Origin of the sequence: Allobosea rubneri, from assembly GCF_032464875.1 — a bacterium.
In the GTDB taxonomy this organism is placed as follows: Bacteria; Pseudomonadota; Alphaproteobacteria; order Rhizobiales; family Beijerinckiaceae; genus Allobosea; species Allobosea rubneri.
The window spans coordinates 1-45,232 of the sequence record NZ_JAWDID010000043.1; the positions used below are offsets into that span (position 1 = coordinate 1).

Annotated in this window: 40 protein-coding genes and 2 pseudogenes; 26 read left to right on the forward strand and 16 right to left on the reverse strand. The window is 64.5% G+C overall.

The window, feature by feature from the left end; genetic code table 11:
* Window positions 1-84 precede the first annotated feature (84 nt).
* A complete protein-coding gene (locus RKE40_RS21790) occupies window positions 85-966 on the forward strand; it encodes an HAD family hydrolase (protein WP_316020308.1) in 882 nt (293 codons plus the stop codon).
* A gap of 135 nt (window positions 967-1,101) precedes the next feature.
* A pseudogene (locus tag RKE40_RS21795) lies at window positions 1,102-1,727 on the forward strand (tyrosine-type recombinase/integrase).
* A gap of 237 nt (window positions 1,728-1,964) precedes the next feature.
* On the opposite strand, the gene RKE40_RS21800 reads toward RKE40_RS21795, so the two are convergent.
* Window positions 1,965-2,969, reverse strand: a complete 1,005-nt coding sequence (locus tag RKE40_RS21800; protein ID WP_316020309.1) for a helix-turn-helix transcriptional regulator — start codon at window positions 2,967-2,969, stop codon at window positions 1,965-1,967.
* A 189-nt stretch (window positions 2,970-3,158) separates the two neighbouring features.
* On the opposite strand from RKE40_RS21800, the gene RKE40_RS21805 reads away from it, so the two are divergent.
* The 6 genes from RKE40_RS21805 (at window position 3,159) to RKE40_RS21830 (ending at window position 8,292) form a co-directional block, all read left to right on the forward strand.
* Complete coding sequence (locus RKE40_RS21805; protein ID WP_316020310.1) at window positions 3,159-3,950, forward strand: hypothetical protein; 792 nt, start codon at window positions 3,159-3,161, stop codon at window positions 3,948-3,950.
* A 180-nt stretch (window positions 3,951-4,130) separates the two neighbouring features.
* Complete coding sequence (locus RKE40_RS21810) at window positions 4,131-5,585, forward strand: DUF1254 domain-containing protein (protein ID WP_316020311.1); 1,455 nt, start codon at window positions 4,131-4,133, stop codon at window positions 5,583-5,585.
* Window positions 5,586-5,772: 187 nt separating this feature from the next.
* Window positions 5,773-6,129: an HdeA/HdeB family chaperone gene (locus RKE40_RS21815; RefSeq protein ID WP_390893488.1), complete on the forward strand. Its 357-nt coding sequence runs from the start codon at window positions 5,773-5,775 to the stop codon at window positions 6,127-6,129.
* Between the two features lie 52 nt (window positions 6,130-6,181).
* Window positions 6,182-6,907, forward strand: coding sequence for an outer membrane protein (locus RKE40_RS21820; RefSeq protein WP_316020312.1), 726 nt, complete (start codon window positions 6,182-6,184; stop codon window positions 6,905-6,907).
* 71 nt (window positions 6,908-6,978) lie between these two features.
* Window positions 6,979-7,200 carry a hypothetical protein gene (locus tag RKE40_RS21825; protein WP_316020313.1) on the forward strand — a complete coding sequence of 74 codons (222 nt, stop codon included), beginning with the start codon at window positions 6,979-6,981 and terminating at the stop codon, window positions 7,198-7,200.
* 195 nt (window positions 7,201-7,395) lie between these two features.
* Window positions 7,396-8,292, forward strand: coding sequence for a tyrosine-protein phosphatase (locus RKE40_RS21830; RefSeq protein WP_316020314.1), 897 nt, complete (start codon window positions 7,396-7,398; stop codon window positions 8,290-8,292).
* A gap of 679 nt (window positions 8,293-8,971) precedes the next feature.
* Here RKE40_RS21830 and RKE40_RS21835 read toward each other — a convergent pair.
* Complete coding sequence (locus RKE40_RS21835) at window positions 8,972-9,868, reverse strand: LysR family transcriptional regulator (RefSeq protein ID WP_316020315.1); 897 nt, start codon at window positions 9,866-9,868, stop codon at window positions 8,972-8,974.
* 164 nt (window positions 9,869-10,032) lie between these two features.
* Between RKE40_RS21835 and RKE40_RS21840 the strand changes: the two genes are divergently transcribed.
* The 4 genes from RKE40_RS21840 to RKE40_RS21855 all read left to right on the forward strand — a co-directional run bounded on the left by RKE40_RS21840 (window position 10,033) and on the right by RKE40_RS21855 (window position 14,711).
* Window positions 10,033-10,479, forward strand: coding sequence for a (2Fe-2S)-binding protein (locus tag RKE40_RS21840; RefSeq protein WP_316020316.1), 447 nt, complete (start codon window positions 10,033-10,035; stop codon window positions 10,477-10,479).
* A 12-nt stretch (window positions 10,480-10,491) separates the two neighbouring features.
* Window positions 10,492-12,732, forward strand: coding sequence for a xanthine dehydrogenase family protein molybdopterin-binding subunit (locus RKE40_RS21845; RefSeq protein ID WP_316020317.1), 2,241 nt, complete (start codon window positions 10,492-10,494; stop codon window positions 12,730-12,732).
* A gap of 312 nt (window positions 12,733-13,044) precedes the next feature.
* Window positions 13,045-14,235, forward strand: coding sequence for an MFS transporter (locus tag RKE40_RS21850; protein ID WP_316020318.1), 1,191 nt, complete (start codon window positions 13,045-13,047; stop codon window positions 14,233-14,235).
* Window positions 14,232-14,711: a cyclophilin-like fold protein gene (locus tag RKE40_RS21855; protein WP_316020319.1), complete on the forward strand. Its 480-nt coding sequence runs from the start codon at window positions 14,232-14,234 to the stop codon at window positions 14,709-14,711. Before RKE40_RS21850 ends, RKE40_RS21855 begins: the two co-directional genes overlap by 4 nt.
* A 466-nt stretch (window positions 14,712-15,177) precedes the next feature.
* On the opposite strand, the pseudogene RKE40_RS21860 reads toward RKE40_RS21855, so the two are convergent.
* Window positions 15,178-15,582, reverse strand: a pseudogene (locus RKE40_RS21860) (transposase); the annotation flags it as partial.
* A 55-nt stretch (window positions 15,583-15,637) separates the two neighbouring features.
* Window positions 15,638-16,669, reverse strand: coding sequence for a class A beta-lactamase (gene bla, locus RKE40_RS21865; protein ID WP_390893490.1), 1,032 nt, complete (start codon window positions 16,667-16,669; stop codon window positions 15,638-15,640).
* Window positions 16,670-16,727: 58 nt separating this feature from the next.
* Here bla and RKE40_RS21870 point away from each other — a divergent pair, with 58 nt between their 5' ends.
* Entirely contained in the window at window positions 16,728-17,675 is a 948-nt protein-coding gene (locus RKE40_RS21870; protein ID WP_316020321.1) for a LysR family transcriptional regulator, read from the forward strand.
* Window positions 17,676-18,070: 395 nt separating this feature from the next.
* Here the strand turns inward: RKE40_RS21870 and RKE40_RS21875 are convergent, their stop codons facing one another.
* The 6 genes from RKE40_RS21875 to RKE40_RS21900 form a co-directional block, all read right to left on the reverse strand.
* On the reverse strand, window positions 18,071-18,862 hold the full coding sequence (locus RKE40_RS21875; RefSeq protein ID WP_316020322.1) for an ABC transporter permease: 792 nt from the start codon (window positions 18,860-18,862) through the stop codon (window positions 18,071-18,073).
* Window positions 18,859-19,713, reverse strand: coding sequence for an ABC transporter permease (locus RKE40_RS21880; RefSeq protein ID WP_316020323.1), 855 nt, complete (start codon window positions 19,711-19,713; stop codon window positions 18,859-18,861). Before RKE40_RS21880 ends, RKE40_RS21875 begins: the two co-directional genes overlap by 4 nt.
* Before the next feature lie 8 nt (window positions 19,714-19,721).
* Window positions 19,722-20,819, reverse strand: coding sequence for an ABC transporter ATP-binding protein (locus tag RKE40_RS21885; protein WP_316020324.1), 1,098 nt, complete (start codon window positions 20,817-20,819; stop codon window positions 19,722-19,724).
* A gap of 122 nt (window positions 20,820-20,941) precedes the next feature.
* Entirely contained in the window at window positions 20,942-21,967 is a 1,026-nt protein-coding gene (locus RKE40_RS21890) for an extracellular solute-binding protein (RefSeq protein WP_316020325.1), read from the reverse strand.
* 124 nt (window positions 21,968-22,091) lie between these two features.
* Window positions 22,092-23,783, reverse strand: coding sequence for a thiamine pyrophosphate-binding protein (locus RKE40_RS21895; protein WP_316020326.1), 1,692 nt, complete (start codon window positions 23,781-23,783; stop codon window positions 22,092-22,094).
* A 51-nt stretch (window positions 23,784-23,834) separates the two neighbouring features.
* On the reverse strand, window positions 23,835-25,331 hold the full coding sequence (locus RKE40_RS21900) for an aldehyde dehydrogenase (RefSeq protein ID WP_316020327.1): 1,497 nt from the start codon (window positions 25,329-25,331) through the stop codon (window positions 23,835-23,837).
* Between the two features lie 235 nt (window positions 25,332-25,566).
* On the opposite strand from RKE40_RS21900, the gene hutC reads away from it, so the two are divergent.
* Entirely contained in the window at window positions 25,567-26,349 is a 783-nt protein-coding gene (hutC, locus tag RKE40_RS21905; protein WP_057191508.1) for a histidine utilization repressor, read from the forward strand.
* Between the two features lie 27 nt (window positions 26,350-26,376).
* On the opposite strand, the gene RKE40_RS21910 is transcribed toward hutC, so the two are convergent.
* Window positions 26,377-27,159 carry an IclR family transcriptional regulator gene (locus RKE40_RS21910; protein WP_316020328.1) on the reverse strand — a complete coding sequence of 261 codons (783 nt, stop codon included), beginning with the start codon at window positions 27,157-27,159 and terminating at the stop codon, window positions 26,377-26,379.
* A gap of 249 nt (window positions 27,160-27,408) precedes the next feature.
* On the opposite strand from RKE40_RS21910, the gene RKE40_RS21915 reads away from it, so the two are divergent.
* Genes RKE40_RS21915 through RKE40_RS21960 form a run of 10 tightly spaced genes read left to right on the forward strand, consistent with a single transcriptional unit; the run spans window position 27,409 to window position 36,091 of the window.
* Complete coding sequence (locus RKE40_RS21915; RefSeq protein ID WP_316020329.1) at window positions 27,409-28,410, forward strand: ABC transporter substrate-binding protein; 1,002 nt, start codon at window positions 27,409-27,411, stop codon at window positions 28,408-28,410.
* A 50-nt stretch (window positions 28,411-28,460) separates the two neighbouring features.
* Window positions 28,461-29,219, forward strand: coding sequence for an ABC transporter ATP-binding protein (locus tag RKE40_RS21920; RefSeq protein ID WP_316020330.1), 759 nt, complete (start codon window positions 28,461-28,463; stop codon window positions 29,217-29,219).
* 2 nt (window positions 29,220-29,221) lie between these two features.
* Entirely contained in the window at window positions 29,222-29,989 is a 768-nt protein-coding gene (locus RKE40_RS21925; RefSeq protein WP_316020331.1) for an ABC transporter permease, read from the forward strand.
* A 38-nt stretch (window positions 29,990-30,027) separates the two neighbouring features.
* Entirely contained in the window at window positions 30,028-31,350 is a 1,323-nt protein-coding gene (locus RKE40_RS21930; RefSeq protein WP_316020332.1) for a UbiD family decarboxylase, read from the forward strand.
* 12 nt (window positions 31,351-31,362) lie between these two features.
* Window positions 31,363-31,974 carry a UbiX family flavin prenyltransferase gene (locus RKE40_RS21935; RefSeq protein ID WP_316020333.1) on the forward strand — a complete coding sequence of 204 codons (612 nt, stop codon included), beginning with the start codon at window positions 31,363-31,365 and terminating at the stop codon, window positions 31,972-31,974.
* A gap of 16 nt (window positions 31,975-31,990) precedes the next feature.
* Window positions 31,991-32,740, forward strand: a complete 750-nt coding sequence (locus tag RKE40_RS21940; protein WP_316020334.1) for an aspartate/glutamate racemase family protein — start codon at window positions 31,991-31,993, stop codon at window positions 32,738-32,740.
* Window positions 32,737-33,849 carry an NAD(P)/FAD-dependent oxidoreductase gene (locus RKE40_RS21945; RefSeq protein ID WP_316020335.1) on the forward strand — a complete coding sequence of 371 codons (1,113 nt, stop codon included), beginning with the start codon at window positions 32,737-32,739 and terminating at the stop codon, window positions 33,847-33,849. Before RKE40_RS21940 ends, RKE40_RS21945 begins: the two co-directional genes overlap by 4 nt.
* Window positions 33,833-34,129: a (2Fe-2S)-binding protein gene (locus tag RKE40_RS21950; RefSeq protein WP_316020336.1), complete on the forward strand. Its 297-nt coding sequence runs from the start codon at window positions 33,833-33,835 to the stop codon at window positions 34,127-34,129. The genes RKE40_RS21945 and RKE40_RS21950 overlap by 17 nt, the downstream gene beginning before the upstream one ends.
* Entirely contained in the window at window positions 34,126-35,541 is a 1,416-nt protein-coding gene (locus tag RKE40_RS21955) for an FAD/NAD(P)-dependent oxidoreductase (RefSeq protein ID WP_316020337.1), read from the forward strand. The genes RKE40_RS21950 and RKE40_RS21955 overlap by 4 nt, the downstream gene beginning before the upstream one ends.
* A 1-nt stretch (window position 35,542) precedes the next feature.
* Window positions 35,543-36,091, forward strand: a complete 549-nt coding sequence (locus RKE40_RS21960) for a TIGR02444 family protein (protein ID WP_316020338.1) — start codon at window positions 35,543-35,545, stop codon at window positions 36,089-36,091.
* Between the two features lie 280 nt (window positions 36,092-36,371).
* On the opposite strand, the gene RKE40_RS21965 is transcribed toward RKE40_RS21960, so the two are convergent.
* The 5 genes from RKE40_RS21965 to RKE40_RS21985 form a co-directional block, all read right to left on the reverse strand.
* Window positions 36,372-36,605, reverse strand: coding sequence for a hypothetical protein (locus RKE40_RS21965; RefSeq protein ID WP_316020339.1), 234 nt, complete (start codon window positions 36,603-36,605; stop codon window positions 36,372-36,374).
* Between the two features lie 61 nt (window positions 36,606-36,666).
* Window positions 36,667-37,482, reverse strand: coding sequence for an oxidoreductase (locus tag RKE40_RS21970; RefSeq protein WP_316020340.1), 816 nt, complete (start codon window positions 37,480-37,482; stop codon window positions 36,667-36,669).
* A gap of 37 nt (window positions 37,483-37,519) precedes the next feature.
* Window positions 37,520-38,809 (reverse strand): beta-ketoacyl-ACP synthase II, encoded by a 1,290-nt coding sequence (fabF, locus tag RKE40_RS21975; protein WP_316020341.1) that lies wholly within the window; start codon window positions 38,807-38,809, stop codon window positions 37,520-37,522.
* 1 nt (window position 38,810) lies between these two features.
* Window positions 38,811-40,112, reverse strand: a complete 1,302-nt coding sequence (locus tag RKE40_RS21980) for a multidrug effflux MFS transporter (RefSeq protein ID WP_316020342.1) — start codon at window positions 40,110-40,112, stop codon at window positions 38,811-38,813.
* Window positions 40,109-40,714, reverse strand: coding sequence for a TetR/AcrR family transcriptional regulator (locus tag RKE40_RS21985; protein ID WP_316020343.1), 606 nt, complete (start codon window positions 40,712-40,714; stop codon window positions 40,109-40,111). The genes RKE40_RS21980 and RKE40_RS21985 overlap by 4 nt, the downstream gene beginning before the upstream one ends.
* A 78-nt stretch (window positions 40,715-40,792) precedes the next feature.
* On the opposite strand from RKE40_RS21985, the gene RKE40_RS21990 reads away from it, so the two are divergent.
* Both RKE40_RS21990 and RKE40_RS21995 read left to right on the forward strand, forming a co-directional pair.
* Window positions 40,793-41,911: an efflux RND transporter periplasmic adaptor subunit gene (locus RKE40_RS21990; RefSeq protein WP_316020344.1), complete on the forward strand. Its 1,119-nt coding sequence runs from the start codon at window positions 40,793-40,795 to the stop codon at window positions 41,909-41,911.
* On the forward strand, window positions 41,908-45,018 hold the full coding sequence (locus RKE40_RS21995) for an efflux RND transporter permease subunit (protein ID WP_316020345.1): 3,111 nt from the start codon (window positions 41,908-41,910) through the stop codon (window positions 45,016-45,018). Before RKE40_RS21990 ends, RKE40_RS21995 begins: the two co-directional genes overlap by 4 nt.
* Window positions 45,019-45,232 lie beyond the last annotated feature (214 nt).

Here is a 45,232-nt window from a genome sequence, read left to right on the forward strand (position 1 = left end):
GTTGCTGGAGCCCATCGGCAACATCCCACCGGCCGAAGCCGAAGAACGCTACTACGCTATGCTGGATGAGCCAGCCATCGCGGCGTGACTCAAACGAAACGGCCTCCGGCGAAGCCGGGGCGGTTCAGGCCGGACTTCTTCGCACCCGCCGAGCGCATCGCGGTCTTCGATAACGACGGCACTTTGTGGGTTGAGCAGCCGATGTACGTCCAACTCGCGTTCATTCTCGACCGCGTCAAGGCGCTCGCCCCGCAGAACCCCGGATGGAAGACCAAGCAGCCTTTCAAGGCGGTCCTTGACGGCGATCTGAGGGCGCTGGCGGCGTCCGGCGAGCAAGGTCTCATGCAACTGATCGCGGTGACACATGCCGGCATGACGTCGGACGAATTCGCGAAAATCGCCTCGGATTGGCTGGCCACCGCACGCCACCCGCGCTTCAAGCGCCCCTATACCGAGTTGGTCTACCAGCCCATGCTGGAGGTGCTCACCTATCTCCGGGGGAATGGGTTTAAGACTTACATCGCCTCCGGTGGCGGCGTCGAATTCATGCGCCCATGGACTGAGAGAGTGTACGGCATTCCTCCTGAGCAGGTTCTCGGCTCCTCGATCAAGACGAAATTCGAGATGCGGGACGGCCGGCCGACCATTTTTCGTCTGCCACAGATCAACTTCATCGACGACAAGGCCGGAAAGTCCGTCGGCATCAACCAGCAGATCGGCCGACGGCCCATCGCCGCTTTCGGGAATTCGGACGGCGATCTCGCAATGCTGCAATGGACGACCATGTCGGGCGGGGTGCGCTTCGGCCTGATCGTTCATCACACCGACGCCGAGCGCGAGTTCGCCTATGACCGTAAGGCCCATTTCGGTAAGCTCGACAAGGCCCTCGACGCTGCGACCGCCAACAAGTGGACTGTCGCCGATATGAAGCGAGATTGGAAAAGGGTCTTTCCGTTTCAGGATTAAGAAACCGACCTTGACCTTAGCATGTCAAAAGTCCGCTCTTAGGCAAAGTCTCAGTGTCCGGTTGTGGCGCGAGGCGCGCGCGACAGCATATGATAGAATAATCCCGGATGCGGCCTCCCAAGAGGGGGATCTTCCATGGATATCCAAGCGCAAAACCAACTGCCTCATCAAGCGTGGAACCTCGGGCGCATTATCGGACCGAAACCACCTCTGAAACCAAAGCATATCTGGGCGATACGCACGCGGCTTCAGCATGAGGGACGAACTCGTGATCTCGCGATGTTCAATCTTGCGATCGATAGCAAGCTACGAGGATGCGATCTGGTTCGTCTCCGCGTTGGTGATGTCGTCCTTGGAGGTACCGTTCGCCTTCGAACCGCGATCGTTCAACAAAAGACCGGACGGCCAGTGCCGTTTGAACTCACCGATTCCGCCCGCGAGGCGCTCACCGCGTGGCTCAGAAAAAAAATCCTTGTGAAGAGGGTTGGCTCTTCCCGAGCCGTAGCCGGCCTGGCGATCATATCACAACGCGCCAGTACGGCCGTCTCCTCGACAATTGGGTGGCTCTGATTGGATTGGATCCAGCGCTCTACGGAACTCACAGTCTCCGCCGCACGAAGGTCGCGCTGATCTATAAACGCACTGGCAATCTGCGCGCCTGTCAGCTCCTCCTCGGCCATACAAAGCTGGAAAGCACCGTGCGGTATCTCGGCATCGAGGTTGACGATGCGCTTCTCCTTTCGGAGCAAACCGACATCTGACCACGAGCACGGCGGGCACCCGCCGTGCCACTTTCGCCATTCAGCCAACGGCGTCATTGGGTGGATTGCAGAAGTTTGCCCGCAGTCCCGCCTGGGCCGGATCGCGCCGACAACGGTCACTGGCACGCTGCTTGGAACCGGACATTCGCGATCATCCGAGTACCGTCGGTTCACGACCCGTCCCCCCGGCTACCGCCTATTGTAGCGGGGAACGGCAGTGGCGGGCGTCCATTCATGCTAGATGTTGGAGCGAAACTCCCGTGGTGTGCGGCCCGTGACCTTTTGGAAGGCGCGCGCGAAATTGGCGGGGGAGGAATATCCCATCTCTGCCGAAACACGGGTGATCGAGCTATTCGTGTGCCGGAGCAGCTCGATTGCTCGCTGAATCCTTGCCGCGTTCGTCAGGCTGCGAAAATCGGTTCCGAGCCGATCCAATTCACGTTGCAGCGTCCGGACGCTGGTACCCATTGGCCGCGCAGCGCGATCGATCGAAACACTCCCGGCGAGTACCTGGGCCCGAATTTGCGCCATGACCACGTCGAGCAGGCCCCGTGGAGCGCCTCCGGGCCGGTTTCGCGCTACATCTTCGATGGTGACAGTGGGCCATGACGCGCAGTGCGGAACTGCGGACAAATGATGCCGTTCAGCGACAACGGTCACTGCGGGCGCATTGAAAATGACCGGACACTGGAAGACGTCCTCAAACTGGCCAGTCTGGCGCGGCCTGTGGATATTGAGTTCGACTCGCAGCGGCCGCCAGGCGTCGGGCAAATAGGCCCGCAGGACGCTCAGCAGCACACCGGCAGCCGCGCTGGCAATCATGTCGTAGCCAGCGTGGCCAGCCAAAGCGAAGACATAGCTATACCGCGCCTCGTCGCCGACGATCGCGACCGACATCGTGTCATTTGTGCTGTGATAACGAAGGGCTGCAATGGCCCGCTCGATGGATTGGCCGAGGGTATCGGCCCCCAATACGTAGCTCCCAAAACTGCCATAATTGGAAACGTTCATCATAGGGGTCATCAGAAGCCCGAGATTGGCCTCGCCCGCCGCTCTCGCCGCGGCATTCACGAAGCCGAGGACTGCGGCGTGCGGGACGAAGCAATTGCGCCCTTCGGTCAGTTCGAGCTCGAAGCCTGCGGCGCGGTTCGCCTGGAGAAGCGCCCTTTCTCCGAGTTCCTGGCGCACGAATGCCGGCAGGCCGTGCAGGATGTGGCTCGAGATAACTGGGATCTCAGCCACGTGCTGGACGCTCCTGAATGCCGCAAGGTTGGCGCAAAATGAGTGGTCCCGAAATCAGATTAATGCTTTGTCGCACAATATAGGCACTGCGGGCAGACCTCTGGATCGATTTTTTCCGCCGGCGGGATTTAGTATAGGCGAAGGAAATTGCGGTCTGTGCCCACCAGAAAATCAATTTGTCGAGTAAGCGTGGCGCTCTTCGCGACCTTGTCGTGTTCGGGAATAGCGCTGGCAGAGGATTCGACGAGCAGCGCCGGCGATCTGGCCAAGGCGGCGCAGAACCCCGTTGCCGACATGATCAGCGTGCCGCTCCAGAACAACTTCAATTTCAATGTCGGGCCGCATAAGCAGCTGCAGAACGTCCTCAACATCCAGCCCGTGGTCCCGATCACGCTGAGCAAGGACTGGAACCTGATCACACGCTGGATCACGCCGGTGATCTCGCAGCCGGCCCTGACGATGAATGGCGACCGCGAGTTCGGCCTGGGCGATATCAACCCGAGCTTCTTCTTCTCGCCGAAGCAGCCGACGCACGGCATCATCTGGGGCATCGGGCCGACCTTCGTGCTCCCCACTGGCACCGACAAGACCCTCACGTCCGGCAAATACTCGGCAGGGCCGGCCTTCGTCGCTCTGGCAATCGAGGGGCCCTGGGTTGTCGGCGTTCTCGTCAACAACGTATGGTCCTTCGCGGGCAAGAGCAACCGCAGCGCGGTCAACGCGATGACGCTGCAGCCGTTTGTGAACTACAACTTCCACGGCGGCTGGTACCTGACATCGTCCCCCGTCATCACCGCAAACTGGGAGGCCGGCAGCGGCGACCGTTGGACGGTGCCGATCGGAGGCGGTGTCGGGCGCGTGTTCAAGATCGGCCATCAGCCCGTCAATGCGCAGCTTGCAGCCTACTACAACCTCGCAAAGCCCAGCGGAGCCGCTGATTGGCAGCTGAGGGCCCAGCTCCAGTTCCTGTTCCCGAAGTGAAGGGTGAACAGGCCACTCGTCGAGTGCCTCTCAGGTGTCGCGATGGCGCCAAGGACGAAAATACGAGTGGGTCTGAATTGACCGCTTTTGCATTGTCAATCTTCGCCAAGGTCGCATAGCTTTCATTGCTACCTGCGCGCGCTTTGTCCACAAGCTACAACCCGGAAGGAAGCTGTTGAAATGCTTACGAAACGCGCTCTGCTTGGCTCTGCAGCGCTAGCCGCTCTCGCCGCCACGACGGCAAAGTCCGATGTTGTCTCCCCCCCGGTTATCGAGATGACCAACGCCGAATGGCCCAGCCTGTTGGAGGCCAAGAACATCGCCGAAGAAGGCTTCATCTACGGCTTGCCGCTGGTGATGTATTATGCGGTCATGCAGGAATTCGCCGTCGACAGGAACTCGGGGCAGTTCAAGGCACCGTTCAACGAAATCTACAATATGCACCATGTCTCCAGCCCGGCGGACACGGCAATCATCACGCCGAACAGCGACACCCCTTACTCGTTCATCTGGATGGATTTGCGGGCTGAACCGATGGTAATCTCGGTCCCCGCGATCGAAAAGGACCGCTATTACTCAGTCCAGCTCATCGACGGCAACACCTACAATTTCGGCTATATCGGCACGCGCGCCACCGGGGTCGAGCCGGGCGATTATCTGGTCGTCGGTCCCGACTGGAAAGGCGGAACGCCCAGCGGGATCAAGAAGGTCTTCTCATCGACGACGCCGTTCCCGCTGGCGATTTTCCGCACCCAGCTCTTCAATCCCGGTGACATGCCGAACGTCGAGAAGGTCCAGGCCGGCTACAAGGGCCAACCGCTTTCCGCCTTCCTCAAGCAGCCCGCCCCGCCTGCCGCGCCCAAGCTCACCTTCGTTCCTGCCAGCACGGCCGGGATTAGGCATAACTTCTTCGAGTATCTCGACGCGGCCCTGCAATTCGTTCCCGAAACCCCAAGGGACAAGGCGGTTCGCGCGAAATTGGCGAAGATCGGCATCGGCCCCGGCAAGACCTTCGCGTTCAAGGATCTGTCGTTCGAGCACAAGGCCGAAATCCTGGTGGCCATGAAGCAAGGCAATGGCAAAGTCGACAAATGGCTGGCCGGTGGAAACAAGAACATCAACGGCTGGAACATCGGCTCGTTCTTCGGCGACGAGGCCTTCTATAACGGCGAGTGGGTGATGCGAGCCGGCTCTGCAAAGGGCGGTCTCCTCGGCAACGATGCCGTGGAAGCCATGTACCCCTACACGCGAACGGATGCGACCGGTGAACCGCTCGACGGCAGCAAGCACAAATACACCATCACCTTCGCGCCCGGCCAGTTGCCGCCGGTGAACGCGTTCTGGTCCGTGACGATGTATGACGGCAAGAGCCAGTTCCTGGTCAAGAACCCGATCAATCGCTACCTGATCAACTCTCCGATGTTGCCGGCGATGAAGAAGGACGCGGACGGCTCGGTGACGCTGTACATCCAGAAGGACACCCCCGGAGCCGACAAGGAAGCAAACTGGCTCCCGGCGCCGGACGACAAGATCTATCTCGTGATGCGCCTCTACTGGCCGAAGCCGACGCCGCCCTCGATCCTGCCGGCGGGCACAGGGACATGGCAGCCGCCGGGCGTGAAGCGAGTCTCATAGAAGCCGAAAGCTCTGCACGCCTCTCCATCCCAGCTTGTTGCGATGGAGAGGCTCCGGTTCTCGTGCTGTCGGCCAGCGGCGCTGGCAGAAGATGCAAGGGACGATCTCGTTAAGGCCGCTCCGAACCCGGCAGCCGGCGCCATTTGCTTACCCGTCAAACTCGGTGCTCCTAGAATAGGAAGTCCTCATGTCCAAGATTCTTGCTGCCATGGCAGTTTCGATCGTTTGCGCCGCCTCATCTCCGGTGACGGCGCAGGTTCCGCTCACGAGCTATGTCGATGCCAATGGCTTTATCGATGTCCAGGCCCTGACCTGCGCACAACTGGCCGGAACCTTCCAAGAAGACGCCGATCTTCTCTCCGCTTGGTATAGCGGCTGGTATAACGGCCTCGCCAAGAAGCATTTCCTCGATCTGAAGAAGGGCAAGGTCGTCGAGCACGAGCTCATCCTTCACTGCAAGGCGAATCCCGGGAAGAAGATCATCGAGGCGCTTGCGGTCGTATTCAAGGATGAGCGTGCCAAGCTGGGAATCCACCTGAAGTAAACATCTGAAATATCGTCAATCAATTTCGACACGGCCAAAGAATTCATTCGATATGCCACCCCGCACTATAAAATTCTGCGCCGGAATTGCCTTCGCAGCGTGCTCGATCACCACGCAGGCTGCCGACCTGCCGTCGCGGCGGATCGAACCCGCCGCTCCCTTGCCGCCTGCCTTCACCTGGACAGGTTTCTATATCGGTACCCAGGCCGGTTGGGCGCAGACCAGAACCGAGTTGACGGCCGGCGCCGCGATAGCCGGTCGGGCCGCCGTTGCGTCGTTGCCGAGCCTGGACAAGAACGGCGTCGCGGTCGGCCTGATGGTGGGCTACAACTACCAGATCGGCCAGCTTGTCGTCGGTGGCGAGATCGACGGCTCAGCCCTCATCACCGGAAAGCAGCGGCACACCGCGCTGACCGGCGACTTCATCACCGCCCATACCAACTGGGTCGGATCGGCCAGGCTGCGTGTCGGCTATGCCTTCGACCGGTTCATGATCTACGCGACCGGCGGCCTCGCATTGGCCGAGGCGAAGTCAACGGTGACGGGCACGGGTTATTCCTATGGCGCGGGTGACGGTGCCCGTGTTGGCTGGACCCTCGGTGCCGGCGCCGAATATGCCTTCACGAACAACTGGATCGCCGGTCTGGAGTATCGGTACTCGCAATTCGAGGAGGATACCAACACTTACCCAGTTGGCGTCGGCGGGCTCGGCATTGTCGGCTTCAAGCAGCAACTGAGCACCAATCAGGTTGTCGCGCGGTTGCTCTACAAGTTCTGATCCTCTCGGATAGGCTGCATGCAGGCCGTCCGAGATCCATCTCACCTCTCGGTTCCGAAAGGGACTACGACATGAAATTCTCAATCTTCGGCTTCGGAATCCTGGCCTTGGCGGCGACCTTCTCTCCAACCGACGCCAGCGCCGTCGTTTGCGCGCGCGGGGTCGTGCGGGCCGGTTGTGCGGGACCTAACGGTGCGGTCGCGGTTCGTCGACCGGTCGCTCCCCGTGCCGTGGTGGTCGCGCCCGTGCGACGTGGGTGCGCTATCGTCAACGGCAGGCGCGTCTGCCGTTGACGATAGGCCGGCCCATTTCGGCCAAGCCTGCAGGACTTGTCGCGGGGACGGCGGGGCATTTCAACAATGGCGCAATCTCTTGCCCGTCACTATCGTCACCTTCGGCAGCTGCCTGGTAGGATGTGGTCTAGACAAACGGGTGCGAGGCGCCGTTACACACTGGGGACGGGCCTCATGAATACAGATGATCACTGCATGAAGATGTACCTGTCGCGGAGAGCCGCCATTGCGGGAGCAGCGCTGGCGATCGCCTCGGTGGTTGCCCCGAGAGCGAACGCCGATGAGGCGACTCCGCGGTCGCCTGGGCAAAGTCTCGGCATCACTTCGGTGCCGAACCTCCGCGACGTTGGCGGATACGCCACGGTTGACGGCCGCGTTGTGCGGACGGGATTGGTGTACCGCTCCGACCAACTGAATCCGATCAGTCCCGATGATCTGAAGAAGATCGCGGCGCTCGGCCTCACTACCGATTTCGACCTCCGGACGGCCGAAGAGCGCAGCGCTCACCCCGACAAATTGCCGTCAGGCGTCACCAATGTCTGGCTCAATGTTCTCGCCGATGCGGACCAATCGAGCTTGGCCCGGTTGGAAAAGCTTCTGCTTGATCCGAAGCAGGCAAATGCCGCCCTCGGCGGCGGCAAAGCGGAGGCGATGTTTGAACAGGCTTACAGAGACTTCGTCTCGTTGCCGAGCGCGAAGAGGGCCTATCGCCAGCTCTTCCTTTCCCTTGGTGAGAGCGGCAAGCTGCCGTCGCTCTTCCATTGCACCACGGGCAAGGATCGGACGGGTTGGGCGGCTGCTGCTCTTTTGGCGCTGCTCGGCGTTCCGCGGGACAAAGTCATGGAGGATTTCCTCCGCAGTAACGACTACACCCTTCCTGCCTATAAGAAGACCATCGATGCATTTGTGACTGCAGGCGGCGATGCAGAGATCATGACCGCACTTCTTGGCGTAAAATCGGAATACCTGCAGGCGTCTTTCGACGAAGTTCAGTCGAAATATGGTTCGATCGATTTATACTTTTCCGAAGGACTCGGCATAGACGCCAAAGGACAGACAGCGCTCCGGAATTTCTACCTCGCGAAGAAGTGACGGCACAAGCATTTGCATGTCAGTATCTAACGCGGCACACGTAGCGTCATCACTTTCCTGCGCGGAGGCTTCGGGGAGCCGAGAGCCTCCGCGTTTTTGTCTGGCCTAGACGAGCAACGAGACTTTTCGGCTCACGGTTTCATAGCGGGCCGCCACGACCTTCAGTTTCCCTCCCGTGATTGCCCCTAGGTAGTGATGGGAGGATTTGCCTAGAGTCCGTTTGAGAATGCTCATGGATGGACGATCCGCCGGAGCATGAGGCTTCGGGCGTCAGTAGGGAGCGACCGATTCTATCGACGGAGCAACGCAAACAGGGCCAAGACCAAGACAGCAGATCGAATTGCCTGGAACGGTGCGTGAGAACGCCCGATTGGGGCTGCTTCGGACACTCCACCGAATTGCCAGCCAGACTGCTCGAAACCCGTCATTGATAGAGTCCGGAGCGGGCCAATCTTCCGCCGTCTCGCGCTCTGCCGCGAACGTCTCACTCGGGTCGCCAACAGACCACGGAGATGCGCCTGTGAATGTCAGGTCCGGGGCGGTAGCCCAGAGTCTGCTTATGGCGCTTCTGCCCCCGATTTTTTGTGTACGCGGCGTTGCCGCCGCTTTGTCGACTTCATGGAACGACGGCGCGGAAGCTTACTTCAGGGGTGTCACATACCGACAGCTCCGCCCACGGTCAGCCGTTCACATGCCGCAGCGCGTCGACGATGATCTTGAACGACGGCAGGTTCTGGCGCCGGCTCGGGTAGTAGATGTAGTAGCCGGGGAAGCGCGGGGACCAGTCGTCGAGCAGCACCGTTAGATCGCCCGCATCGACATGTCGGTCTACGAGGTCTTCCGGAAGATAGGCGACGCCGTAGCCATTCAAGGCCGCGTCGACCATCGCGAAGGAGGCGTTGAACGTCAGCTGGCCGTCGACCCTGACGCGCAGCTCCTGACCATCCTTCTCGAATTCCCACGCATATAGCCCTCCGGCACGGGCCTGGCGCATGTTGATGCAAGTGTGGCGGACCAGATCGTGCGGATGCACCGGGGCCGGATGGGTCGCGAGGTAGCTAGGCGAAGCGACGGCGACGAGGCGCCAGTCGGGCCCGATCCGGACGGCTATCATGTCTTTTTCGACGCTTTCCCCGAGCCGAATGCCGGCATCGAAGCCGTCCTCGACGATATTGCGCAGGCCGTTATCGATGCTAAATTCGAGCTTGATGTCTGGATAGTCAGTGAGGACCGGTCGAAGCTTCGGCCACACGACGCTGTCGAGCGCATGATCCGAGAGCGTCAGGCGGACATTGCCAGCAGGCTTGTCGCGGTAGGCCATGAGTGCGGCGATTTCTGCCTCGATCTCCGCGACGCGCGGCGAGAGGGACAGCCGCAAGCGCTCGCCGGCATCCGTCGGCGCGACGCTGCGTGTTGTGCGCGTCAGCAGACGGATGCCCATCCGCGTTTCCAGGCGCTTGATCGTATGGCTCAGCGTAGACTGCGTGATGCCGAGCTTGGCGGCGGCCCGCGTGAAGCTGCGTTCCTCGGCAACGGCCAGGAACCATAGCAGGTCGTTGAAGTCTTGCCTGGCCATCAGCACGCTTCCGGATGTCGCCGATTTATGGCGCTCATCAATATATGCAAGCGAATTATAGTCACTAATTAGAAGCTCACGCTCCTGTTAATTGTAGGAGGTCGAAAGACCCGACATCAGTGCGCGGATCGCGGTTCTGAACAAGCACCCCCGAGGAGAGAGCCATGGAACTGACCATCAACGGGGCTAAGCACCGAGTCGACGTGGAGCCGGACACGCCGCTGCTCTGGGTGCTGCGGGACGAGCTCGGTCTGGCTGGCACGAAATATGGCTGCGGTCTTGCCCAATGCGGCGCCTGCACGGTGCTGGTCGATGGCCAGGCGACCCGATCCTGCGTGACGCCGGTGGAGAGCGTGGCGACCGCCGAGATCACGACGATCGAAGCGATTGCTGGCGACCCCGTGGGGCAGAAGGTCGTCGAGGCCTGGGTCACACATCAGGTGCCCCAATGCGGCTACTGCCAGTCCGGCCAGGTCATGGCGGCTACGGCTCTGCTGAAGGAAATCCCCCAGCCGAGCGACGCCGACATCGCTGGCGCGATGGTCAATCTCTGCCGCTGCGGCACCTATAACGCCATCGCCGCCGCCGTGCGGCATGCCGCGCGCGTTTGAGGGGAGGACAGCATGAACGCCATCACACCTCTCTCCACAGTGTCCGTCGAGCGGCCTGTGGCCGCCCCCCTCAATCTGTCGCGCCGCGGCTTCGTCGGCACGCTGGGCGCACTGGTCCTCGGCGTCGCTCTGCCGGGCATGCCAGCCCGGGCGCAAGGTGCGGCGGCTGCGGTCGCCCCCGGCACGCGCGTGCGCGCCTTCCTGGAGGTTCGGCCCGACAGCACCGTTCTGCTCCGCAGCCCGTTCATCGAGGGTGGCCAGGGCATCTTCACCGCCATGGCGCAGATCGTCGGCGAAGAACTCGACGTCGAGCCTTCGCAGTTCGTCGTCGAGGGCGCGCCTCCCGGGCGCGACTATCTCCTGATCGGCGGCGGCCGCTTCACCGGCGGCAGCATGTCCGTCCGCATGAGCTACGCGACGATGCGCAAGCTCGGTGCCTCCGCGCGCCAGATGCTGCTGCAGGCCGCAGCGACCCGCCTCAACGTGCCGGTCTCAGCGCTGTCGACGCAACCCGGTCGGGTCGTCCATGCCGCATCGGGCCGGACGGTTCCCTATGGTGAGATCGCCGAGGCCGCCTCCGCCCTGCAGGTGCCGACCGATGTCACCCTGCGTCAGAGCGCGGATTTCCGCTGGATCGGAAAGCCGGTGCCACGTCTCGACGTGCGCGACAAGTCCACGGGCAAGACGCACTACGCGATCGATCTCAAGGTCGAGGGCATGCTGCACGCAGCGGTCCAGCACGCCGGCCGTCTGGGCCTCGAGCCGGGCGCCTTCGCAAACGAAGGCGAGGTCCGCGCCATGCCCGGCGTGCACTCGATCCATCGGCTGCCCGGCGCGATCGCCGTAATTGCCACGAGCTGGTGGCGGGCACGTCGCGCGGCGGAAACGCTGCAGGTGAGCTGGACCGAGACCACTGCCGGCCCTGGACGCGTCATGCCGGCGGATTTCTCGTCGGAAGTCCATATGGCGAAGCTCAAGGCCACGAAGGGGGACGGCGTGGCGTTCGAGACGGTGGGCAATGCGGCGCACGCCCTGGGCAGCGCCCGGACCGTCGTCGAGGCGACCTATGACGCTCCCTATCTGGCGCATGCGCAGCTTGAGCCCCCGTCGGCCCTGGCGCGCTGGAACGACGACGGCACGCTCGAACTCTGGGTTCCCAACCAGGCGCCGGAGATGTTCCAGGCGGATGCGGCGAAGGTGGCGGGGATCGCGCCGGAGAAGGTGATCATCCACTCGCCGGTTCTAGGCGGCTTCTTCGGCCGGCATTTCCTGTACCAGACGGCGAACCCCTATCCGCAGGCGATCGCACTGGCCAAGGCGGTAGGCCGCCCGGTCAAGCTGATCTGGAGCCGCGAGGAGGAGTTCCTGCGCGATGCGCTCAGGCCGATGGGTGTTGCCCGCTTCCGCGCCGGGCTCGACGCCGACGGGTTGCCGGTTGTTTTGCAGGCCGTCGCGATCGGCGAGGGCCCGACCGGGCGCTGGTTCGGCCGCCAGGCCGATAAGGTGGACAGTTCCGCTGTCGAGGGGATCGCGGGCAAGGTCTACGCGATCCCGAGCCGACGCGTCGGGCAGATCCATGTCGACGACCCCGCGATTATCGGTTTCTGGCGCTCGGTCGGCCATTCGATGAACGACTTCTTCTACGAGACGTTTTTCGACGAGATGGCCGATGTGGGCCGGCAGGATCCCTATGAGCTGAGGTTGCGCCTGCTCGCCGGCAGCCCGCGGCACAAGGCCTTGCTCGAGGCCGTAGCTGAGCTGGCGGGTGGCTGGCGGCGCGGCCCCTTCACAGCGGCTGACGGCAGCCGAAGGGCCCGAGGCGTCGCCATGGCTTCGCCCTTTGGCAGCGAGGTCGCGACGATCGCCGAGGTGTCGCTGAAGGAGGGCGAGGTCGTGGTCCATGATGTCTGGGTCGCGATCGATCCCGGCAGCATCGTCAATCCGGCGGTGATCGAATCACAGGTCAACTCGGCTGTGGCGCTCGGACTGTCGTCGGCGCTGCTTGAGGAGGTGGTCTACGAGCAAGGCGTGCCGCGCGCGCGCAACTATGACGGCTATCCCATCCTGACGCCTGACCGCATGCCGAAGGTCCATGTCCGGATCGTCGAAAGCGGCGCGCCGATGGGTGGCATCGGCGAGCCGGGCCTGCCCGGCGTACCTCCTGCCGTCGTCAACGCCGTCTCGGTCCTGGCCGGCAAACGCATTCGTAGCCTGCCGCTCTCGAGGATCGACCTGAAAGGCATTCAGGGATGAGGCGTCGCGTCCGCGATCCCTCGGCTGATGCAGCACTTCGGCAACGCCGACGAGGGGCGCGCCAACATCGGTTCCCTCAGCCTGCACTGAAGGCCTGCTCCACTCTCATGACGCCCGCCAGGTCGACGATCTGGCGGGCGTTTGGTTCTCCGACCGCAGCGCGTGGTGGCAGGGCTTGCGCTACGCCTCGATTAATGGTGGTAGTCAATAAATCCATGCGGATTGATGCGCCTAATCGAAGCGGTTGCCGAGAGCTATGTCTGTAGCGAAGCCCAGCGCATTCGAGGCGCGAGGCGGCGAGACAGGCGCATCATGCACGCAACCTTCGACCATACGACGTTGGCCAAGCCGGCGGCGGCCTGGGGAGCCGTCACCGCCATGGCGCTGTGCGTCGCGGTCCTGATCGCATCCGAATTCATGCCGGTCAGCCTTCTGACGCCGATCGCCGGCGAACTCGGTCTCTCCGAGGGACAGGCCGGCCAGGCGATCTCGATCTCCGGGCTCTTTGCCGTCGTCACCAGCCTCTTCGTCGCCGGGCTCACCCGCGACATCGACCGGAAGATCGTTCTGTCGGCGTTTTCCGTGCTGCTGATCGTCTCCGGGGCGATCGTGACCTTCGCACCCACTTACGCGGTGCTGATGATCGGTCGCGCTCTGCTCGGGGTAGCGATCGGCGGCTTCTGGTCGATGTCGACCGCCATCGTCATGCGGCTCCTCCCGGAGGACGCCGTGCCGCGGGGGCTGGCCATGCTGAACGCCGGAAACGCCATCGCCGCGACCATCGCCGCGCCGCTGGGCAGCTTCCTGGGCGACTATATCGGCTGGCGCGGCGCCTTCTTCTCCGTCATCCCGCTCGCGCTTCTCGCCCTGGTCTGGCAGTGGCTGAGCCTGCCGGCGCTTCCCCCACGCGGGCGAACCGCGCAGGGCAACGTCCTGCGGCTCCTGCGGCGCCCTCAGGTCGTGCTTGGGATGGCGTCGATCTTCCTGCTGTTCATGGGACAATTTGCGCTCTTCACCTATCTGCGCCCGTTCCTCGAGCAGGTCGCGGGCTATTCGGTCGCTGCGCTGTCACTGGTCCTGCTGCTGATGGGGCTTGCGGGGGCCGCCGGGACCTGGTGCATCGGTCATCTGTTGCGAAAGCGCCTTTATCCGGTGGTCATCGCGATCCCGCTGGTGATGGCCGGAATTGCCGCTCTGCTCATCCCCATGGCCGCGTTCCAGATGCCGGTCGCGCTCCTGCTGGTCGCCTGGGGCTTCTTCGGCACCGCCGCGCCTGTGGGTTGGGGCACCTGGTTGAGCCGCGTCCTGAGCGACGATGCCGAGGCCGGCGGCGGGCTGCAGGTCGCCGTCATCCAGCTTGCCATCACGGTCGGCGCCGCAAGCGGCGGGCTGCTCTTCGACTGGTCGGGCTGGTGGAACACCTTCGCCCTCGCCGCGATCCTCTTGCTCGGCTCGTCCCTTGCTGCCTGGGCAGCCTTGCTCGAAAGGAAGCGTGCGGAATGACGTTACGCCTATCATGTCCGACGCGGCGAGAGGTGATTGGGGCCGCTATCGCCAGCCTCTCAATGCCATCTGCGGCAGTCTCCCAATCCCCCCGGCGTTCCGCAACTGGCCAGGAGGCCTCGAGCATGAAGGTCAGGTTCGCGTTCAACGGCCACGACTTCACAGCCACGCTCAACGACACCCCGTCGGCCCGCGACTTCGCATCGATGCTGCCGCTCGATCTCAAGATCGATGACTATGCGAATAACGAGAAGATCGCCTATCTGCCGCGCAAGCTGGCCGCCGAAGGCAGCGGCCCGTTCACGCACGAGGCGCCCGGGGACCTCTGCTACTACGCACCGTGGGGCAATCTGGTCTTCTTCTACGCCGCCTATCGCTATTCCAGTGGCCTGATCCGGCTTGGCCGCCTCGACGGCGGCGTACAGCCCCTGCTCGCGCGTGGCGCCTTCCCATTGCGCGCCGAGTTGGCTTCCTGACCCAGCAAAGAAGCTGACCTATCCTCGAATGTACGGGCAAGCAGCAATCCATGTGGCAGGCCAGACGCAATGCCGGGGATGGCGAATGTCCGATTCCGGGCGTCGCCCAGACGTCTGCAGTTGTGAAGGGTTTCAGATGCGGGCCCTTGCGCGTGGCTTTGGCGAGGCTCTGAGGGTCTGCGTCTGAAAGCCTCCATGGGAGGAAATCGCGGTCCGTGGCTTTGCCGATGCGGGCTTGGGCTCTGTTATGGGGATTTCGCTGACGGTGTGAACCGTAGGCGCGCGTGGGAGCGGTCCAAGCGGGCGGCAGGTCTGCCGCGTGGGGTCAACAGCACCCTGTTTTGGCACTGAATGCGGTGATGCGGCCTCGCCGCGGCTGAGGTCATTGTCATTCGGGCAAAGAGCGTCGTTCCCGCCCGGATCGAGGCCGGCGGCATGTGAGCGGATGGGCCGATCTGGATCGTCGTCATGATGTATCGATCCTGACGGCGAGGATGGTGCGTGGAGCGGTGCCGCGCGAGAAGCGTTCGACAATGATCATGCGGCCGCCGCAGCACGGGCATGGCGCGCGCTTGTCGTCGTTACCCTCCGGCGTGTCGGCGGATTGTCCGGCCTGCGGTTCGTCGATGCCTGCGGCAATATCGGCGAGGATCGCCCTGATGCGGGCGATTGTCATGGTCCGCCGGTTGGAGGCGAGCAGGCCGTAATGGCGGATACGGTGGAACCCGTCGGGTAGGACATGGAGCAGGAAGCGGCGGATGAACTCATCCGTCGCGAGCGTCATGGTCTTGATCCAGCCCTTGCCGGACGAGCGGGCGCGATAGTCCTTCCATCGGAATGTGACGCTGTGTTCGTCCATGGCGCGAGCGCGACAAATTTGGGCAACTGCTAGCACAATGAGATCGTTGTGCTGGCCTTATCAAAGCTCAGCGATAAGCTCCAGTGACCCGCCGAGCAGCTTCGGCGATGACCGCTGCGCGGGCAGGCGCCGGAGCGCGGCTTTCCGCTATGAATGCCGCGACAGCCACGAAGCCCCGATCCGGCGCGGTCAGCAGCCCGACATCGTTGGTCACTCCGTTCACGCCGTTGAGGCTATGGCTCGTGCCGGTCTTGTGCCCCACCGTCCAGCCTGCGGGAGCTCCGGCCCGAAGCCGGTCTGGAAAGGTGATCGTCTGCGACATCACTGCGAGGAAATGCCTTGTGGAGGCCGGTGAGAGGAGTTGGCCCGCTGCCAGCTTGCGCAGGAAGCTCACCATTGCCAGCGGTGTCGCCGTGTCGCGCGGATCGCTGAGATAGGCTTCGAACGCCTTTGCCTGGCGCTTCTGCGAGACCTTCGCGCGTGCCGCCTTGAGCCGCTCCGGATCGACGAAGGAAGGTTCCCACCTTAACCCGGTCACCTCGGTCTGCAGCTCGCGCTCGGTGCGATCGATGCGGATGTCGCGCAGATCGGCCGCTTCGAGCAGCGCCTGCACCGCACCGACGCCTCCGAGCCGGGCGATCAGGAAATCAGTTGCCGCGCTGTCGCTCTCGACCACGGCACGGCGCACTAGATCTTCGATGGTGGTTTCGAACGCGCCGTCCTTCAGCACGATATCCGCAAGGGGCTGGATGTTGACGCTGAGATCCTCGCGGCGCAGCGTCACGCGATTATCCAGCCGCATCCTGCCTTCATCGACGGCCCGCATCACCGCAGCGCCGACCACGAGCTTCATGACGCTCTGCAGCGAAAATCGCTGCTCGCCATTGACGCAGACCGGCTTGCCGCCGGCGGATTGGGCGCAGATGCCGACCCGCCCCGGATGGGCAGCAGCGAGCTCCTTCATCTTGGCTTCCAGCTCTGCGGTTTCGGTGAGGGTGCCTGCAATCGAGGCGGTCAGGCCGCAGGCGAGCGCGGCCGCGGCGAGGAATGGTTGCAAGCGCATAGGGCTATCCGGTGAGGTGATCGTGGCCCCCGCCATAGAGCAGGCCCTACCGTGAACATAATGACATCTCCTCAGCTCGGCCTGAATGTGGTTCATGTTGCGGATGAACTGGCAGCGCCTCGATCTGAACCTGCTCAAAGTCCTGAAAGCGCTGCTGGACGAGCAGAGCGTGACCCGGGCAGCCCAGCGGCTGCACATCTCGCCCTCGGCGGTCAGTCACGCCCTTGCCCGGTTGCGGCGTGCCTTCAATGATCCCCTGTTCGTGCGCGTCGGCTCCCGCATGGTGGCGACGGCCGGTGCGGAGGCGATGACGCGGCCGCTGGAGCAGCTCATCGCCTCCCTCGAAAGCCATCTCGGCGCCGAGCTGCAATCGACGGAGCTTTTCGACCCTGCTGCAAGCCGCCGGGTGCTGAGGCTGGTTTCGCCGGGGGCGCTCGAGCTCACGCTCATCCCCGCTCTCGCGACCGCCTTTCGCAGGGAAGCGGCCGGCTGGTCCCTGGCGATCGAGGGTTTCGAGCGTCGCAGCTATGAAGGCGATCTGGCCAGCGGGCGCATCTACTTCGTCCTGGCGATCGGCGGGCACACCCCTGTGAACGAGGTCATTGCGGCTCGGCCGCTGTGGACGGATGAACTGATGGTGCTCGCTGGGCCGCGATCCTCGATCTATGACGGCCCCGATGTCGTTCCCATCGAGACGGTCTTGGAGCTGCCGAACATCTACCCGCTGCCCTGGCCGACGACCCAGAACTATCTGGATGTGGAGCTGGGCCGGGGCGATCGCCATCGCAAGCTGATGCTCAGCCTGCCCGGCTATGCCGCTGTCGGCGCCGCGATCGAGGCATCGGACCTTGTGGCCTGCATGCCGGATCGCACCGCGACGGCGCTCAGGAGGATGCATCCCAGCCTTCGCGCGCGGCACATCAATCCGCCGTTGCGCTCGACGTTGTCACTGCTCTGGGCGCTCGGTGGGCAACGCGATCCCGCGCTGAAATGGGCCGGCTCGCTGATCGCTCAGGTCGCCGGCCAGCTCCGCTCAGATTAGATCGAGAGATGCCGAGCCCTTGGACATTGATCAGTTTCTCGAACGATGACCCAATTGGCATGATCCTCTGCCGGCGACTGGCCGGTAACTGTCAGTGGTACCTACTTGCATCCGAAGGGATGTCCGCTTCTTGGCAATGTCTCAATGTCAGTTATTGGCGCATTTCGCCCGGACGAACGACTGACATTTCTGGCGCGTCTTGCCCGCGCACTAAGGATCCGGTCTGCCGGCAGCCTTGCTGCCGAAATCGCCGGGGAATTAACCCAACGGAGTGCCACGCCGCGATCCCATGGGAAGCCCTTTCGGCGCGAGTTCTCGCCACGCATAAGAAAGTCGTGCACTGACCAGCCAACCGCTGAACTGCGAGTGGATAGCGGATCATCATCCCAGTAAGGTCAGCGCAACACGCGGCGCAGGCCCGAGAGCCGGTCGATCGCGACCATCACGATGATGGAGATCAGGATCAGCGAGCTGGCGAGCGCCGCGCCGACCGCGTCGTACTGGAACTTGATATAGGAGAAGAGCTCGACCGGCAGAGGCGTCCAGCCAGCGGGCGCCAGGAAGACCGAGATCGGGAAGTCGTTCCAGGATAGGACGAAGCAGAGCACTAGGCTGGAGACCAGCCCGGTCCGGATCACCGGCAGGGTGATCGAGAACATGGTCCGGACCGGTCCCGCCCCGACATTGCGCGCAGCTTCCTCGAGCGACAGGTCGAAGTTCTGCATGCTCGCCGTCAGGATACGGACGGCGAAGGGCAGGACGTGGATCGAGTGCCCGATGACCAACGCCGGAATGCCGGAGCCAAAGCCGAGCCGCGCGAAGAAGACATAGAGCGCGAGGCTGAAGATCGTCGTCGGGATCAAGAGCGGCGACATGATCAAGAGGTTGATCAGCGCCTTGCCGCGGAAATCGTAGCGGACCATTGCCAGCACGACCATGAAGGCCAGCGCATTGGCGATCAGGGTCGCCGCCACGCCCAGCCACAGGCTCACTCCCATCGCCCGCACGAAGGTGTCGGAGGTCCAGGCCTGGCGGAACCATTCCAGCGTGAAGCCGGAGGGCGGCAGGATGAACTCCTGCGGGTTCACCGAGACCATGATCGTGATCAGGATCGGGAAGAACAGGAAGCCCATCGCCAGATAGGTGACGAGCCGCAGCGCCAGCGCGCCCAGGTCGAGCCGCATCATCGCTTGGCCTCCAGCCGGTTGAGGATCAGCTTGCCGAACAGGAAGGCCATGCCGGTCAGGATCGTCGCATTGGCCAGGATCATGATCACCGACAGGCTCGACGCGAAGGGAAGGTCGTTGTTCAGGAGCGCCTCGCGGTAGATGACGAGGCCGATCATCTGCGTGTCGTTGGCGCCGACCATCAGCGGCACGGCGAAAGCCGAGAAGTTCAAGGTGAAGACGATCACCAGCCCGGCATAGAGACCGGGCAGCGTCAGCGGGAAGGTGATGCTCCAGAAGGCGCGCCAGCGATTGGCGCCGACATTGCGGGCCGCCTCGACAAAGGACGGGTTGATGCGCTCGATCGAGTCCAGCAGCGAGAGAACGATATAGGGCATGCCGATATAGACCAGCAGGATGATCACGCCCTTGAGATCCCACATATAGCGGACCGGCTCGTCATAGACGCCGATCGCAATCATCAGCGAGTTCAGGAGGCCACCGCCGCGGAAGATGACGATCCAGCCATAGACCAGGGTGACGAGGCCGATCAGCAGCGGCGCCAGCACCATCGTCATGAGGATGCTCTTCTGCAGCCCGCGCGTCTGGGCGATGTAGAGCGCGACGGGGTAGCCGAGCAGCACAGAGATCGCGGTGGCAATGATGGCGATGCGGATCGAGAACCAGAGCGTGTTGATCAGGTACCAGGGACTGCCGAGGAAGCGGACGTAATTGTCGATGGTCAGGGCGGAGACCATGTAGGCGCCGTCGACGCCTTGGTTGAAGCTGGTCCGCCCCACCCAGAGCAGCGGCATGACCACGAAGATCAGCAGCGCGACCATCGCCGGAGCGAGCAGGAGCGGAGCCGCCATCCCCTTCCTCACGGCCGGCCTCCCTCGCTGCGGATCAGCCTGAAATCGCCGGGCTCGGCGCCGATGCGGACGCCATCGCCGATCGCGGCGACGCCGCCGGCCTGATGTGTCTCGACATAGACGCTCTCGCCGCCGTCGAGCTGGACGGTGTAACGGATCGTCGGGCCGTAATATTCGACGAAGCTGATCCGGCCGGGAAAGACGTTGGGCCCGTCCTGCCCGGACGGATAGATCCGGATACGCTCGGGACGCAGCAGCACACGCACCTGCTCGCCGGCGGCGATCGAGCCCGGTGCCGCCACGAGCAAATCGAGATTGCCGCGGGTGCGCACCGTCAGGACCCCGCCGGACGCTGCGGTGACCGCCCCATCGAAGAAGTTGGTGGTGCCGACGAAATCGGCGACGAACTCCGACTGCGGATCGTCATAGACCTCGGCCGGGCGGGCGATGCGGGCGATCTTGCCGCGATTCATGATCACCACCCTGTCGGACATCGACAGCGCCTCTTCTTGATCATGCGTGACGTAGAGCGTCGTCATCTTCAGACGAGACTGCAATTGCTTCAGCTCGCGCCGCATCGCGACGCGCAAGGCGCGGTCGAGGTTGCTGAGCGGCTCGTCCATCAGCAGGAGCTGCGGCTCCAGCGCCAGCGCGCGGGCCAGGGCGACGCGCTGCTGCTGGCCGCCGGAGAGCTGGCGCGGCAGACGGTCCTCATAACCGGATAGCCCGGTGACCCCGAGCGATTCCTCAATCTTGCGGGCGATGAAGGCCCGGTCGCGCTTGCGCAGCTTGAGACCGAAGGCGACGTTCTCCGCGACCGTCATATGCGGCCACAGCGCATAGTTCTGGAAGACGAAGCCGACCTCGCGCTTCTCAGGCGGTAAATGGGTGACGTCCCGGCCATTGACCCGGATGGTGCCATCGCTCGCCATGATGAAGCCGGCGATCATCCGCAGTGTCGTAGTCTTGCCGCAGCCACTTGGGCCGAGCAGCGAGACGAACTCGCCATGCCCGACCTCGAAGGAGACGTCGTCGACCGCCATGACGTCGCCATAGCGCCTGCAGACGGAAGCGACCTGTATGGCTTTGTCCTGTGATGCGTTCATGTCATCCGCTTTGCCGGATAAAGGCGTAGTAGAAGCCTGGACCGGCGCGCCCGACGAACGGGCGACGCCTTGCGAGGAGTGTGGCGCCGGCCTGCTCGCCCGGCCGGCGCTTGCGAGCGCGCTCACTTGCTCGTCATCTGGTTGAGCTGGTTCTGCCACTTGGCCTTGTTGGCCGTGATCTTCTCCTGATCGGGCAGGAACAGCCGCTTGAACTGCTCGTTCTGAACCAGCAAGTCGCGGTACTGGAAATCGGCGGGGATCGGCGCATTCTGCACGGTCGGGGCGTAGAGATTGCGCGTCGCGAAGGCGATCTGGACCTCGGGGCTCAGGACATAATCGACGAAGGCCTGCGCCTTGGCCGGGTCCTTGGCAGCCTTGGTGATATTGATCGTGCTGATCAATGGGAAAGTGCCCTCGGCCGGGCGGGCGAACTTGACGTTCTTGGCCCCCTTTTCCAGCAACTCCTTCATGCGCCCTGTCGCCAGCATGCCGAGCCAGGCGTCCTGCGTCTGGAACAGCGAGACCATCTGGCTTTCGACGTCGAGCGAGCCGATCAGGTTGCCGCTCTTCATCAGCGCCGCCATCTTGTCGAGGCCGGGCTGGATATTATCGATGCCGCCGCCGTTTCGCTCGGCCTGCTGCACGGTCAGGCTGAGCGTCGGGATGTGCTCGAAGCCGTAGATGACGACATGGTTTTTGTAGTCCGGCTTCCAGAGCTCATCCCAGCTGGTCGGCGCCGCCTTCACCTTGTCGGCGTTGTAGGCGAGCACGTAGTCGCCGACATTCACGAAGACCGTATATGGCGAGTGGACCGCGTTCGGATATAGGTTCGCCATGTTCGGAATCTTGGCCTTGTCCAGGGCCGTCCATAGGCCTTCCTTCTCGCCTGCGATCGAGTTCAGCAGCGTGTTGGTGGCGACGTCGACCTGACCGAGCCGCGCCTTGACCAGATGGTCGGGGCTGGCGCCGACGACCCACTCAATCTTGCAGTTGTGGGCCTTCTCGAAGCCGGCAGCGACCGATTCATAGGTCTTCTGATAGCTGCCGCCCCAGGTGGTGACCCTGAGCTTGCATTCCTGAGCAATCACAGGAGAGGTCAACGCGCCGAGCGTCCCGGCGAGCAGCAAAGCCGAAATCGTCCTGTTCATCATGGTGTCCCCGATTCTTGGTTGCAGTCAGATCCGCAGCAGCCCTCTTCTGTCGGAAGGCTCGAATGGCCGGCGCCGTCTGGGCGGCGCCGGAAGAGCTTGCCGCCCTTGGCGGCAGGGGCAGTCAGCGCTTCGCCTTGCGACGGTTCCTGAGATCGGTCAGCGAATAGCGCGAGTGGATCGCTTCCTGGTCGACGCACATCTCGATCACCGCCGGCTTGCCGGCCGCCAGGCAGCGCTCGAAGGCCGGCGCGAACTCCTCGGTCCGGGTGACGCGCTCGGCATGGGCGCCATAGGCCAGCGCCAGCGCGTGGAAATCGGGATTGACGAGCTGGGTGCCGTTGACGCGCCCCTCGAGGCGATTTTCCTCGTGGATGCGGATGGTGCCGTACATGTTGTTGTTGAACAGCACGACGATCACCGCCGCCCCGTACTGCACGGCGGTCGCCAGTTCCTCCGAGCTCATCTGGTAGCAACCGTCGCCGACGAAATCGACGACCACCCGGTCGGGATGGAGCAGCTTGGCCGAAATCGCCGCCGGCAGGCTGTAGCCCATCGAGCCGCTGATCGGCCCGAGCTGCGTGTGCAGCCGGTAATGGGCGAAATAGCGCTGGCTCCAGGTCGCGTAGGCGCCGACGCCGTTGGTGACGATGGCATCCTCGGGCAGGCGCTGGCGCAGCCATTTCATCAGCTGCGGCAGGTCGATCTCTCCTGGGCAGGGCCTGGGCGTGGTCTCGATCTCGAAGGTCTCACGCAGGGCCGCCGTCCAGTCGCCGCGCGCCGCATGCTCCACCGGCGCATGCCCGGCGAGCCGGCGGGCGAAGGCGTCGTTGTCCGCGAGCAGGGCGAGGTCGACCTGGAACACCCTGTTGAGCTCGTCGAAACTGCGGGTGACGTGGACGAATTTCTGCTTGGGAACCGGGATGTCGAAGAGCGTGAACCCTTCCATGTAGCCGGCACCGATCGTGTTCACGTCGCTGAGTGCGTCGTTGCACATGATGACGAAGTCGGTGTCCTTGACATGCGCCAGCAGGGCCGGGTTCGAGCCGATGCCGATCTCGCCGACAAAGCAGGGCAGCCGATGGTCGATGATGTCGCGCCGCCGGAAGGTGGTGACGACCGGAACGTTGTTGGCGCTCGCGAAGGCCTGGATGTCGTCGCGCGCACTTTCCGTCCAGCCGGAGCCGCCGACGATCAGCAGCGGGCGCTGCGAGGCCGACAGCATGGCGAAGATCTGCTCGACCGCCTCGGGCGAAGGCTCGCCGGCCGAGGCCGGCACGCTCGGCTTGCCCGGCGCGACCTCGCACTCCTCCTCGAAGACGTCTTCCGGCACCACCAGCACGACCGGCCCCATCCGGCCGGTCATCGCAGTGTGGTAGGCGCGCTGCACGAATTCGGGGATGCGCCTGGGATCGTCGATCTGGGCGACCCATTTCGTCATCGGCGCGAACATGGTGCGGAAGTCGTAGGCCATGAAGGCTTCGCGCTCCATCAAGGCGCGCTTCACCTGGCCGACGATCAGGATCATCGGCGATGAATCCTGGAAGGCGGTATGGACGGCATTGACGGCATTGGTAGCACCCGGACTGCGGGTGACGAAGGCGATGCCGGGACGGCCGGTCAGCTTGCCATAGGCCTCGGCCATCTGCGCCGCGCCGTTCTCGTGCCGGCAGCTGATCGCGCGGATCTCGGGATAGCGGACGCCGAGCGCATCAAGCGCGCAGAGAAAGCTCTCGCCGGGAACATGGTAGATGATCTCGGCGCCGTTGAGCTTGAGCTCGTCGGCCAGGATCTCGCTGCCTTTTCTCATCACCATGACGTCAGTTCCACTTGAGGCATTGTCGAAGGGGCATGCTGTGCGCCGCCCTCAGCCGATGACGAAAGGATTGGCGATCTCGTCCGCGGTCGACAGCCAGACCGCCTTGGTCTGCAGGTATTCGCGGATACCCTCGACGCCGTTCTCGCGGCCGATGCCGCTCTTCTTGTAGCCGCCGAAGGGGGTCGTGTAGGAAATGTCGCGATAGGTGTTGATCCAGACGCTTCCCGCCTCGAGCCGATCAGACATGCGCAGCGCAAGCTTCATGTCACGGGTCCAGACGCCGGCCGCGAGGCCGAACTCGCTGTCGTTGGCGATCGCGACGGCTTCGTCGGCATCGTCGAAGACCAGGGTCGAGAGCACCGGCCCGAAGACCTCCTCGCGCGCGATCCGCATCTTGTTGTTGACGCCGGTGAAGATCGTCGGCTCGACGAAGAAGCCCTGCGCGCATTCGGCGCCGTCCGGACGCTTGCCGCCGATCAGCAGCTCGGCGCCCTCCTGGCGGGCGATGTCGACATAGCCCAGCACCTTCTCGAACTGCATCTTGTTGGCGATCGGGCCGACCTGGGTGCGGACATCACGGGGGTCGCCGACGCGGGCCTTCCTGGTGAAGGCGGCGAGCTTCTCGACGAACTGATCGTGGACACGGCGCTGGACCAGCAGGCGCGAGCCGGCAATGCAGGTCTGGCCCGTCGCGCCGAAGATGCCGCCGACAACGCCGCGCACGGCATTGTCCAGATCGGCATCGTCGAAGACGATGTTCGGCGACTTCCCGCCCAGCTCGAGGCTGACCCGCTTCACGTCCTTGGCCGCCAGCGAATAGAGATGCGCACCGGTCGCGGTCGAGCCGGTGAAGCCGACATGACGGGTCAGGGGGTGAGTAACGAGCGGCTCGCCGACCTCCTTGCCGAAGCCGGTGACGACATTGATGACGCCGGGCGGGAAGCCGGCAGCCTCGACCAGCTCCATCAGCTTCAGCGCGGTTGCCGAGGTGTGCTCGGCCGGCTTGAGCACCAGCGTGTTGCCGGCGGCGAGCGCCGGGGCTGCCTTGAGCGAGAGCAGCAGGAGCGGCGCATTCCAGGGAACGATCGCGACGCAGACGCCGAGCGGCTCGGGACGTGAATAGCTGAGCGCCGGTTTGTCGCAAGGGTGCACGACCCCTTCGATCTTATCGGCCAGGCCGGCATAGTAGTAATACCACTTCGGAATGTAGCGGACCTGGTGCTGCATCTCGGCCAGGAGCCGACCGTTGTCGCGCACCTCGATCTCGGCGAGCGCGTCGGCATTCTCCTCGATCAGCGTGCCCAGGCGATGGATGAGCTTGGCGCGCTCGGAGGGGTGCATCTTGCCCCACGGCCCCTCCTTGAAGGCGCGATAGGCCGCGCGCACGGCGCGATCCGCATCCGGGGCGCCGCCGCGCGCCACCATCGCCCAGGGCTGCGCGGTGAAGGGGTCGACCGTTTCGAAATACTGCCCGGACGCCGGCTTCACCCATTGGCCATCGATGTACATGTCCAGCGTGCGCAGCGCGGGTGAATGCGACGTCATCAGAATCTCTCCCGTCACAGCCGGACGCCATCATGGTCGAGGCGCTTCCTGGCTGTTTTTATCATATCATTTCAAAGTCGATATGATATCAATACGCGATACTGATCCAATCGATCTTTCGGTGTCAAGCACCTATCTGTTGAAAATGTGCGCCATGTGCTCTTAAAGGCAGCAGAGGCCGATATCATTTGAAACGCGTTGTGATATCAGATCGACGCACGCAGAGGACCCTTGCATGACCGAACTGACCCAGGTCACCCAGCCGCTCTACGGGCAGATCAAGACCGCGATCGAAAGGCGGATTCGCGCCGCAGAATGGCCGGCGGACTTCCAGGTCCCGCGCGAGGAGGATCTGGCGGCCGAGTTCGGCGCCTCGGCGCTGACCGTGCGTCGCGCCCTTCGCGAACTGCAGACCGAGGGCATGCTGGTACGCGTCCAGGGCCGCGGAACCTTCGTCGTCGGCCCGCGGATGCAATGTGCGATCTTCGAGCTCTCTGACGTCTCGGAAGAGATCTCGGCGAGCGGCGGCGTCCACACCAGCGAGGTGATGTCGCTCTGCGCGCTTGCGCCGGACAGCCCCTTCATCGGCCTGCTGCCGGTCCCGGCGGGCAGCACCGTCTTTCATTCGCGCCTGCTCCACAAGGAGGACGGCACGCCGGTCCAGATCGAGGACCGCTTCGTCAACGCGGCCGAGGCCCCCGCCTATCTCGAGCAGGACTTCACGCGGATCACGCCCCACGCCTATCTGCTGCGGATGACCGAGGTCACCTTCGTCGACAACACGATCCGCGCCATCCGGCCCGATGACGAAAGCCGCGAGGCGCTGCAGGTCGACGCCAACCAGCCCTGCCTGCTGCTCGACCGCCGGACATGGCGCGGTGACGTGCCGGTGACGCGCAGCCGCTTCCTCTATCCGGGGGACCGCTACCGCCTGCGCAGCGCCCATGAAGCGACATCGGCCCAGCCGGTACTCTCGGCGCCGGGCGGCACCGGGCAGTTCCCGCGGCGGATTCGCTAGCGTCAGGTCATCCCGAACGGCGGCGGCCTAACCCTGGCTCCGCGAAAGGCGACGCGCGGTCTCGACGACCATGGCGATCAGTTCCTCCTGCCGCTCCGGCGTGAACCGGTAGCTCGGTACGGTCACCGTAATGCTGCCGACGACCTTGCCGCGCACATCATGGGTGACGGCCGAGATCGCGCTGATCTCGTCGTCGAGCTCGCCAAAATTGAGCGCATAGCCGCGCTGGCGGGCCGTCGTCAGCTCCTGCCGCAACGCAGCGGGCTCGGTGATCGTCCGATCGTTGAAGCGCTCCAGCGGGCCGGCACAATAGGTCTCGATCACCTCGCTCGACTCATGGGCGAGCAGGATCTTGCCGCAGGCGGTGCAGTGGCCGGGGTCGCGCCGGCCCTGCTCGGAGAAGATCCGGACAGCGCCGGGGCCGGGAACCTGCTCGATCGTCACGGCATCGCTGCCGTCCCACATGTTGAAGCTGGCGGTCTCGCTCGATCGCGCCGCCAACTCCTCGAGGGCGGGCCGAACCAGATCCTTGATGTGCAGCTCGGCCAGCACGGGCGCGGCGAGCAGGACGAGGCCGGGCCCGAGCTTGATCCGGGCCGAGGCGGCATCGCGCTCGACCAACCGCGCCGCCACCAGGGTCGCGACCAGCCGCGAGATCGAGCTTTTGTGCAGCCCGATGCGCCGCGCGATCTCATTGATGCCGAGCGGCTCGGGCGATCCAGACAGGCATCGCAGAATGGCGATCGCATGCTCGACCGCACCGACCGTGGCACCTCGCGCCTCGCCTGGTGACGCAACGGGATTTTCCATCAGTACACGCTCCCGCATCTCGCTTGACGAGACCCGTAAAGGCTGACAAGCTCGTATTGTGCAACACTGTTGTGCATTGCGCAACATAATTTTCCAAGAGAAGCGCGGCGCCCCGGATCGTTCGAGCCGGGCCGGGCAATTCTGGGACGAGCTGGTGGGCACGCCGGCTAGGGGCGATCGCGGCAACGCGAATCCGGGCGGTGAACGGGCGAGGCCCGGCAACCTTTCGGGGAAAACGGGGAGGTTTTGATGCACAAGCTCGGAATTCTGACAGCATCCCTTGCTGCCATGCTCGGTCTCGGTGGCCTGACCACCGAGGGACAGGCGCAGACACCGGCGCCGACGATGAAGAAGATCACGTTCCTCACCAACTACGTCTACAACGGCCGCCACGCGCCGTTCTTCGTCGGCCGCGACAAGGGCTTCTACAAGGAAGCCGGCTTCGACATCGATATTGCACCGGCAACCGGCAGCGGCTTCGTCATCGCCGCCGTCGATGGCGGCAAGGCCGATTACGGCATGGCCGAAGTTGGCCCCGTCGTGCAGGCGGTCGCCAAGGGCGCCAGACTCAAAGCCTTCATGGTTTACACCGACGTCACCACCAGCGGCCTCGCCTCGCTGACCCCGTTCAAGACGCCGGAGTCGATCATTGGCAAGCGAATCGCCGCCTCGCAGACCGACAGTGCGCGCGTCGTGCTGCCGATCATCTTCGACGAGAAAAAGCTCGACGCCTCCAAGCTGGACTGGCAGGCCGCCGACCCCGGCGTCTATTTCTCGCTGCTGCTGAGCAACCGGACCGACCTGTTCACCGCCAGCTCCGACGGCGACATGCCGGCCCTGACCAAGGTCGCGACCGCGCAGGGCAAGACGGTCGAGTTCTCCAGCTTCGTCGACTGGGGCTACGACGTGTTCGGCTATGTCCTCGTCGCCGGCACGCCGACCCTCGAGACGAACCTCGACGAGGCCAAGCGCTTCGCCGCTGCGACGCGCAAGGCGGTCGAATACGCGATCAAGAACCCGGAAGAGACCGCCGAGATCATGGTCAAGGCCAACCCGGCGATGAACCGCGACACCGTGCTGACGCAGTGGACCGGGGCGATCAAGTCGATACAGACGCCCTACACAGCCGAGCACGGCTACGGGACCGCTGATGACAAGCGCATCCAGCGCACGATCGACCTGGTCAAGAAGGCGCTGAAGCTCGACGCGACGCTGAAGCCCGACGACCTCTTCGCGATCAAGGGCAATTAGGCCGCTCCGGCCGCCCTTCTCAGCCTGACGACCCCAGTCCGGAATCCTGCATGTCTACCTCCCTCATCGTCGAGAACCTGTCGAAGAGGTTCGGCTCGACCCTGGCGATCGACCAGGCCTCCTTCTCGGTCCCCAAGAACAGCTTCGTCTCGATCGTTGGCCCCAGCGGCTGCGGCAAGTCCACCTTGCTGCGCATCGCCGCCGGGCTGGTGCGCGCCAGCGGCGGCCGCATCAAGCTGCGCGGACAGGAGGTCACCGGCCCGATCCGCGATGTCGGCATGGTGTTCCAGTCGCCGGTGCTGCTGCCCTGGCGCACCACCCTCGGCAACATCCTCTTCGTTGCCGAGATGGGCGGGCTGCGCGCCGCCGACTATGAGGGACGCGCCCGCGAGCTGATGGCGCTCGCCGGCCTCTCCGGCTTCGAGGAGAGCCGCCCGTTCGAATTGTCGGGCGGCATGCAGCAGCGCGCCGCGATCTGCCGCGCGATGCTGCTCAAGCCCTCGCTGATCCTGATGGACGAACCTTTTGGCGCACTCGACGTCATCACCCGCGAGCGCATGGGTTTTGCCCTCCAGACGCTCTGGGAGGAGAGCCGCAACACCGTGCTCTTCGTCACCCACAGCATCACCGAAGCCGTCCTGCTCTCCGACATCGTCGTGGTGATGTCGCCGCGGCCGGGACGGATTCACGACATCGTGGAGATCGATCTGCCGCGCTCCCGCACGAGCGCAACCTTGCGCGATCCCAGATTCGTCGCCTTCGCCGCGCGGGTGCGCGAGGGCATCGAGGCCGGCGAGACGGAGTACTGACGATGGCCGAGACCTCCCTCGTCGCGCGCCTGCGCCCGCTCCTCTTCCTGGCCGTCCTGCTGCTGGCCTGGGAGATCGGCGCGCCGCTGCTGGGCATCCCTGGCTACGTCCTGCCGCTGCCCTCGGCGATCGCCGCCCGCTTCGCCGAGACCGCCTCGATCCAGCTGCACGGGCTGGCGATGACCGGGATGACCACGTTGGTCGGCCTCGTCTTGGCGCTCGTCTTCGGCGTCCTGCTGGCGCTGGTCGTCATCTATGTGCCGATGCTGCGCTCGATCGTCATGCCGCTGCTCGCCGCCTTCAACTCAATCCCGAAGATCGCGGTAGCCCCGCTGTTCGTGATCTGGTTCGGCCTCGGCGTCGAATCCAAGATCATCCTCGCATTCCTGCTGGCCCTGTTCCCGATCTTCGTAAACTCGCTGACCGGGCTCGGCGAGATCGAGGCCGATGTCATCGACCTCTCGACGCTGGCGGGCGGCACGCGCTGGCGCATCTTCACCAAGGTGCGCCTTATGAACGCCGTCCCGTACATCACCGATGCGCTCAAGGTCGCCTTCCCGCTGGCGCTGGTCGGCTCGATCGTCGGCGAGTTCATCGGCGGCAATAGCGGCATCGGCCATCTCATCCTGTTCGGCCAGTTCAACATGGACACCCCGCTCGTCTTCGCGGCGCTGGTCTCGATCACCGTTTTCACCACGCTCGGCATCGGGGCGGTCTCGCTGTTCGAGCGCATGGCCCTGACCTGGCGCCCCTCGCAACGCCGGCGCTGACGCGCCCGCCCCGACATCACATCCGCAAGGACACTCCGATGAGAAACTACATCGCTCGCCTGAAGGAGAGAGGCGATTTGCTGGTCGTCGACAAGGAGGTCGATCCCTTCCACGAGCTAGCCGCCGTGACCCATGCCGCGCAGAAGCGCTGGGGCAAGCCAATCCTATTCAACAAGGTCAAGGGCACCCGCTTCCCGGTCGTCACCAATGTCTACGGCTCGCGCGAGCGGCTGGCCGAGATCATCGGCATCGACGCCGCCGATTTCTGCCGGCAATGGAGCAATCTCGCCAATCTCGGCGGCAGCGTTGGTGGCCCTGCCTTCGTGCAGTCCGCGGACGAGGAGTTGATCGAGTGCAAGCTCTCCGAGCTACCGCTGATCACCTATTCCGACCGCGACGCCGCGCCCTATTTCACCTCGGCGATGTTCATCGCCAAGGATCCCGAGACCGGCGTCGGCAACCTGTCCTATCACCGCTCAATGTTCGTCAGCGACCAGGAGCTGCGCTGCCGGCTGGCGCCGCGCCACCACCTAACGATCTATCACGAGAAGGCCGAGAAGATGGGCAAGCCGCTCGAGGCGGCTATGTTGATCGGCGCGCCCTCGACGTCGTTCCTGACCGCCGCCGCCCCCTTGCCCTACGATGTCGACGAGCTGGAGGTCGCGGCGCGCCTCAAGGGCAGCCCGATCGCGATGCGCAAATGCAAGCACATCGACCTCGAAGTGCCCGCCGACACCGAGATCGTCATCGAGGGCCGCTTCCTGCCGAACGAGCGCCGGCCCGAGGGGCCGTTCGGCGAGTTCATGGGCTACTATGTCCCCGAAGGTCCGAACGCGGTGTTCGAGGTGCTCGGCGTCACCGTCCGCAAGGACGCCGTCTTCCACTCGATCCTGTGCGGCTCGGCTGAAGAGGTGCTGACGCTGGAGCTCTCGGTCTCGGCCAATATCTACCAGCGCCTCAGCGCCGCGCTGCCGGGCATCCTCGACGTCACCTGCCAACCCTTCGTCAACCATGCCATCGTCAAGATGGATACGCAGTTCGAAGGCCATGCCCGCCAGGTCATGCTGGCGACGATCGGTGCCGAACCGATCTGGGCCAAGATCATCACCGTCGTCGATCCCGACGTGAACATCTACGACATGGACGACGTGATGTGGGCGACGCTGACGCGCTGCCGGCCCGACAAGGACATGCTGATCATCCCGGAGACGCCGTCCTTCTATCGCGACGAACAGAAGGACCATTGGGGCCGCCTCCTGATCGACGCGACGAAGCCGTTCCACCGCAAGCCGGAATTCGAGCGCAAGAAGATCCGCCTCGCCGACCAGATCAACCTCTCCGACTGGTTCGACAACGCCTGACGGCAGGTTCCCATGACCGATCACGACACGCCTGCACGCATCATCATCGGCATCAGCGGCGCCTCCGGCGCCGTCTACGGCGTGCGGGCGCTCGAATTGCTGGCGGAGGTCGGCGTCGAGACGCATCTCGTCGTCACCCGCTCGGCGCATCTGACTCTGTCGCAGGAGCTCGGCATGAGCCCTGCGGCGCTCGCCGAGAAGGCGAGCGTCGTGCACAACATCCAGGATATCGGCGCGACGATCTCCAGCGGCTCGTTCCGCACGCTCGGCATGCTGATCGCCCCCTGCTCGGTGCGCACCATGTCGGAAATCGCGACCGGCGTGACCTCGACCCTGATCAGCCGGGCGGCCGACGTCGTGCTCAAGGAGCGCCGCAAGCTGGTGTTGATGGTGCGGGAGACGCCGCTGCATCTCGGCCATCTGCGGACGATGACCAGCCTCGCCGAGATGGGCGCGATCATCATGCCGCCCGTGCCGGCCTTCTACGCTTTGCCGGAGACGATCGCCGACATGGTCGACCACAGCGTCGGCCGCGCGCTCGACCTGTTCGGGGTCGATTGCGGCGCGGTCCGGCGCTGGGCCGGCATGCCGGCGGCCCGCAAGGCGGCTCCCGAACCTCGCTGATCGCACGAGCCTGATCATGATGCCGTCACCGCATAGCCAACCCAGACGCCGCCCGGTGCACGGCGCGATGATCGGCGTCATCGTGCTCGACACCGGCTTCGACCGTTTGCCCGGCGACGTCGCCAACGCCGAGACCTGGGATTTCCCGGTGCAGTTCCGCGTCGTGCGCGGCGTCAGGCCGAAGGACGTGATCGAGGGCGATCCAGAGCAGGCGCTCGGGCCGTTCCGCGAGGCGATCGACGATCTCGTCGGGATCGGCGCCGCCGGCATCACCACGAGTTGCGGCTTCCTCGCGGCGGTCCACCCGGAGCTGCGCCGCTATTCCCCGGTTCCGATCGCGACCTCCAGCCTGATGCAGATTCCCCTCGCGCTCAGCCTGCTGCCCGAGGACCGGACCGTCGGGGTGATCGTCTCGGACCGCAAGGCGCTGCAGGACCGGCATTTCCGCAATGTCGGCGCCCCCACCGGCCTGCCGCTCGGCGAATTGCCGGAGGACGGCGTCATCCGCTCGCATATGCGCGACAACCGGCCGCTCGCCGATCATGCCGCCCAGGAGCACGAGGTGCTTGCGGTCGTCCAACGCATGCTCGCGGCGACTCCCGCGATCGGCGCCATCGTCAGCGAATGCGCCAACCTGCCGCCGCATTCGGCGGCGATCCAGCGCGCATTCAGTCTGCCGGTCTTCGATATCGTCACTTTGGTAGACTGGCTCCATTCAGCGATCCGGCCGCGGGCTTACGGCGACGGCCCGAGACTCCACAGATGACCGGCAGCGGTTACGACCTCGTCGTGGTCGGCGGCGGGCTGATCGGCGCCGCGATCGCCTGGGGCGCGAGCCGGACAGGTGCGAGCGTCGCGCTGCTCGACGAGGGCGACGTCGCGTACCGGGCCTCGCGCGGCAATTTCGGCCTGATCTGGCTGCAGGGCAAAGGCGTCGGCAAGCCGGCCTATATGCACTGGTCGTTGCGGGCCGGCCGCCTGTGGAAAGACCTCGCCGAGGAACTCCATGCCGCCACCGGCCTCGATACCGGCTGGCGCCAGACCGGCGGCCTGCATTTCTGCTTTTCGGAAGCCGAGCTCGACAAGCGCCGCGACGTCCTCGCCCGCAGCCAGGCCGATGGCGGCGAGATCACCATGCAGTTCCTTGACCGCACGGCGCTGCGCGACCTCGTGCCGGAGATCGGTCCCGAGGTCGTGGGCGCCTCCTTCTCGCCGGAGGATTCCCATGTCAGCCCGCTCTATCTGCTACGCGCCTTGCAGCAGGCCCTGCAGGATGGCGGCGGCAGCTACCGACCGGGCATCGCCGTCAACGAGATCCGGCCCGAGGTCGGCGGCTTTGCCGTCGCGACCCCAACCGGGTCGGTCCATGGCCGTCGCATCGTCCTCGCCGCCGGGCTCGGCTCCGCCCGGCTCGCCCCGCAGCTCGGTCTGTCGATGCCGGTCGAGCCCGAGCGCGGCCAGATCGTCGTGACGGAGCGCGTGCGCCCCTGCTTTCCTTACGCCGCCAACTGCCTACGCCAGACCGCCGAGGGCTCCTTCCTGTTTGGCAGCAGCCATGAGGAGGCCGGCTTCGACGAGGGTACGCAAGTTGCGACCGCCGCCGATCTATGCGCCACGGCGCTGCGCGTCCTGCCCGGCCTGCAGGCGGCCGGGGTGGTCCGCATCTGGGGCTCGCTGCGGGTCATGACGCCGGACGGCCTGCCGATCTATGAGGAATCCAGCCGCTATCCCGGCGCCTTCGCCGCGACCTGCCATAGCGGCGTGACGCTTGCCAGCGTGCATGCCTTCGACATCGGCCCGGCCATCGCGGCTGGCGCCCTCCCCGCGGCGGTCGCCAGTTTCGGAAGCGGACGGTTCGATGTTCAGGCGACTTGAGTCGGGTACACCCGAGCACAGTCCCAAGCTGAGCTTCGAGGGGCGGCAGATCACCTTTCATCCGGGCGACAGCCTCGCCGCGGCGCTGCTCGCCGCCGGCATCGGCGCGCTGCGCCAGAGCCCGGTCGATGACTCGCCGCGCGCGCCCTATTGCATGATGGGCGTCTGCTTTGAATGCCTCGTCGAGATCGACGGCCGCCAGAACCAGCAGGCCTGCCTGACGCCGGCTGAGGACGGCATGGTGGTGCGCCGCCAGATCGGCGCGAGGCAGTTGCGATGACGCCGGACTGGGATGCCGTCGTGATCGGGGCGGGCCCTGCCGGCATGGCGGCAGCCGCGACCCTAGCCGAAGGCGGCGCGCGCACCCTGCTGCTCGACGAGCAGGCCGAGCCCGGCGGCCAAATCTACCGTGCCATTGAGCGTAACCGGAGCAACGCCCGGCTCTCCGCGATCCTCGGAGCCGATTATTTGCGCGGCGCGGCGCTCGCTCAACGCCTGCGCGCCTCCGGCGCCCAGTTACGCTTCTCCAGCACGGTCTGGCGAGTCGAGCCGGGCGCCGCGGTCTGGTCGCGCACGAACGATACGGTCGCGCTCGACCGAACGAAGGCGCTGGTGATCGCGACTGGCGCGATGGAGCGTCCCGTCCCGCTGGCGGGCTGGACCTTGCCCGGCGTGATGACGGTCGGCGCCCTGCAGATCCTGCTGAAGACCGGCGGTCTCGTGCCGAACGGGAAGCTCGTCCTCGCTGGCACCGGCCCGCTCTTCTACCTCTTCGCGCGGCAATGCCACGATGCTGGCGTCGAGCACCTGACCGTGCTCGATACCGCTCAATCCCGGAACATTCCCGCCGCACTGCCGCATCTGCCGCGCGCTTTCACTGGCCAGGGTTGGCGTTATCTCGCCAAAGGCGCCGGCCTGCTTGCGGCACTGACGATCGGGCGGACACAGCTCTTCCGTGGTGTCAGCGAGATCGCGATCGAGGGCGAGGAGCGCGCCACCGCTATCCGCTTCCGCATCGGGAGAACGCCGCACCGGCTCGCTTGCGATCTGATCGGCTTGCATGAGGGCGTGATCCCGCAGCAGCAGCTTCCGCGCTCGCTCGGCTGCAGCTTCGATTGGAACGACGCCCAGTCCTGCTTCCAGCCGCGCCGCGATGCATGGGGCGCCAGCACGCTGCCCGGCATCTTCATCGCAGGCGATGCCGGCGGCATCGTCGGGGCAGAGGCCAGTCGCCATGAAGGTGATGCCGCCGCCCTCGCCATCCTGTCGGAACTCCGCCGGATCACCCCAGCCGAACGCGACGCCCGCCTGCACAGCGTCCGAAGAGCGCACGACGCCCATCTTACGGCCCGGCCGTTCCTCGACCGCCTGTACCGGCCGAGCCCGGACCTCGTCGCACCGCCGGACCCGGTCACGATCTGCCGGTGCGAAGCGGTTTGCGCCGGCTCGCTGCGGCAGGCGGTGGAGCGCGGGGTTCTCGGCCCCAGCCAGGCGAAAGCCTTCCTGCGTGTCGGCATGGGCCCGTGCCAGGGACGGCTCTGCGGGCCGAGCGTGACCGGGCTGATCGCGCGGGAGACGGACCGGAGCGAGGCCGAGACAGGCTATTATCGCGTCCGCGACCCGATCAAGCCGGTCACCGTTGGCGAACTGGCAAGGGCCTCGCTGCCAAATGCTGCGCGGCATGGAGGCTGACATGAGCAAGCTCGACCTCGACGGCCAGCTCTGGCGCTTCGCGCTGGAATTCTACGCGCTGCCGGGGGTCGCCGAAGCCTGCCTGACCTTGCAGGACCAAGCCGACGTCGATGTGATCGAGCTGCTGGCCGCGATCTATGCCGAGCGCGTCCTGCTACAGCCGCTGTCGTCGGAGGATGTCGCGGATCTCCACCGGCAGACCGCGGAATGGCGGGGGGCCACGGTCCTGCCGCTGCGCGAGATCCGCCGGGTCCTCAAGCCACCGCGGGACGGCTTTCCCGAAGAGCGGCATCTGCTGCGGGAGAAGGTCAAGGCCGCTGAGCTGCTCGCCGAGCAGATTCAGCTCGCCATCACAGAACAATGGCTGGGCCAGCGCGCGGCGAAATCCGGACTGTCGATACGGGAGGTATTCGCACTAATCCCGAAGGATGATGCCGCTGGACAGCCGAGAAACGAGCGAGCGATCGGCATCGCGCTCTCAGCCCTTGAAACCGCTATGGAACACGTCATTCGAAACTGCGGAAATTCCAAGAAGTTCGGCGACCAGTGAATAACTGGAGATCACATCGGTCTCTTTCGCGGCGATTCCGGAGCGCTTTTGAGAATAGAGACGTCGTGCAATTGGTTCACTGGGTTGCCTCTGGGTGAAAGCTCCAGCAGAAGCGCGCTAGCGTGATCGAAACAGCGGTGATGCCTTCACTAAGCCAGGAGAGCTGCGAGAGCACACTCCCGAAGAGTCCGCTTCTGGGCAGTGGCCCAATGTCCGCAGATGGCGCATTTTGCCTGGACGAGGGATGGCCAAGTTCGGCCCGTTGCTGAACTCACTGCTTTTAGGCGCCGCTGCCACCCGCTGACAGATGTATTCGACCGGTCTCACAGCCCGGATTCTCCATTGGTTGCGTGTTGGTTTGCCCATTGAGCGCGACGATCTCGCGCTCGACCTCCTGCAGTCGGGCTTCGATGATGTCCCCGGTGTCGCCCTCAAGAAACACGAGATTGCGGGCGGCGCTCGTGAACATCGACCTGATTTTCGCGGCGAAGCGCTTTAACAATCCTTGCGCCATGTAAGTCCTCGGCGTGTTCTAAATTGGCTGAGAGCTGGAATTGGGCATTGTCGAGTCCACATCAGACCGGCAACCCGTTCTGCTTTCGCAGGCTGGCGTCGAACGCGGAGGCGGGCACGAACCGGCGCAGCAAGCTCACCTTCCGCGCCATCTTCCCCGCTGCGTAACGTCGCTTTGGTGCAGAGGCCGTGGCGGCCTCGAGGATGGTCCGAGCAACCACCTCTGGCACATCCCCTGCTTCGATCGCCGTCCGCATGATCGTAGCCATGCCGTCGCGCGCGGCGGCGTAGATGTCCAGCGGACTGTCCGCCCTGACCTGGTTCTCTTCGAATGACGTGCGGGTGTAGGCCGGCTCAACGAGCACGACACGGATGCCAAGGGTGCGCAGCTCGTGGTCGAGCGATTCCGAATAGCCCTCTATGGCGTGCTTGGTGGCAGCATAGAGCGCGGAGTAAGGCGCAGGGATCAGCCCCAGCACCGAGCTGAGATTGATGATCCGCCCCTGCTTTTGAATGCGCATCACCGGTAGCACTGCGTTAGTCACGCGCAGTACGCCGAAGACGTTCACGTCGAATAGCGCTTTTGCCTGCTCGATCGATGACTCCTCGGCACCTCCGAGCAACCCGGTGCCGGCATTGTTGACCAGCAGGTCGATCCGCCGGGCCTGACGAAGCACCTCGTTGATCAGCTTTGCCACCGACTCATCGTCGGTTACGTCGCAGGCGAGCATGGTAACACCCTCGACACCTTCCGAGGCCGCCCGGCGGCTCGTCCCGAATACGCGATACCCTGCTCCCTGCAACGCTTTGGCTGTTACGCGGCCGATGCCGGAGGAGGCACCGGTTACGAGCGCCACGGGTAAATTGTGGTTCGTCATGAGAACTGTCTCTTTCTAGTTGGTTGATTGGCACGCGTCATTCGACGCGCTCGGCCGGCTGACCCGCCCAGCGCCGGAACAGCACGCTGGCATTGACGCCGCCGAAGCCGAAGCCGTTGGCAATCGCGTAGTCCATCGCCACCGTCCGGGCCGTGTGTCTGACGAAATCGATCCCGTCGCCGGCCGGATCGGGCGTGTCCAGATTGAGGGTCGGCGGCGCCTTCTGATGGTTCAGAGCCAATATGGCGAAGATGGCACCGAGGCCGCCGGCGGCACCGAGCAGGTGGCCAGTGGCCGACTTCGTCGCGCTGACGGCGATCCCGCCATTCGAGCCGAACAGCGTCCTGATGGCGGCAAGCTCTCCGAGATCGCCGATGGGGGTCGAGGTGGCATGGGCGTTGAGATGGCCGATCTCGCGCGGAGCAATCCCCGCCTGGGCGATCGCGATCTCCATGGCCCGGCGGGCCCCATTGCCGTCCTCGGGACCGGATGTGATGTGGTGCGCGTCAGAGGTCGTACCGTAGCCCACGAGCTCAGCGAGCGGCGTGGCGCCGCGCACGAGAGCATGTTCCAGTTCCTCGATCACCAGCATGCCGGCTCCCTCGCCCATGACGAAGCCGTCGCGGGCTGTGTCGAACGGGCGCGAGGCCTCGGCAGGCCTGTCGCTGAAGCCGGTCGACAAAGAGCGTGCAGCGGCAAAGCCGCCGAGGCTGACAATGTTCATGCAGGCTTCCGTGCCGCCGCACACGGCGACGTCGGCTTCTCCTGCGCGGATCAGACGAGCCGCATCCCCGATCGCCTGGATCCCGGCCGCGCAAGCCGTTACGGGCGCACCGAGAGGACCCTTGAATTCGTGGCGGATGGAGATGTGCCCCGCCGCGAGGTTCACCAGGAAGGATGGGATCGTGAACGGCGACATCCGGCGCACGCCGCGCGTATCGACGGTCCGCACCGCTTCAGTGATCGCCGGGAACCCGCCGATGCCCGACGCGATGAGCGTGGCGGTACGCAAGCGCCCGGGTTCGGCGTCGGGCTTCCAGTTGGCCTGCGCAAGCGCCTCGTCTGCCGCGGCAATCGCAAAGAGGATGAACCGGTCGATCTTCCGCTGGTCTTTCGGCGGCAGCACGGCGTCGGGATCGAAGCCCGCCTCGGGATCCTCCTGCCTGGAAGGCACGACGCCTCCAACCTTGGCCGAGAGATCGCCTACCATCTCGTCGGAAAGCCTGCGGATGCCCGACCGACCCTCCAGCAGGCGCTCCCAGCTCGGCGTGACACCGGCGGCCAGTGGGGTCACCGCACCCAGCCCTGTGACAACAATCCGTCGCATCTCAGTCTCCAATAGGTTCCGGCTCGCCGGCTAGCCCGCTGGGCACCGTCCGGCTCCGACGCAGGAAAACGGGGAAAAAGGCCGCGATCGCGAGAAGCGCCGCCATGGTCAGGACGACGGCAAGCGATGCGGGCGGTGAGAACGCCAGCGAGCTGGCGACGAACGCGCCGATCGCGGCGCAGCTCATCTGCAGGAATCCGAGCAGCGAGGACGCTGAGCCGGCCTGCCGACCGAAGGGATGGAGCGCGATTGCCGTGCCGAGCGGATTGATCAGCCCCATGCCGAACAGATAGAGGACAATGGCCAACGTGAAGGTCGCGAAGCTCGGCCATGCGGCGAACCCGAACATGGCGAACCCGCCAGCCAGTGCGATGGCCAGGCCCAGCAGGCCGACCCGGCGGTCGCCGTGACGGCGTGCCAGGCGCGGCGCCAGGAAGCCGGCGGCAAACACAACTAAAACCGTCGCCGCGAAAGACAGGCCGAGCTGGATGGCGCTCAGACCCAGCGTGCTCATCAGCACGCCCGGCGCAGCCGCGAAGAAGCTGTACAACCCGCCGATGACGAAGCTCACCGCCAGGGCGGGCAGCAGGAACCGCTGATCGGCCGCGAGGTCCCGGTAAGTCGATGCCACCGACGAAAACGCCAGCGGCGTCCGACGCTCGCCAGCGTGGGTCTCGCCCACGCTGACGACATAATGCCAGGCGAGCGCGAGACCGAAGACGGCAACCACGACAAACAACACCCGCCAGCCGAAGGCGCCGGATAGAACGCCTCCGAGCAGCGGCGAGAACCCCGGCGCCACCGCTCCCGCGATCATGGTCAGTGCCAAAGCCCGTCCCAAGGCTTCGCCATCGAAGAGGTCACGGGCTATGGCACGCGCAAGGACCGATGCCGCGCAGGCTCCGAGCGCCTGAACGATCCGGCCCAGCAACAGCATGGACAGATCGCCTGCGAGGGCGCTGATGGTACTACCCGCAGCGAAGACGATCAGACCGCCAAGCACCAGGGGCTTGCGGCCAAACCGGTCCGCGAGCGGCCCCACGAACAACTGCCCGATCGCGAAGGCGATGAAGAAGCTGCTGAGCAGGAGGCCGAGTTCTGGCGAGGAAATCGCCAGCTCAGAGCCAATCTGCGGAAAAGCGGGCAGGATGATGTTGGTGGCGAGCGCACCAAGCGCTGCCAGTCCGGCAAGCAGGAAGAGGATCCCGCCGTTTAGCAGCTGCCCCGTGGTGGTTGTGATATCCAGCACGGGCCCGGTATCCGGGGCACTTGTGCTGCGATCCTTGGCGGACGACATCGTCATTGGCGCCGGCTCGGAGGTGCACCGCCCACAGGCGACTGCGCCAGCACGCTTTCGGCGGCCGCTACCAGGAACCGCTCCGACATCCGCTCATCATTGACGGCGCGGGACAGGAGCACCGCTCCCACCATCGTCGAGAGAATGGCCATGGCTTTGTTGTCTGGCGCATCACCGTCGGCCGTCCCGATCCAGGGACCCAGCATCTGCAGATATTCTTCGATCCCGTTCTCAAACGCCGCCTTCACGGCCGGACCCTGCCGGGCCGCATCGGATCCCAACGCGACGACCGGACAACCATCCGTCTTCTCGGCGCAATGACCCATGCTGAGATAGAAATCGACCACAGCCGCCAACGGGGCGTCAGGGTTGGACCGGGCAGCAGCCGACCACCGGCCCGAAGCGCTCTCAAGCGCGCGCCTGGACGCCTGCGCCGCCAAATCGTCCTTGGATTCGAACTGCTTATAGAAGGCGCCCTGCGTCAGTCCTGCGCCGGCCATCAGGTCCTTCAACCCGATGCCGTCGAACCCGTGCTCCCGGAACAGGCGGCTGGCCACGTCGATGACCGTTTGCCGATTTTCCTCGGCCTGCTGCCGCGTGACACGCATGGGGACCTCCAAAATTAGATTGCGTTCGTAATCCATACAGCTTATAGATGTCGAATGCAATCTAATTGGTTCAGATCGATGAGCAAGAAAAAGAAGTCGATGATCGTCGTGAGTGGCGCCGTGCTGGCGGCGGCGGCCGGGGCGGCATTCGTGACCCTGTCGGCGCGTTCGCAGAGCGCGTCAGCGGTCGGCGACCCCCGGCAGAATGCTCCGATCGTCAGGCTGGTGAACCCGACGCCTGTCGTCGATGCCGAACGCCGCTTTACGGGTGTGATCGCTGCCCGCGTCCAGAGCAATCTGGGCTTCCGCGTTCCCGGGAAGATCGTCGAACGGTTCGTGAATGTGGGCCATTCCGTAGCAGCCGGTCAGAAGCTGATGCGGATCGATGAAACCGACCTGCGGCTCGCACTCACAGCCAAACGCAATGCGACCGTAGCGGCTCGCGCTGTCCTGGTTCAGGCGCGGGCCGACGAGAAGCGCTATGCCGTTCTGGTCAAGGACGGGTTCGCAGCGAGCCCTCAACGCTATGAACAAGCCAAAGCGGCCCTCGATACCGCCGCGGCGCAGCTTGCCGCCGCCGAAGCCGACGAGAAGGTCGCCGAAAACAGCTCGGGCTACTCGGTCTTGGTCGCAGACGCCGATGGAACGGTCGTTGAAACGCTCGGAGAGCCGGGCCAGGTCGTGACCGCCGGACAAACCGTCGTTCGGCTGGCTCAGGCCGGCCCGCGCGAAGCGGTCGTCGCGCTCCCCGAGACGATCCGGCCGGCGATTGGCTCGGCGGCGATGGCCAGCCTCTACGGCGCGGAGGCACGCTATGACGCCACCCTCCGGCAGTTGTCGGATTCGGCAGATCCACAAACCCGAACCTATGAAGCGCGGTATGTGCTCGATGGAGAGGCCGCGACAGCTCCGCTCGGCGCAACCGTGACCATCAGGCTGGTAAATCAAGCGAGCCAGCCCGAGATGGAAGTGCCGCTCGGTGCCGTGCTGGACGATGGGCAGAAGACCGGTGTCTGGTTGCTGGATGCCGCCACCTCGACCGTGAAGTTCCAACCGGTCACGCTGATGCGGGTCACAAGCGAAACAGCCGTGATCTCAGGATTGGGCGCTGGCGAGCCGGTTGTTTCGCTGGGGGCTCACCTGCTGCAGGACGGCGCACGCGTCCGGACAGCGTCGCAGATCAAGGCCCGCAAATGAGCCTCAACCTTTCGGCAATAGCCGTTCGCGAACGGGCGGTTACCCTTTTCTCGATCATCCTACTGGTCGCCGCCGGCATTTATGCCTTCTTCATGCTCGGCCGGGCGGAAGACCCGAGCTTCACCATCAAGACGCTGACCGTCACGACCGTGTGGCCGGGTGCGACCGCGCGCGAAATGCAGGATTTGGTCGCGGAACCGCTGGAAAAACGCATTCAGGAACTGACCTGGTACGACCGCGTCGAGACAACCACCCGGCCAGGCTACGCCTATCTGACGGTCACGCTGAAGGACAGCACGCCGCCTGGGGCCGTTGAGGAAGAGTTCTACCAGGCACGCAAAAAGCTCGGAGATGAGGCCCGCAACCTGCCGCCGGGCGTTCTAGGCCCCTTCGTCAATGACGAATATTCGGATGTGAGCTTTGCCCTGTATGCCCTGAAAGCCAAGGGCATGCCGATGCGCGAACTCGCAAGACAGGCGGAAGTGATCCGACAGGACCTCCTGCACGTCCCCGGGGTCAAAAAGATCAACATCCTCGGCGAACGCCCAGAGCAGATCTTTGTCGAGTTTTCGTTTGCAAAGCTCGCCACGCTCGGCGTGTCGGCACAGGACATCATCACGGCGCTGCAGCGGCAGAACACCGTGACGCCCGCAGGTTCGATCGACACGAACGGGCCGCAGATGTTCATTCGGGTCGATGGCGCCTACGCAGGCCTGAAAACGATCGCGGACACGCCGATCGCCGCCGCCGGCAGAACCCTCAAGCTCTCCGATATCGCCGAAATCCGACGCGGCTATCAGGATCCCCCGACCTATCTGATCCGGCGGCAGGGTGAGCCCACGATCCTGGTCGCGGCGGTCATGCAGGCCGGTTGGGACGGCCTCGCGCTGGGCAAAGCGCTTGAAAAGAAGACAACGGAGATGGCAGGGACACTCCCGCTGGGCATGACGCTCGACAAGGTCAGTGATCAGGCCGTCAACATCGAAGCCGCGGTAAGCGAATTCATGCTCAAGTTCGCCATGGCGCTTGGTGTCGTGCTGTTCGTGAGCCTGGTCGCCCTGGGCTGGCGCGTCGGCATCGTCGTCGCGCTTGCGGTGCCGCTGACCCTGGCCGTCGTCTTCCTGATCATGCTGGAAACCGGCCGCTTCTTCGACCGCATCACGCTCGGCGCGCTGATCCTGGCGCTGGGCCTGCTGGTCGACGACGCCATCATCGCCATCGAGGTGATGGTGGTGAAAATGGAAGAGGGCATGGACCGCATCAAGGCGGCTGCCTATGCCTGGAGCCATACCGCGGCCCCGATGCTGTCGGGCACGCTGGTGACGATCGCCGGGTTCCTGCCGGTCGGATTCGCCCGCTCGACCGCCGGCGAATATGCCGGCAACATCTTCTGGGTCGTGGGCTTTGCCCTGATCGTCTCCTGGATCGTGGCGGTGGTGTTCACGCCCTATCTCGGCGTCAAAATGCTGCCCGACATCAAACCAATCCCGGGCGGCACGCACGCGATCTACGATACGTCCAATTATCGGCGTCTGAGACGGCTCATCACCACCGCCGTGCGCTACAAGTTCATGACCTGCGCCATCGTCGTCGTCGCGTTTGTGCTTTCGGGCATCGGGATGGCCGGCGTCAAACAGCAGTTCTTCCCGACATCGGACCGCCCCGAAGTGCTGGTGGAGGTGCGTCTGCCGGAAGGCACCAGCATCGAGACGACCACGACCGCGGTGCAAAAGCTTGAAAGCTGGCTCGGTAGCCAGCCCGAGGCGACCATCGTCACGAGCTATGTCGGCCAGGGTGCACCGCGCTTCTTCTTCGCGATGGCGCCGGAACTGCCGGATCCCGCCTTCGCCAAGATCGTCGTGCTGACGCCCAACGCCGAGAAGCGCGAAGTTCTGAAGCATCGGCTGCGGGACGCCATTGCAGAAGGCCTGGCGCCCGAAGCGTTCGTTCGCGTGACCCAGCTGGTCTTCGGACCCTATACGCCGTTCCCGGTCGAATTCCGGGTCATGGGGCCCGATCCGGCGGAGTCGTACGCCATCTCAGGAAAGGCTCTGGAGATCATGCGGGGCGTCGCCGACGTCCGGCAAGCCAACCGGGACTGGGGCAACCGTACACCCGTGCTGCGCTTCGTGCCGGATCAGGACCGTCTGAACCTCATCGGGCTGTCGCCGGCCGCGGTAGGCCAGCAGCTTCAGTTCCTGCTGACCGGCGTCCCCGTAACCCAGGTCCGCGAGGATATCCGGAATGTGCCGGTGGTGGCGCGTAGCGCCGGTACCGAACGGCTGGACCCGGCACGGCTTGCGGACTTCTCGCTGATGAGCCGCGATGGCCGGCAGATCCCGCTCGACCAGATCGGCAATTCGGAAATCCGGCTCGAAGAGCCCATCCTGAAACGCCGGGACCGGACGCCCGTCATCACGATCCGTGCCGACATCAACGAGGCCACCCAGCCCCCGGAGGTTTCCAAGCAGATCATGACGGCTCTCCAGCCGCTGATCGCGTCGCTGCCGGCGGGCTATCGCATCGAGATGGGGGGATCGATCGAGGAGGCGACCAAGGCCAATATCGCCCTGGGCAAGGTCTTCCCGGTGATGATCGCCGCCACACTGATCGTGATCATGCTTCAAGTGCGATCGTTCTCGATGATGGCGATGGTTCTGCTGACGGCGCCGCTCGGCGTGATCGGCGTCGTGCCAACCTTGCTGCTCTTCAATCAACCGTTCGGATTCAACGCCATCCTCGGCCTTATCGGCCTGGCCGGCATCCTCATGCGCAACACGCTGATCCTGACCGATCAGATCCAGGAGAACCGTGCGGCCGGCCTCGACGATTATACCGCCGTGATCGAGGCCACGGTACAGCGCACGAGGCCGGTCATCCTGACCGCGCTTGCCGCGGTCCTGGCCTTTATTCCCCTCACCCATTCGGTGTTCTGGGGATCGATGGCATATACCCTGATCGGCGGCACGGCCGTCGGCACCGTGCTGATCCTGCTGTTTCTTCCTGCGCTGTATGTGGCCTGGTTCCGGATCAAACCGACTGCGGATCCGAAACATGAGGTTTCGCCGGGGGAACCAGCACTGCGACCAGCAGTAACTGCCCATTAAGAATCCAATTTGAAAAGAGATCGCTCAGGGTTCTGAGCCGCCACAGTGTCCCGGCCGTCAGGGTCCGCTTTCTGGAAGGCATTAAATGTCCGCTTTTGTGAAGGGTTTCGGATGCCGGCCCATGCGCATGGGTTCGGACCGGGCTGAGGGCCGGTGTTCGAAAGCCTCCAGGGGAGGAAGCCGCGGCCCAGGGCCGTGCGCTATGGGGATTTCG

What these genes read in the sequence shown, in the direction of transcription:
- RKE40_RS21925 (WP_316020331.1), top strand. Translation starts at nt 29,222, where the DNA reads ATGGCCGAGACCTCCCTCGTCGCGCGCCTGCGCCCGCTCCTCTTCCTG.
- RKE40_RS21825 (WP_316020313.1), top strand. Translation starts at nt 6,979, where the DNA reads ATGAAATTCTCAATCTTCGGCTTCGGAATCCTGGCCTTGGCGGCGACC.
- hutC (WP_057191508.1), top strand. Translation starts at nt 25,567, where the DNA reads ATGACCGAACTGACCCAGGTCACCCAGCCGCTCTACGGGCAGATCAAG.
- RKE40_RS21995 (WP_316020345.1), top strand. Translation starts at nt 41,908, where the DNA reads ATGAGCCTCAACCTTTCGGCAATAGCCGTTCGCGAACGGGCGGTTACC.
- RKE40_RS21945 (WP_316020335.1), top strand. Translation starts at nt 32,737, where the DNA reads ATGACCGGCAGCGGTTACGACCTCGTCGTGGTCGGCGGCGGGCTGATC.
- bla (WP_390893490.1), bottom strand. Translation starts at nt 16,669, where the DNA reads ATGGCGGGGGCCACGATCACCTCACCGGATAGCCCTATGCGCTTGCAA.
- RKE40_RS21845 (WP_316020317.1), top strand. Translation starts at nt 10,492, where the DNA reads ATGAACGCCATCACACCTCTCTCCACAGTGTCCGTCGAGCGGCCTGTG.
- RKE40_RS21855 (WP_316020319.1), top strand. Translation starts at nt 14,232, where the DNA reads ATGACGTTACGCCTATCATGTCCGACGCGGCGAGAGGTGATTGGGGCC.
- fabF (WP_316020341.1), bottom strand. Translation starts at nt 38,809, where the DNA reads ATGCGACGGATTGTTGTCACAGGGCTGGGTGCGGTGACCCCACTGGCC.
- RKE40_RS21895 (WP_316020326.1), bottom strand. Translation starts at nt 23,783, where the DNA reads ATGGTGATGAGAAAAGGCAGCGAGATCCTGGCCGACGAGCTCAAGCTC.
- RKE40_RS21810 (WP_316020311.1), top strand. Translation starts at nt 4,131, where the DNA reads ATGCTTACGAAACGCGCTCTGCTTGGCTCTGCAGCGCTAGCCGCTCTC.
- RKE40_RS21960 (WP_316020338.1), top strand. Translation starts at nt 35,543, where the DNA reads ATGAGCAAGCTCGACCTCGACGGCCAGCTCTGGCGCTTCGCGCTGGAA.
- RKE40_RS21920 (WP_316020330.1), top strand. Translation starts at nt 28,461, where the DNA reads ATGTCTACCTCCCTCATCGTCGAGAACCTGTCGAAGAGGTTCGGCTCG.
- RKE40_RS21940 (WP_316020334.1), top strand. Translation starts at nt 31,991, where the DNA reads ATGATGCCGTCACCGCATAGCCAACCCAGACGCCGCCCGGTGCACGGC.
- RKE40_RS21830 (WP_316020314.1), top strand. Translation starts at nt 7,396, where the DNA reads ATGAAGATGTACCTGTCGCGGAGAGCCGCCATTGCGGGAGCAGCGCTG.
- RKE40_RS21890 (WP_316020325.1), bottom strand. Translation starts at nt 21,967, where the DNA reads ATGAACAGGACGATTTCGGCTTTGCTGCTCGCCGGGACGCTCGGCGCG.
- RKE40_RS21955 (WP_316020337.1), top strand. Translation starts at nt 34,126, where the DNA reads ATGACGCCGGACTGGGATGCCGTCGTGATCGGGGCGGGCCCTGCCGGC.
- RKE40_RS21915 (WP_316020329.1), top strand. Translation starts at nt 27,409, where the DNA reads ATGCACAAGCTCGGAATTCTGACAGCATCCCTTGCTGCCATGCTCGGT.
- RKE40_RS21965 (WP_316020339.1), bottom strand. Translation starts at nt 36,605, where the DNA reads ATGGCGCAAGGATTGTTAAAGCGCTTCGCCGCGAAAATCAGGTCGATG.
- RKE40_RS21870 (WP_316020321.1), top strand. Translation starts at nt 16,728, where the DNA reads ATGTTGCGGATGAACTGGCAGCGCCTCGATCTGAACCTGCTCAAAGTC.
- RKE40_RS21875 (WP_316020322.1), bottom strand. Translation starts at nt 18,862, where the DNA reads ATGATGCGGCTCGACCTGGGCGCGCTGGCGCTGCGGCTCGTCACCTAT.
- RKE40_RS21990 (WP_316020344.1), top strand. Translation starts at nt 40,793, where the DNA reads ATGAGCAAGAAAAAGAAGTCGATGATCGTCGTGAGTGGCGCCGTGCTG.
- RKE40_RS21820 (WP_316020312.1), top strand. Translation starts at nt 6,182, where the DNA reads ATGCCACCCCGCACTATAAAATTCTGCGCCGGAATTGCCTTCGCAGCG.
- RKE40_RS21835 (WP_316020315.1), bottom strand. Translation starts at nt 9,868, where the DNA reads ATGGCCAGGCAAGACTTCAACGACCTGCTATGGTTCCTGGCCGTTGCC.
- RKE40_RS21840 (WP_316020316.1), top strand. Translation starts at nt 10,033, where the DNA reads ATGGAACTGACCATCAACGGGGCTAAGCACCGAGTCGACGTGGAGCCG.
- RKE40_RS21910 (WP_316020328.1), bottom strand. Translation starts at nt 27,159, where the DNA reads ATGGAAAATCCCGTTGCGTCACCAGGCGAGGCGCGAGGTGCCACGGTC.
- RKE40_RS21880 (WP_316020323.1), bottom strand. Translation starts at nt 19,713, where the DNA reads ATGGCGGCTCCGCTCCTGCTCGCTCCGGCGATGGTCGCGCTGCTGATC.
- RKE40_RS21935 (WP_316020333.1), top strand. Translation starts at nt 31,363, where the DNA reads ATGACCGATCACGACACGCCTGCACGCATCATCATCGGCATCAGCGGC.
- RKE40_RS21900 (WP_316020327.1), bottom strand. Translation starts at nt 25,331, where the DNA reads ATGACGTCGCATTCACCCGCGCTGCGCACGCTGGACATGTACATCGAT.
- RKE40_RS21850 (WP_316020318.1), top strand. Translation starts at nt 13,045, where the DNA reads ATGCACGCAACCTTCGACCATACGACGTTGGCCAAGCCGGCGGCGGCC.
- RKE40_RS21980 (WP_316020342.1), bottom strand. Translation starts at nt 40,112, where the DNA reads ATGACGATGTCGTCCGCCAAGGATCGCAGCACAAGTGCCCCGGATACC.
- RKE40_RS21885 (WP_316020324.1), bottom strand. Translation starts at nt 20,819, where the DNA reads ATGAACGCATCACAGGACAAAGCCATACAGGTCGCTTCCGTCTGCAGG.
- RKE40_RS21970 (WP_316020340.1), bottom strand. Translation starts at nt 37,482, where the DNA reads ATGACGAACCACAATTTACCCGTGGCGCTCGTAACCGGTGCCTCCTCC.
- RKE40_RS21950 (WP_316020336.1), top strand. Translation starts at nt 33,833, where the DNA reads ATGTTCAGGCGACTTGAGTCGGGTACACCCGAGCACAGTCCCAAGCTG.
- RKE40_RS21985 (WP_316020343.1), bottom strand. Translation starts at nt 40,714, where the DNA reads ATGCGTGTCACGCGGCAGCAGGCCGAGGAAAATCGGCAAACGGTCATC.
- RKE40_RS21815 (WP_390893488.1), top strand. Translation starts at nt 5,773, where the DNA reads ATGTCCAAGATTCTTGCTGCCATGGCAGTTTCGATCGTTTGCGCCGCC.
- RKE40_RS21930 (WP_316020332.1), top strand. Translation starts at nt 30,028, where the DNA reads ATGAGAAACTACATCGCTCGCCTGAAGGAGAGAGGCGATTTGCTGGTC.